The organism is Klebsiella sp. K47 (genome assembly GCF_051858335.1).
GTDB classification, from domain to species: Bacteria; Pseudomonadota; Gammaproteobacteria; order Enterobacterales; family Enterobacteriaceae; genus Klebsiella; species Klebsiella pneumoniae.
This window is the reverse complement of sequence record NZ_JBPYUI010000008.1, coordinates 95,706-153,376: the sequence shown is the minus strand read 5'-3', so window position 1 is coordinate 153,376 and position 57,671 is coordinate 95,706. Positions and strand designations below refer to the sequence as shown.

The following is a 57,671-nucleotide window of genomic DNA, read 5'->3' as shown; positions in this document are numbered from 1 at the left end:
CGTCATTAAGTAATCAGTATGGTTTGAGCGGCTCAATTTTTTGATCAGGACCGTTTCTTCACTGCCACTCATAGCCTTGATATATTCCTAAAAATTTCTTTTGCTATTTTGTAAATGTCATTTGCATGGTAAATGATATTTTCGGCGCTAATTATAGCGGTTTAGTGAAGGGAATTCATCGTGACGGCGGAATTAGATATGTTAATTGAAACTCCAGAATATAAATCAGCCCCCGGACAGGAAGTCGTTAAACCTCAACTACGGATGGTTGATCTCAATCTGCTTACCGTTTTTGATGCGGTTATGCAAGAGCAGAATATTACTCGTGCCGCCCATACGCTCGGCATGTCACAGCCCGCGGTGAGCAATGCGGTTTCACGACTGAAAGTGATGTTTAATGACGAGCTTTTTGTGCGCTATGGCCGAGGTATTCAGCCGACGGCGCGCGCCTATCAGCTGTTTGGCTCGGTACGCCAGGCGCTGCAGCTGGTCCAAAACGAATTGCCAGGCTCCGGTTTTGAACCGCTGAGCAGTGAGCGCGTGTTCCATCTGTGCGTCTGCAGCCCGCTGGATAACATCCTGACGTCGGTTATTTTTAATAAAGTTGCAGAGATAGCCCCCAATATTCATTTAGTCTTTAAGTCTGCGCTTAATCAAAATACGGAACATCAGCTACGTTATCAGGAAACAGAATTCGTAATCGGTTATGAAGAGTTCCGTCGCCCTGAGTTTGCCTGCGTTCCGTTATTTAAAGACGAAATGGTCCTGGTCGCCAGTCGCAACCATCCGCGTATTTCCGGGCCGATGATGGAGGCGGATATTTATCGCGAGGAGCATGCCGCCGTTGCTCTCGACCGGTATGCCTCATTTAGTTTGCCGTGGTATGACACGGCCGATAAACAAGCGCGTATCGCCTATCAGGGTAATGCGATGGTCAGCGTATTAAACGTAGTATCGCAAACCCAGATGGTGGCCATTGCCCCGCGCTGGCTGGCAGATGAATTTGCTGACAAGCTTGCCCTGCAAATATTACCTTTGCCGTTGAAGGTCAACAGTCGGACCTGCTATCTCTCCTGGCACGAAGCCGCTGGTCGTGATAAAGGCCACCAGTGGATGGAAGAGCTGCTGGTGGACATTTGCAAGCGCTGACCCGACGACGATAGATAGCAAAGGAGCTTCGGCTCCTTTTTTTATATGACATAAATCAAATAAAGCAGAATTTTATTCTGTTTACCTTGCGCGAGGAGTTCGTTGTGTTCGTGAAAAATGGATCTATTCCTGTTATCACCCTTTTTCGCCGAGTATTTACCATTCTCTTTTCTTATCTCTGAAGCAATTCACCATATTTTCCCCTCACCGCTTTCTTTTCTTCTTATTCAAGAAATAAGGCCTCAGCTGCGGCGAATTGCCTGCCTGCTAGCGAGCAGTTATGGTAGTGGCATGCAGTACATTCACCTCAATGCGGAGGACCACTCCTTCGCATCGTGCGAGCGCGCGGAAATTGAGTTCCGCTGTCGTAAAACAATAAGCCTGGAGGCAAACCATGGAGATGTTGTCAGGAGCCGAGATGGTCGTCCAATCGCTTGTCGATCAGGGCGTCAAGCAAGTATTCGGCTATCCCGGAGGCGCAGTCCTCGATATCTATGATGCGTTACATACCCTTGGCGGTATCGATCATGTGCTGGTTCGTCACGAGCAGGCGGCGGTGCATATGGCGGATGGCCTGGCGCGGGCGACCGGGGAGGTCGGCGTGGTGCTGGTGACCTCTGGGCCTGGGGCGACGAACGCCATCACTGGCATTGCGACAGCCTATATGGACTCTATTCCGTTGGTGATCCTCTCGGGGCAGGTAGCCACCTCGCTTATCGGCTACGATGCCTTCCAGGAGTGCGACATGGTGGGGATTTCCCGTCCGGTGGTGAAGCACAGTTTCCTGGTGAAGCAGACCGAAGATATTCCCGGCGTGCTGAAGAAAGCCTTCTGGCTGGCGGCCAGCGGTCGCCCCGGTCCGGTAGTGGTCGATCTGCCGAAGGATATTCTCAATCCGGCGAAGAAGCTGCCTTACGTCTGGCCGGACGCAGTGAGCATGCGCTCGTATAACCCAACCACCAGTGGCCATAAAGGGCAGATTAAACGCGCGCTACAGACTCTGGTGGCCGCAAGTAAGCCGGTCGTCTACGTCGGCGGCGGGGCGATCAATGCGCATTGCGAACCTCAGCTGCGCGAGCTGGTGGAAAAACTGAAGCTGCCGGTGGCCTCATCCTTGATGGGACTTGGCGCTTTCCCGGCGACACACTCGCAGGCGCTGGGGATGCTGGGGATGCACGGCACCTATGAAGCCAACATGACTATGCACCACTCGGACGTGATTTTTGCCGTCGGCGTTCGCTTTGACGACCGGACCACCAATAACCTGGCCAAGTATTGTCCGAACGCGACGGTACTGCATATTGATATCGATCCGACTTCAATCTCGAAAACCGTGCCGGCAGATGTGCCGATCGTCGGCGATGCCCGGCTGGTGCTGGAGCAGATGCTGGAGCTGCTGGAGCAGGAGGAAGCGCAGCAGCCGCTGGACGACATTCGCGACTGGTGGCAACAGATCGAGCAGTGGCGTGCCCGTCATTGTCTGCGCTACGACGACCAGAGCGATAAAATCAAACCGCAGGCGGTAATTGAAACTATCTGGCGGCTGACCCAGGGCGATGCCTACGTCACTTCCGATGTGGGTCAGCATCAGATGTTCGCCGCCCTGTATTACCCCTTCGATAAACCGCGGCGCTGGATTAACTCCGGTGGTCTCGGCACCATGGGCTTTGGCCTACCGGCTGCGCTGGGGGTCAAAATGGCTCTGCCGGACGAAATGGTTGTCTGCGTGACCGGTGACGGCAGTATCCAGATGAACATTCAGGAACTCTCCACTGCGCTGCAGTATGAGCTGCCGGTCCTGGTGCTTAACCTCAACAACCGCTATCTCGGGATGGTGAAGCAGTGGCAGGATATGCTCTATTCCGGGCGTCACTCGCAGTCCTATATGGAATCGCTACCGGACTTTGTCCGTCTGGCGGAAGCCTATGGCCACGTCGGGATCCGCATCAGCGAGCCGCAGGAGCTGGAGACGAAGCTTGCTGAAGCTCTGGAGCAGGTGCGCCAGCGTCGGCTGGTGTTTGTCGATGTGACCGTCGACGGCAGTGAGCATGTGTACCCCATGCAGATCCGCGGCGGCGGCATGGATGAAATGTGGTTGAGCAAAACGGAGAGGACCTGATTATGCGCCGGATATTATCGGTATTACTGGAAAACGAATCGGGCGCATTGTCCCGCGTTATCGGCCTCTTTTCCCAGCGTGGCTATAATATAGAAAGCCTGACTGTCGCGCCGACGGACGATCCCACTCTCTCCAGAATGACCATTCAGACCGTGGGCGATGAAAAAGCGATTGAGCAGATTGAAAAGCAACTGCACAAGCTGGTGGATGTCCTGCGGGTCAGCGAGCTGGGGCAGGGGGCTCATGTTGAACGCGAAATTATGCTGGTGAAGGTTCAGGCCAGCGGCTATGGCCGTGAAGAAGTGAAGCGCAACACCGAAATCTTCCGCGGACAGATTATCGACGTGACGCCTTCTATCTATACCGTCCAGCTCGCCGGCACCAGCGATAAGCTGGATGCATTTCTGGCCTCGCTGCGCGATGTCGCTCGGATTGTGGAAGTGGCTCGCTCCGGCGTGGTCGGCCTGTCTCGCGGTGATAAAATCATGCGCTAAGGATCGGGAACTGCTGTAAAAATAGCCCGGCAGAGACTGTCGGGCTTTTTTTTTGCGAAATCAGTAGGAACTGTAAGCGAAAGCGGTTGCTGCGCTAACTATTCTGCGCTTAGATGTTATAAAAAGGATTCCATACCTGAATAATGGTTATGTTTGGCACTTCTTACCCAAGGGGCAATTGTGAAACTGGATGAAATCGCCCGGCTGGCCGGTGTTTCAAGAACCACCGCGAGCTATGTGATTAATGGCAAAGCGAAGCAGTACCGCGTAAGCGATAAAACGGTCGAAAAAGTGATGGCTGTGGTGCGAGAGCACAACTATCACCCAAATGCGGTCGCTGCTGGCCTGCGTGCAGGACGCACACGCTCTATCGGTCTGGTGATCCCGGATCTGGAAAACACCAGCTATACCCGGATTGCAAATTATCTCGAACGTCAGGCGCGTCAGCGCGGCTATCAGCTGCTGATTGCCTGCTCGGAGGATCAGCCCGATAACGAGATGCGCTGCATTGAGCATCTGCTGCAGCGCCAGGTGGACGCTATCATTGTCTCTACTTCGCTGCCGCCGGAGCATCCATTTTATCAGCGCTGGGCTAACGACCCGTTTCCGATTGTCGCCCTCGACCGCGCCCTCGATCGCGAGCACTTCACCAGCGTGGTTGGCGCTGACCAGGATGACGCCGAGATGCTCGCAGCTGAGCTGCGGACGTTTCCTGGCGAAACGGTGCTCTATCTCGGCGCGCTGCCGGAGCTGTCGGTGAGCTTCCTGCGTGAACAGGGCTTCCGTAAAGCCTGGCAGGACGATCCGCGTGAGGTGCATTATCTCTATGCCAACAGCTATGAGCGCGAAGCGGCGGCCCAGCTGTTTGAGAAATGGCTTGAAACCCATCCGATGCCACAGGCGCTGTTTACCACCTCTTTCCCGCTGCTGCAGGGCGTAATGGATGTGACCTTGCGTCGCGAGGGTAAACTGCCCTCCGAGCTGGCGATCGCCACCTTCGGTGATAATGAGCTGCTCGATTTTCTGCAGTGTCCGGTACTGGCCGTGGCCCAGCGTCATCGCGATGTCGCTGAACGGGTGCTGGAGATCGTCCTCGCCAGCCTCGACGAACCTCGCAAGCCGAAGCCGGGTCTTAGCCGCATTCGCCGTAATCTCTATCGTCGCGGTAGCCTGAATCGCCGCTAAGGGCGCCATATCGCCAGCGCCCAGGTATAAACCTGGCAGGCCTGACCGTAAGCAGGCCGCTGGCGATAAATCAGGCAATTGACGTGCAAAATGCAAAACTGAATATATTTCAGACAAATCCCTAAACTTCTTTACGCGTTATTTTATTTTATTCACTGACCATCGTTTTGTGACTCCAAATGGGGTACAAAAAATGACTGCGCGGACTTTAATTGTATTATTTTGTTACATTCATCAGGTTAATTGCTGAATTAACACTCATTTTGTACGCGCCACGCTTTCTTCCCCGTCATATCCCGCGCCTGGCCAGTCCCTCTGCCAGCAACAGGTACTGTTAACGGCCGGCATAATGGCCTAAAATGCCGCTCGCGTCGCAAACTGACACTTTATATTTTCCCGCCGAAGATATTCTGTTGTTTATAACTGTTACGAGTTTGTTGGTTATTTTCTTACACGTATTCATAACGTTAATTTGCCTCGCCTGTTGATGATTTTTTCATCAGGGCTAATGTCGGCTGTAAATAATGGGTTTTTGAGCTCCGTTGGCATCCGTGCTGGCTTGACAAGCTTTTCCTCCGCTCCGTAAACTCCTTCTGGTGGGAATTTGTGGGGTAAAGTGGCGAAAAGGGGTGAGGCTGGCATGTTCCGTGGAGCAACGTTAGTCAATCTCGACAGCAAAGGCCGCCTGGCCGTGCCAACGCGCTATCGCGAAGGGCTGATCGAGGACGCTGCCGGTCAATTGGTATGCACCATTGACATTCATCACCCGTGCCTGCTGCTTTATCCATTGCCTGAATGGGAAGTCATCGAGCAGAAATTGTCGCGTTTATCGAGCATGAATCCCGTTGAGCGGCGCGTACAGCGTTTGCTTTTGGGTCATGCCAGCGAATGTCAGATGGATAATGCCGGCCGCTTGCTGATTGCGCCGGTGTTACGGCAGCATGCCGGGCTGACAAAAGAAGTGATGCTGGTCGGGCAGTTTAATAAATTTGAACTGTGGGATGAAACGACCTGGTATCAACGGGTCAAGGAAGATATCGACGCTGAGCAGTCCGCGACCGGTGAACTGTCGGAGCGCCTGCAGGATTTGTCCTTATAAAAATGATGGAAAATTATAAACATACTACGGTACTTCTGGATGAAGCCGTCAACGGCCTCAATATTCGTCCAGACGGTATCTATATTGATGGTACTTTTGGCCGCGGTGGTCACTCGCGCTTGATCCTCTCCCGGCTGGGTGCGGAAGGACGCTTGCTGGCTATCGATCGCGACCCGCAGGCGATTGCCGTCGCGCAAACCATCGATGATCCCCGCTTTTCCATCGTACATGGTCCCTTTTCACAACTCGCTGAGTACGTCGGCGAGCGCAATCTTACCGGTAAGATCGACGGCATTCTGCTCGATCTCGGCGTCTCTTCCCCGCAGCTTGACGATGCGGAACGCGGCTTTTCCTTTATGCGTGACGGGCCGCTGGATATGCGCATGGATCCGACGCGCGGTCAGTCCGCGGCCGAATGGCTGCAGACGGCTGAAGAAGACGATATCGCCTGGGTGATTAAAACCTTTGGCGAAGAGCGTTTCGGCAAACGTATCGCCCGCGCGATCGTCGAACGTAATCGCATTCAGCCGATGACCCGCACCAAAGAGCTGGCGGAAGTCATCGCCGCGGCGATGCCGGTAAAAGATAAGCACAAACATCCCGCGACCCGTACCTTCCAGGCGGTGCGCATATGGGTAAACAGTGAACTGGAGGAGATAGAGCAGGCGCTAAAAAGCTCGCTCAGCGTGCTGGCCCCGGGCGGGCGGCTGTCGATCATTAGTTTTCATTCGCTGGAAGATCGCATTGTGAAGCGCTTTATGCGTGAGCAAAGCCGCGGTCCGCAGGTTCCGGCGGGAATACCGATGACCGAAGCGCAGCTCAAAAAACTGGGCGGCCGTGAGTTGCGAGCACTAGGCAAGTTGATGCCGGGCGAAGAAGAGGTGGCAGAGAATCCACGCGCCCGTAGTTCAGTGCTGCGTATCGCAGAGAGGACGAACGCATGATCGGCAGAGTGACAGAGGCCTTAAGCAAGGTTAAAGGGTCGATTGGAAGCAACGAGCGCCATGCTTTGCCTGGCGTGATCGGGGACGACCTTCTGCGGTTTGGGAAACTGCCACTCTGCCTGTTCATTTGCATCATTATTACGGCGATTACCGTGGTCACCACTGCGCATCACACGCGCCTGTTGACCGCGCAGCGTGAACAGCTGGTTCTGGAGCGCGACGCCCTGGATATTGAGTGGCGCAACCTGATCCTCGAAGAGAACGCGCTCGGCGATCACAGTCGGGTTGAGCGGATCGCGACCGAGAAGTTACAGATGCAACACGTCGATCCATCACAAGAAAATATCGTTGTACAGAAATAAGGATTATTGCGACGGATGAAAGCAGCGCCAAAAACGCCTAAAGCAAAACGTCAGGAAGAACAGGCCAACTTTATCAGTTGGCGTTTTGCGTTGCTGTGCGGCTGTATTCTGCTGGCGCTGGCTTTTCTGCTGGGTCGCGTCGCCTGGCTACAGGTGATCAGCCCCGATATGCTGGTGCGCCAGGGCGATATGCGTTCTCTGCGCGTACAGGAAGTGTCCACCGCGCGCGGGATGATAACCGATCGCTCCGGACGTCCGCTGGCGGTCAGCGTGCCGGTGAAGGCTATCTGGGCCGACCCGAAAGAGCTCCATGACGCCGGCGGGGTTACCCTGGATACACGCTGGAAGGCGCTGGCGGATGCCCTCAATATGCCGCTGGATCAGCTGGCGACGCGCATCAATACCAATCCGCGGATGCGGTTTATCTATCTGGCGCGTCAGGTTAACCCTGACATGGCCGATTACATCAAGAAGCTGAAGCTGCCGGGCATTCATCTGCGCGAAGAATCCCGTCGGTACTACCCTTCCGGGGAAGTAACCGCTCACCTCATCGGCTTTACCAACGTCGATAGCCAGGGGATTGAAGGGGTTGAGAAAAGCTTTGATAAATGGCTTACCGGCCAGCCGGGCGAGCGTATCGTACGTAAAGACCGCTATGGCCGGGTAATTGAAGACATCTCTTCTACCGATAGCCAGGCAGCGCACAACCTGGCGCTGAGTATCGACGAACGCCTGCAGGCGCTGGTCTATCGCGAGCTAAACAACGCCGTGGCCTTTAACAAAGCCGAGTCGGGCAGCGCCGTGTTAGTGGATGTTAACACCGGTGAAGTGCTGGCGATGGCCAACAGCCCATCCTATAACCCGAACAACTTCGCCGGTACGGCAAAAGACACCATGCGTAACCGTGCGATTACCGACGTGTTTGAGCCGGGTTCGACGGTGAAACCGATGGTGGTCATGACGGCGCTGCAGCGCGGTATCGTCAACGAAAATACCGTGCTCAATACCGTGCCTTATCGAATTAACGGCCACGAAATCAAAGACGTGGCGCGCTACAGCGAATTGACCCTGACCGGGGTGCTACAGAAGTCGAGTAACGTCGGTGTTTCTAAGCTGGCGTTAGCGATGCCGTCCTCAGCGTTAGTAGATACTTACTCACGTTTTGGGCTTGGAAAGGCGACCAATTTGGGGTTGGTCGGAGAACGCAGTGGCTTATATCCTCAAAAACAACGGTGGTCTGACATAGAGAGGGCCACCTTTTCTTTCGGCTATGGGCTAATGGTAACCCCGTTACAGTTAGCGCGAGTCTACGCAACGATTGGCAGCTATGGCATCTATCGCCCGTTGTCGATTACCAAGGTTGATCCTCCGGTTCCGGGCGAGCGCGTCTTCCCGGAATCACTCGTTCGTACCGTCGTTCATATGATGGAAAGCGTGGCGCTGCCCGGCGGCGGCGGTGTGAAAGCGGCGATCAAAGGCTATCGCATCGCGATTAAAACCGGTACGGCGAAAAAAGTGGGGCCGGATGGCCGCTATATCAACAAATATATTGCTTACACCGCAGGCGTTGCGCCCGCCAGCCATCCGCGCTTCGCGCTGGTGGTGGTGATCAACGACCCGCAGGCAGGTAAATACTACGGTGGCGCCGTTTCCGCGCCGGTCTTCGGTGCCATCATGGGCGGCGTATTGCGCACCATGAACATCGAGCCGGATGCGCTGGCAACGGGCGAAAAAAGTGAATTTGTAATTAATCAAGGCGAGGGAACAGGTGGCAGATCGTAATTTGCGCGACCTACTCGCTCCATGGGTGCCAAACGCACCGGAGCGCATTCTGCGAGAGATGACGCTGGACAGCCGGGTGGCTGCTTCCGGCGATCTCTTTATCGCGGTACAGGGTCATCAGGCGGACGGGCGTCGTTATATCCCGCAGGCGATAGCGCAAGGTGTGGCTGCCATTATTGCTGAAGCGCAGGGCGAAGCTAAAGACGGTGAGATCCGTGAAATGCACGGCGTGCCGGTTATCTACCTGAGCCAGCTTAACGAACGCTTATCGGCGCTGGCCGGGCGTTTTTATCATCAGCCGTCGCAGCAGCTGCGTCTGGTGGGCGTCACCGGCACCAACGGGAAAACCACCACCACTCAGCTGCTGGCGCAGTGGGCAAAGCTGCTCGGCGAAACCAGCGCGGTGATGGGGACCGTCGGTAACGGTCTGCTGGATAAAGTCGTTCCAACTGAAAACACCACCGGTTCCGCGGTGGACGTTCAACATGTGCTCTCCAGTCTGGTCGGGCAGGGGGCTACCTTCGGCGCGATGGAAGTCTCCTCCCATGGTCTGGTACAGCACCGCGTAGCGGCCCTGCAGTTTGCCGCCTCGGTGTTTACCAATCTCAGCCGCGATCATCTCGACTACCATGGCGACATGGAGCACTACGAAGCGGCGAAATGGCTGCTGTACTCCACCCATCATTGCGGTCAGGCCATCGTCAATGCTGACGATGAAGTCGGTCGTCGCTGGCTGGCAAAACTGCCGGACGCGGTGGCGGTATCGATGGAAGATCATATCAACCCGAATTGCCACGGCCGCTGGCTAAAGGCCACCGCGGTGAACTATCACGACAGCGGGGCGACCATCCAGTTTGACTCCAGCTGGGGCAAGGGCGAAATCGAAAGCCGCCTGATGGGCGCATTTAACGTCAGCAACCTGCTGCTGGCGCTGGCCACGCTGCTGGCGCTGGGCTATCCGCTGGCCGATCTGCTGAAGACCGCAGCGCGTTTACAGCCGGTGTGCGGCCGTATGGAAGTGTTCAGCGCGCCGGGTAAACCTGCCGTGGTGGTAGATTATGCCCATACGCCTGACGCGCTGGAAAAAGCGCTGCAGGCGGCACGCCTGCACTGCAGCGGCAAGCTGTGGTGCGTCTTCGGCTGCGGCGGCGACCGCGACAAAGGTAAACGTCCGTTGATGGGCGCTATCGCGGAAGAGTTTGCCGACATCGTGGTCGTTACTGACGATAACCCGCGCACCGAAGAGCCGCGGGCGATTATCAACGATATTCTGGCCGGCATGCTCGATGCAGGTCAGGCGAAGGTGATGGAAGGCCGCGCGGAAGCGGTGACCAACGCCGTGATGCAGGCGAAAGAGAACGACGTGGTGCTGGTGGCGGGTAAAGGCCATGAAGATTACCAGATCGTCGGCAACCGCCGTCTGGATTATTCCGACCGCGTGACCGTCGCGCGTCTGCTGGGAGCGGTAGCATGATTCGCTTTACGTTAAGTCAACTTGCCGCGATCGCCCATGGCGAACGGCAGGGTAGCGATGTCGCTATCGACGAGGTGACCACCGATACCCGTAAAGTGACGGCGGGCTGCCTGTTTGTGGCGCTGAAAGGGGAGCGTTTCGACGCCCATGATTTTGCCGAACAGGCGAAAGCGGCGGGCGCCGGCGCGCTGCTGGTGAGTCGTCCGCTGGCCTGCGATCTCCCGCAGGTGATTGTGAACGATACCCGGCAGGCTTTCGGTGAGTTAGCCGCCTGGGTGCGTCAGCAGGTGCCGACTCGCGTCGTCGCCTTGACCGGCTCGTCCGGTAAAACCTCGGTTAAAGAGATGACCGCGGCGATCCTCAGCCAGTGCGGCAACACGCTGTATACCGCCGGCAACCTGAACAACGATATCGGCGTCCCGATGACGCTGCTGCGGCTGACCAAAGAGCATCAGTACGCGGTGATCGAACTCGGCGCCAACCACCAGGGCGAAATCGCCTGGACCGTCAGCCTGACGCGTCCGGAAGCGGCGCTGGTCAACAACCTTGCTGCGGCGCACCTGGAAGGTTTCGGTTCGCTGGCGGGCGTGGCGAAGGCGAAGGGCGAAATCTATACCGGTCTGCCGGAAAATGGCATCGCCATCCTCAATGCCGACAATAACGACTGGCTGAACTGGCAGGCGGTGATTGGCGATCGCAAAGTGTGGCGCTTCTCGCCGAACGCGGCGAACAGCGATTTCACGGCGACCAACGTGCAGATCACCAGCCACGGCACCGAATTTACGCTGCAGACCCCAACCGGCAACGTTGACGTACTTCTGCCGCTGCCGGGACGCCACAACATCGCTAATGCGCTGGCCGCCACTTCGCTGGCGATGGCGGTAGGCGCCGATTTGGCGGCGGTGAAAGCCGGACTGGCGCAGCTGCAGGCCGTTCCGGGACGTCTGTTCCCGATCCGGCTGACCGAGAGCCAGCTGCTGCTGGATGATTCCTATAACGCTAACGTTGGTTCGATGACCGCGGCGGTGCAGGTGCTGTCAGAGATGCCCGGCTTTCGCACGATGGTGGTCGGCGATATGGCAGAGCTTGGCGCGGAGAGCGCGGCCTGCCATCGCGAAGTCGGCGAAGCGGCGAAAGCGGCGGGTCTGGATTGCGTCCTCAGCGTCGGCGCCTTGAGCGCGGATATCAGCCGCGCCAGCGGCGTGGGCGAACATTTTAACGATAAAGCCGCCGTGGTGGCTCGCCTGCGCGAGCTGCTGGCGGAGCACAAAATAATGACCATTTTAGTGAAGGGTTCACGTAGTGCCGCCATGGAAGAGGTAGTACGCGCATTACAGGAGACTTGGACATGTTAGTATGGCTGGCCGAACACTTGGTCAAATATTATTCCGGCTTTAACGTCTTTTCATATCTGACGTTTCGCGCCATCGTCAGCCTGCTGACCGCGTTGTTCATCTCGTTGTGGATGGGCCCGCGCATGATCGCCCGTCTGCAAAAACTCGCCTTTGGCCAGGTCGTACGTAACGACGGCCCGGAGTCTCATTTCAGTAAACGCGGTACTCCGACCATGGGCGGGATCATGATCCTCACCGCGATCACCGTTTCCGTTCTGCTGTGGGCCTATCCATCTAACCCGTACGTCTGGTGCGTACTGACGGTATTAATCGGCTACGGCATCATCGGTTTCGTTGATGATTACCGTAAAGTCGTGCGCAAAGATACCAAAGGCCTGATCGCCCGCTGGAAGTATTTCTGGATGTCGGTGATCGCCCTGGGCGTGGCCTTCGCGCTGTATCTGGCGGGGAAAGATACCCCGGCAACCGAGCTGGTGGTGCCGTTCTTTAAAGACGTAATGCCGCAGCTGGGGCTGTTCTATATCTTGCTGGCCTACTTCGTTATCGTCGGTACCGGCAACGCCGTCAACCTGACCGACGGCCTCGACGGCCTGGCGATTATGCCGACCGTTTTCGTCGCGGCAGGCTTTGCGCTGGTGGCATGGGCCACCGGCAACATGAATTTCGCCAACTACCTGCATATCCCGTATCTGCGCCACGCTGGCGAGCTGGTGATCGTCTGTACGGCGATTGTCGGGGCGGGGCTGGGCTTCCTGTGGTTCAACACCTACCCGGCGCAAGTCTTTATGGGCGACGTCGGTTCACTGGCGCTCGGCGGCGCGTTGGGCATTATCGCCGTGCTGCTGCGTCAGGAGTTCCTGCTGGTGATCATGGGCGGGGTTTTCGTGGTGGAAACGCTGTCGGTTATTCTGCAGGTCGGCTCCTTTAAGCTGCGCGGTCAGCGCATCTTCCGCATGGCGCCGATCCACCACCACTATGAACTGAAAGGCTGGCCGGAGCCGCGCGTTATCGTGCGCTTCTGGATTATTTCGCTGATGCTGGTGCTGATTGGCCTGGCGACGCTGAAGGTACGTTAATCATGGCAGATTATCAGGGTAAAAAAGTCGTCATAATTGGGCTGGGCATGACCGGCCTGTCATGCGTGGACTTTTTCATGGCGCGCGGCGTAACCCCGCGCGTGATGGACACCCGCGTCGCGCCTCCGGGGCTGGATAAATTACCCGAATCGGTCGAATGCCATGTCGGCGGACTCAATGATACCTGGCTGCTGGCGGCGGACCTGATTGTCGCCAGTCCGGGGATTGCGCTGGCCCATCCTTCGCTCAGCGCAGCGGCCGACGCTGGCGTAGAGATCGTTGGCGATATCGAACTGTTCTGCCGCGAAGCGCAGGCGCCGATTATCGCCATTACCGGTTCTAACGGCAAAAGCACTGTTACTACCCTGGTGGGCGAGATGGCGAAAGCCGCTGGAGTTAACGTCGGCGTGGGCGGCAATATCGGCCTGCCGGCGCTGATGCTGCTGGACACCGATCGAGAGCTGTATGTGCTGGAGCTCTCCAGCTTCCAGCTGGAAACCACCTCCAGCCTGCAGGCGGTGGCGGCAACCATCCTCAACGTGACTGAGGACCATATGGACCGCTACCCGCTGGGGCTGCAGCAGTATCGCGCGGCGAAGCTGCGGATTTACGAGAATGCGAAGACCTGCGTGGTGAATGCGGACGATGCGCTCACCATGCCGGTACGCGGGGCGGACGAACGCTGCATTAGCTTTGGCGTCGATGTCGGTGACTACCACCTTAACCGCCAGCAGGGCGAAACCTGGCTGCGCGTTAAAGGTGAGAAAGTCCTCAATGTGAAAGAGATGCCTCTCACCGGTCAGCATAACTACAGCAACGCCCTGGCGGCGCTGGCGCTGGCCGATGCCGCGGGTCTGCCGCGGGCCAGCAGCCTGAAGGCGCTGACCACCTTTACCGGTCTGGCGCACCGTTTCCAGCTGGTGCTGGATCACAACGGCGTACGCTGGATTAACGACTCGAAGGCGACCAACGTCGGCAGCACCGAGGCGGCGCTGAACGGCCTGCAGCTGGACGGCACGCTCTATCTGCTGCTGGGCGGCGACGGCAAGTCCGCTGATTTTACCCCGCTGAAGCGCTACCTTGGCGGCGATCGTATTCGCCTGTACTGCTTTGGTCGCGATGGCGCCGAGCTCGCTGAGCTGCGTCCTGAGGTGGCGGTACAAACTGAGACTATGGAACAGGCGATGCGTCAGATTGCTCCCCTGGTGAAAGCGGGGGACATGGTGCTCCTGTCGCCGGCCTGCGCTAGCCTGGATCAGTTTAAGAACTTTGAACAACGGGGCGAGATGTTTGCCCGTCTGGCGAAGGAGTTAGGTTGATGCGTTTCTCTCTCCCACGCCTGAGAATGCCGCAGCTGAGCCTGCCTCGGCTGAGACTGCCGCGACTGCCGGGGATGTTTATTTTCGCCTGGCTATTCGCTGCGCTGAAAGGCTGGGTGATGGGCTCGCGCCCGAAAGATAACGACAGTCTGGTGATGTATGACCGGATGCTGCTATGGCTGACCTTCGGCCTGGCGGCGATCGGCTTTATTATGGTGACCTCGGCGTCGATGCCGGTCGGACAGCGCCTGGCGAACGATCCTTTCCTCTTCGCCAAGCGTGACGGCCTGTACATTGTGCTGGCCTTCGCGCTGGCGATGATTACGCTACGTCTGCCGATGGATTTCTGGCAGCGCCACAGTACCGCGATGCTGATCGCCTCGATCGTCATGCTGCTGATCGTACTGGTAGTAGGCAGCTCGGTAAACGGCGCATCGCGCTGGATAGCCCTTGGTCCGCTGCGTATTCAGCCGGCGGAGTTCACCAAGCTGTCGCTGTTCTGCTACATCGCCAACTATCTGGTGCGTAAAGCCGACGAAGTGCGTAACAACCTGCGCGGCTTCTTAAAACCGATGGGCGTGATTTTCGTACTGGCCATCCTGCTGCTGGCGCAGCCTGACCTCGGTACCGTGGTGGTCCTGTTCGTCACCACGCTGGCGATGCTGTTTCTCGCCGGCGCGAAGCTGTGGCAGTTCATCGCCATTATCGGCATGGGTATTTCGGCGGTGGTCCTGCTGATCCTCGCCGAACCATACCGTATTCGCCGCGTGACCTCCTTCTGGAACCCGTGGGAAGACCCGTTCGGCAGCGGCTACCAGCTGACCCAGTCGCTGATGGCTTTCGGCCGCGGCGAGATGTGGGGGCAGGGCCTCGGCAACTCGGTGCAAAAACTGGAGTATTTACCGGAAGCGCACACTGACTTTATCTTCGCCATTATCGGCGAAGAACTCGGTTATATCGGTGTGGTACTGGCGCTTTTAATGGTATTCTTCGTCGCTTTCCGCGCCATGTCGATTGGCCGTAAAGCGCTGGAGATCGATCATCGCTTTTCCGGCTTCCTCGCCTGTGCGATTGGTATCTGGTTTAGCTTCCAGGCGTTAGTTAACGTCGGCGCGGCGGCGGGGATGCTGCCGACGAAAGGTCTGACGCTGCCGCTGATCAGTTATGGTGGTTCCAGTCTGTTGATTATGTCGACGGCCATTATGTTGTTGTTGCGAATTGATTATGAAACGCGTCTGGAAAAAGCCCAGGCGTTTACACGGGGTGTGCGATGAGCGGTCAGGAAAAGCGGTTGATGGTGATGGCGGGCGGTACCGGCGGGCATGTGTTCCCGGGACTGGCGGTCGCGCACCATTTAATGGACCAGGGCTGGCAGGTTCGCTGGCTGGGTACCGCCGATCGTATGGAAGCGGATTTAGTGCCGAAAAACGGCATCGAAATTGATTTTATCCGCATCTCCGGCCTGCGTGGCAAAGGTATCAAAGCGCAGCTACTGGCGCCGGTGCGTATCTTTAACGCCTGGCGTCAGGCGCGGGCGATCATGAAGCGTTTCCAGCCGGACGTGGTGCTGGGTATGGGCGGCTATGTTTCCGGGCCTGGCGGTCTGGCGGCGTGGTCGCTGGGGATCCCGGTGGTCCTCCACGAGCAAAACGGCATTGCCGGCCTGACTAACAAGTGGCTGGCGAAGATTGCGAAGAAAGTGATGCAGGCGTTTCCCGGCGCGTTCCCGCATGCGGACGTCGTTGGGAACCCGGTGCGCACCGATGTACTGGCGCTGCCGCTGCCAGGTCAGCGTCTGGTTGGCCGTCAGGGGCCGATTCGCGTGCTGGTGGTCGGTGGCTCTCAGGGCGCGCGCGTCCTGAACCAGACGATGCCGCAGGTGGCGGCGAAGCTCGGCGCTACGGTGACCATCTGGCATCAAAGCGGCAAAGGCGGCCAGCAAACCGTGCAGCAGGCCTATGCCGCCGCCGGACAGCCGCAGCATAAAGTGACGGAATTTATTGATGACATGGCCGCGGCGTATGCCTGGGCAGATGTTGTGGTTTGCCGTTCCGGCGCGCTGACGGTTAGCGAAATCGCGGCCGCAGGTTTACCAGCGCTGTTTGTCCCGTTCCAGCACAAAGATCGTCAGCAGTACTGGAATGCGCTGCCGCTGGAGAAAGCCGGCGCGGCGAAAATTCTTGAACAGCCTGAGTTCACGGTAGAGGCGGTTGCCTCTACCCTGGCGAGCTGGGATCGGGAAACCTTGCTGGATATGGCGGAACGAGCGCGTGGCGCTTCGATTCCGGACGCTACCGAGCGGGTAGCAGAAGAGGTCAGCGCCGTAGCTTTGGCGCGCTAATTGCGGTGATTTTCACCGCCCGAATACAGAAGTTGATGGCGTAAAGAATGAATACACAAGATTTGGCAAAACTGCGTTCCATAGTGCCCGAGATGCGTCGCGTTCGGCACATTCACTTTGTCGGCATCGGCGGTGCCGGTATGGGCGGTATTGCCGAAGTGTTGGCTAACGAAGGTTACCAGATCAGCGGCTCCGACCTGGCGCCGAATCCGGTGACCCAGCAGCTGTCGCAGCTTGGCGCCACCATTTATTTCAACCATCGCCCGGAAAACGTGCGTGATGCCAGCGTGGTTGTCGTTTCCAGCGCGATTTCGGCAGATAACCCGGAAATCGTTGCCGCGCATGAGGCGCGTATCCCGGTGATCCGTCGTGCCGAAATGCTGGCGGAACTTATGCGCTTTCGCCACGGGATCGCCATTGCCGGGACCCACGGCAAAACCACCACCACCGCGATGGTATCCAGCATTTACGCCGAGGCCGGGCTGGACCCGACCTTCGTCAACGGCGGACTGGTAAAAGCGGCGGGCGTACATGCCCGTCTTGGCCATAGCCGTTACCTGATCGCGGAAGCGGATGAGAGCGACGCGTCGTTTCTGCATCTGCAGCCGATGGTGGCCATTGTCACCAACATCGAAGCCGATCACATGGATACCTACCATGGCGACTTTGAGAATCTGAAGCAGACCTTTATCAACTTCCTGCACAACCTGCCGTTCTACGGACGCGCGGTGATGTGCGTGGACGATCCGGTGATCCGGGAATTGCTGCCGCGCGTTGGCCGGCAGATCACCACCTACGGTTTTAGCGACGACGCCGACGTGCGCGTCGAGGACTATCGTCAGGTTGGGGCGCAGGGGCATTTCCGCCTGGTACGCCAGGATAAAGCGATCCTGCAGGTGACGCTCAATGCCCCGGGACGCCATAACGCGCTGAACGCGGCGGCGGCCGTCGCCGTGGCGACGGAAGAGGGGATTGACGATCGGGCAATTCTGCGCGCACTGGAGAGCTTCCAGGGAACAGGACGCCGCTTTGATTTTCTTGGCGAGTTTCCGCTGGCCGAAGTCAACGGCAAACCGGGCAGCGCGATGCTGATCGATGATTACGGTCACCACCCGACGGAAGTGGACGCCACCATTAAAGCAGCGCGCGCCGGCTGGCCGGATAAAAACCTGGTGATGGTATTCCAGCCGCACCGTTATACCCGTACCCGCGATCTGTATGATGATTTTGCCAACGTGCTGACCCAGGTGGATGCCCTGCTGATGCTGGACGTCTATCCGGCGGGCGAAGCGCCGATCCCGGGCGCCGACAGCCGCTCGCTGTGCCGCACCATTCGCGGTCGCGGGAAAGTGGATCCGATCCTGGTGCCCGATTCGGCCCAGGCCGCGGAGATGCTGGCGTCAGTCCTGACCGGCAACGATTTAGTACTGGTGCAGGGCGCCGGTAACATCGGTAAAATCGCCCGCCACCTGGCTGAAATCAAACTGATCCCGCAAAAAACGGAGGAGGAGCGCCATGGCTGATAAAATCGCGGTGCTTTTCGGTGGAACCTCCGCTGAACGTGAAGTGTCGCTGAATTCAGGCGCGGCGGTGCTGGCCGGGCTGCGTGAAGGCGGGGTGGACGCCCATCCGGTCGACCCGCGCGATGTTGATATTACCCAGCTAAAAAAGCAGGGCTTTAAGAAAGCGTTTATTGCCCTCCACGGCCGCGGCGGGGAAGATGGCACTCTGCAGGGGCTGCTGGAGTTAATCCAGCTGCCTTATACCGGCAGCGGCGTGATGGCTTCGGCGATTTCAATGGATAAACTGCGCAGCAAGTGGCTGTGGCAGGGCGCCGGATTACCGGTCGCGCCGTGGGTGGCGCTGACCCGCGCCCAGTTTGCCGCCGGGCTGTCTACTGACGTCGAACAGCAAATTGCGGCGCTGGGTCTGCCGGTCATCATCAAGCCGAGCCGTGAAGGCTCCAGCGTCGGGATGTCGAAAGTCAGCGAAAGTTGTGATTTAGCGAGTGCATTGGCGTTGGCTTTTCAGCATGATGATGAAGTTTTGGTCGAAAAATGGCTCAGTGGACCGGAATTTACCGTCGCCATAGTCGGTGAAGAAATTTTACCGTCAATACGTATCCAGGCCGCGGGAACCTTCTATGATTATGAGGCGAAGTATCTCTCTGATGAGACGCAATATTTCTGCCCAGGATTTGAAGATCCCGCGCGTGAGTCCGCTATTCAGAACCTGGTGCTTAAAGCCTGGAATGTTCTGGGTTGCAAAGGCTGGGGCCGTATTGACGTGATGCTGGACAGCGATGGCCAGTTTTATCTGCTGGAAGCGAATACTTCCCCGGGCATGACCAGCCATAGCCTTGTGCCAATGGCGGCGCGTCAGGCAGGAATGAGCTTCTCCCAGCTTGTTGTACGAATTCTGGACCTGGCGGGGTGATATGTCGCAGGCTGCGCTGAATACGCGGAACCATGAAGAAGAGGCTTCTTCTTCGCGTCGGAGTAATGGAACGCGGCTGGCAGGGATCGTTTTCCTGCTGGCGGTGCTGTTTACCGTGCTGGTCAGCGGGTGGATGGTTCTTGGCTGGATGGAAGATGCGCAGCGCTTACCGCTGTCGAAGATGGTGGTGACCGGCGAGCGTCACTATACGCGCAATGATGACATCCGTCAGGCGATCCTGGCGCTGGGTTCGCCGGGTACCTTTATGACTCAGGATGTGAACATCATTCAGAGCCAGATTGAACGTCTGCCGTGGATTAAGCAGGCGAGCGTCCGAAAGCAGTGGCCCGATGAATTGAAGATTCATCTGGTTGAATATGTGCCGATTGCGCGCTGGAATGATCAACATATGGTGGATGCAGAAGGAAATGCCTTCAGCGTGCCGGCGGATCGCACCAGCAAACAGAATTTACCGATGTTATACGGTCCCGAAGGCAGCGAGAACGAAGTGCTGCAGGGGTATCGTGACATGGGGCAGGTGCTGGCAAAGGATAAATTCACGTTGAAAGTGGCGGCGATGACCGCCCGTCGCTCCTGGCAGTTGACGCTTAATAATGACATCAAGCTCAACCTTGGCCGTGGCGATACCATGAAACGGCTTCAGCGCTTTATGGAACTCTACCCGGTTCTTCAGCAGCAGGCGCAGACCGACGGCAAACGGATTAGCTACGTTGATTTGCGTTATGACTCGGGTGCGGCAGTGGGCTGGGTACCTGCTCCCGCAGAGGAAACTAATCAACAACAGAATCAGGCACAGGCAGAACAACAATGATCAAGGCGACGGACAGAAAACTGGTAGTTGGACTGGAGATTGGCACCGCCAAGGTGGCCGCTTTAGTAGGGGAAGTTCTGCCCGACGGCATGATCAATATCATCGGCGTGGGCAGTTGCCCATCGCGTGGTATGGATAAAGGCGGTGTGAACGACCTCGAGTCGGTGGTGAAATGCGTACAGCGCGCCATCGACCAGGCCGAACTGATGGCGGATTGCCAGATTTCATCAGTTTATTTGGCACTTTCGGGTAAACATATAAGCTGTCAGAATGAAATCGGGATGGTACCGATTTCGGAAGAAGAAGTGACGCAGGACGACGTCGAGAACGTGGTCCACACCGCGAAGTCGGTTCGCGTTCGCGATGAACATCGTGTCCTGCACGTGATTCCGCAGGAATATGCTATCGACTACCAGGAAGGGATTAAAAACCCGGTAGGGCTGTCCGGCGTGCGTATGCAGGCGAAGGTGCATCTGATCACCTGCCATAACGATATGGCAAAAAACATTGTTAAAGCAGTGGAACGTTGTGGTCTCAAAGTTGACCAACTTATTTTCGCCGGGTTAGCGGCCAGCTATTCGGTATTAACAGAAGACGAACGTGAGCTGGGCGTCTGCGTTGTGGATATCGGCGGTGGTACAATGGATATCGCCGTCTACACCGGCGGCGCATTGCGTCACACCAAAGTGATCCCGTATGCCGGTAACGTGGTGACCAGCGATATCGCCTATGCCTTCGGTACGCCGCCGAGCGATGCCGAAGCCATCAAGGTTCGTCACGGATGCGCATTGGGTTCCATCGTCGGTAAAGACGAAAACGTCGAAGTACCGAGCGTTGGTGGACGTCCTCCGCGTAGCCTGCAGCGTCAGACGTTGGCAGAGGTGATTGAACCGCGCTATACCGAGCTGCTTAACCTGGTCAATGAAGAGATCCTGCAGCTGCAGGAACAGCTCCGCCAGCAGGGTGTTAAACATCATCTGGCGGCGGGGATTGTGTTAACCGGCGGCGCGGCGCAAATTGAAGGTCTGGCGGCCTGTGCGCAGCGCGTGTTCCATACTCAGGTGCGCATTGGCGCGCCGCTGAACATCACCGGTTTAACCGACTATGCCCAGGAGCCGTATTATTCAACGGCGGTGGGGCTGCTGCACTACGGAAAAGAGTCACATCTCAGTGGTGAAGCGGAAGTAGAAAAACGCGTGACGGCCTCAGTGGGCTCGTGGATTAAGCGACTCAACAGCTGGCTGCGAAAAGAGTTTTAATTTTTTAAGAGAACGCAGACAATTAGCGTTCTCAGGCGACAGGCACAAGACGGAGAGAAACTATGTTTGAACCTATGGAACTGACCAACGACGCGGTGATTAAAGTCATCGGCGTCGGTGGCGGCGGCGGTAACGCCGTTGAACACATGGTGCGCGAGCGCATTGAGGGTGTTGAATTCTTCGCGGTAAACACCGATGCGCAGGCGCTGCGTAAGACGGCGGTTGGCCAGACTATCCAGATCGGTAGCGGTATTACCAAAGGTCTGGGCGCGGGCGCGAACCCGGAAGTCGGCCGTAACGCGGCTGATGAAGACCGTGAAGCGCTGCGCGCAGCCCTTGATGGCGCAGACATGGTGTTCATCGCGGCAGGCATGGGCGGCGGTACCGGTACCGGCGCGGCGCCCGTAGTCGCGGAAGTGGCGAAGGATCTGGGGATCCTCACCGTTGCGGTGGTCACTAAGCCGTTTAATTTTGAAGGTAAGAAGCGCATGGCGTTCGCTGAGCAGGGGATCACCGAGCTGTCCAAGCACGTTGACTCACTGATCACCATCCCGAACGACAAGCTGCTGAAGGTCCTGGGTCGTGGAATTTCCCTGCTCGACGCATTCGGCGCGGCAAACGACGTCCTGAAAGGCGCGGTGCAGGGTATCGCCGAACTGATCACCCGTCCGGGTCTGATGAACGTCGACTTCGCGGACGTCCGTACCGTGATGTCTGAAATGGGCTACGCGATGATGGGCTCCGGGGTGGCGAGCGGTGAAGACCGTGCGGAAGAAGCGGCTGAAATGGCTATCTCTTCTCCGCTGCTGGAAGATATCGACCTGTCAGGCGCGCGCGGCGTGCTGGTCAACATTACTGCGGGCTTCGACCTGCGTCTGGACGAGTTCGAAACTGTGGGTAACACCATCCGTGCTTTTGCCTCGGATAATGCGACCGTGGTTATCGGTACCTCTCTGGACCCGGATATGAACGACGAGCTGCGCGTGACCGTAGTGGCGACCGGTATTGGCATGGATAAGCGTCCGGAAATCACCCTTGTAACCAACAAGCAGGTTCAGCAGCCGGTGATGGATCGTTACCAGCAGCATGGTATGTCGCCGCTGACGCAAGAGCAGAAGCCGGCAGCCAAAGTGGTGAACGACAATACGCCGCAAACCGCGAAAGAGCCGGATTATCTGGATATCCCAGCCTTCCTGCGTAAGCAAGCCGATTAAGAATCGACTGGAAGTTGGGCATCTGCGCTCTTTGTGCTAAACTGGCCTCCCGATAGTGGTGTACACTTCGGTTGGATAGGTAAATTGGCGAGATTATACGATGATCAAACAAAGGACTCTTAAACGTATCGTTCAGGCGACTGGCGTCGGTTTGCATACCGGCAAGAAAGTCACACTGACGTTACGCCCTGCGCCGGCAAATACCGGGGTCATCTATCGTCGCACCGACTTGAATCCACCGGTAGATTTTCCGGCTGATGCCAAATCTGTGCGTGATACCATGCTCTGTACTTGCCTGGTTAATGAGCATGACGTGCGGATTTCTACGGTTGAACACCTGAACGCCGCATTGGCTGGCCTGGGTATCGACAACATTATTGTTGAAGTCGATGCGCCGGAAATCCCGATTATGGACGGCAGTGCGGCTCCGTTCGTTTATCTGTTGCTGGACGCCGGCATTGATGAACTGAACTGCGCCAAGAAATTTGTACGTATCAAAGAGACGGTTCGCGTTGAAGATGGCGACAAATGGGCTGAATTCAAACCGTACAATGGTTTTTCGCTGGACTTCACCATCGATTTTAACCATCCAGCGATTGATGCCAGCACCCAGCGCTATACGCTGAACTTCTCGGCCGATGCGTTCATGCGTCAGATTAGCCGTGCGCGTACCTTCGGTTTTATGCGCGATATCGAATATCTGCAGTCCCGCGGCCTGTGCCTGGGCGGCAGCTTCGATTGTGCCATCGTTGTTGACGATTATCGCGTACTGAACGAAGACGGTCTGCGCTTTGAAGACGAATTTGTTCGCCACAAAATGCTGGATGCGATCGGTGACCTGTTTATGTGTGGTCACAACATTATCGGCGCATTCACGGCGTACAAATCGGGTCACGCGTTGAACAACAAACTGCTGCAGGCGGTTCTGGCAAAACAGGAAGCCTGGGAGTATGTGACCTTCGAAGACGACGCAAAACTGCCAATGGCGTTCCGCGCACCGTCGATGGTTCTGGCGTAAGCCTGACCATTCAGTAAATTCGACTGGTAACCTGGTACTCTCTCCGACCAGGGAGCCAGTCGTTTTTCTTTTATAGCACCCTCCAGTTATTTTCGCTGCGATCCCTGGATAATAATTAGCGTGCGTTCGCTGCTTTATTAAGCGTTTTCGCCGGGCAATCGCCTTCATTCATGCTGCCTCAGGCCGGTATTAATGTTAGTATTTGAGCGCAAAATTATTTCTCAGGGTTGCTTTACCCCGTGGACATCAGGTTGTCCTGCGAAAAACATCAATAAAGAGACAGCCTGAACGACGACGGGTCTAGCAAAGAAAGGTAATGAACGTGAGTGGATTGCTGACGCGCTGGCGACAGTTTGGCAGACGGTATTTTTGGCCGCATCTCCTGTTGGGGATGGTCGCGGCCAGCCTCGGCCTGCCTGCGCTAAGCAACGGTCACGAGACCGCGGCGCCAGCGAAGGCGACCGCCAGCAATCACAATCCGAGCAAGGTTAATTTCTCTCAGCTGGCGCTGCTGGAGACGAATCGCCGGCCCAGCTTTACCGTCGACTACTGGCATCAGCACGCCATTCGCACCGTTATTCGTCATCTCTCCTTCGCCATGGCGCCGCAGGCGCTGCCGGTGGCGGAAGAAACTTCCCCGCTGCAGGCTCAGCATCTGGCGCTGCTCGACACCCTCAGCGCGCTGCTGACGCAGGACAGCACGCCGCCGGTGGTGATCCGCCAGGCGGGTTACATCCCTTCTTCATATTCTGCCTTCCGCGTCAGCGCCTGGATAAGCCAGGTGGCGGGGATCCGCGCAGGGCCTCAACGTCTCAGCTGAAAATAACCACGGACCATCCTATTTTTTGTGACTCCGCACCGCGGGGCGTTTGAGATTTTATTATGCTTATCAAAATGTTAACCAAGGTTTTCGGCAGCCGTAACGACCGTACGCTGCGTCGTATGCGCAAAGTCGTCAATATCATCAACGGCATGGAACCGGCGATGGAAAAACTCTCTGATGACGAGCTGAAAGCGAAAACCGCTGAATTCCGCGCGCGCCTGGAAAAAGGCGAAACGCTGGAAAGCCTGATCCCTGAAGCTTTCGCCGTCGTTCGCGAAGCCAGTAAGCGCGTATTCGGCATGCGCCACTTCGACGTCCAGCTGCTGGGCGGTATGGTGCTTAACGATCGCTGCATCGCCGAGATGCGTACCGGTGAAGGTAAAACCCTGACCGCGACCCTGCCGGCGTACCTCAACGCGCTAACCGGCAAAGGCGTTCACGTAGTGACCGTCAACGACTATCTGGCCCAGCGTGACGCCGAAAATAACCGCCCGCTGTTTGAATTCCTGGGCATGACAGTTGGCATCAACATGTCCGGCCTGCCGGCGCCGGCGAAGCGTGAAGCTTACGCTGCCGATATCACCTATGGCACCAACAACGAATACGGCTTCGACTACCTGCGCGACAACATGGCCTTCAGCCCGGAAGAGCGCGTTCAGCGTAAATTGCACTATGCGCTGGTGGATGAGGTGGACTCCATCCTGATCGATGAGGCGCGTACGCCGCTGATCATTTCCGGCCCGGCGGAAGACAGCTCTGAAATGTACCGCAAGGTAAACAAAATCATCCCGCATCTGATCCGCCAGGAAAAAGAGGATTCGGATACTTTCACTGGCGAAGGCCACTTCTCGGTGGATGAAAAAGCGCGTCAGGTTAACCTGACCGAACGTGGTCTGGTGCTGATTGAAGAGCTGCTGGTACAGGAAGGCATTATGGATGAAGGTGAGTCCCTGTACTCTCCAACCAACATTATGCTGATGCACCACGTTACCGCCGCGCTGCGCGCCCATGCGCTGTTCACCCGCGACGTTGACTACATTGTCAAAGATGGCGAAGTTATCATCGTCGATGAGCACACTGGCCGTACGATGCAGGGCCGCCGCTGGTCCGATGGTCTGCACCAGGCCGTTGAGGCCAAAGAGGGCGTGGAGATCCAAAACGAGAACCAGACTCTGGCCTCTATCACCTTCCAGAACTACTTCCGTCTGTACGAGAAGCTGGCGGGGATGACCGGTACAGCCGATACCGAAGCCTTTGAATTCAGCTCTATCTATAAGCTGGATACCGTGGTTGTACCGACCAACCGTCCGATGATCCGTAAAGACATGGCGGATCTGGTCTATATGACCGAAGCGGAAAAAATTCAGGCAATTATCGAAGATATCAAAACTCGTACCGCTGCCGGTCAGCCGGTGCTGGTGGGGACTATCTCGATCGAAAAATCTGAAGTGGTTTCCCGCGAACTGACTAAAGCTGGCATCAAGCACAACGTCCTGAACGCCAAATTCCACGCCAGCGAGGCGGATATCGTCGCCCAGGCGGGCTACCCTTCCGCGGTGACCATCGCCACCAACATGGCGGGTCGTGGTACCGATATTATGCTCGGCGGTAGCTGGCAGGCGGAAGTCGCTGCGCTGGAAAACCCAACGCCAGAGCAGATTGAGAAAATCAAAGCCGACTGGCAGGTACGCCACGATGCGGTACTGGCCGCAGGCGGTCTGCACATCATCGGTACCGAGCGTCATGAATCTCGCCGTATCGATAACCAGCTGCGCGGCCGTGCTGGTCGTCAGGGGGATGCCGGTTCTTCCCGCTTCTACCTGTCAATGGAAGATGCCCTGATGCGTATCTTCGCCTCCGATCGCGTGTCTGGCATGATGCGTAAACTGGGAATGAAACCAGGTGAGGCGATTGAGCACCCGTGGGTCACCAAGGCGATCGCCAACGCCCAGCGTAAAGTGGAAAGCCGTAACTTCGATATCCGTAAGCAGCTGCTGGAATATGATGATGTGGCCAACGACCAGCGCCGGGCGATCTACACCCAGCGTAACGAGCTGCTGGACGTGTCTGACGTCAGCGAAACCATCAACAGCATCCGCGAAGACGTCTTTAAGGCGACGATCGATGCCCATATTCCGCCGCAGTCGCTGGAGGAGATGTGGGATATCGAAGGTCTGCAGGAGCGTCTGAAAAACGACTTCGACCTCGACCTGCCAATCAAAGAGTGGCTGGATAAAGAGCCGGCGCTGCATGAAGAGACCCTGCGCGAACGTATTCTGCAGAGCGCGGTAGAAACCTACCAGCGTAAAGAAGAAGTGGTCGGCGCCGAGATGATGCGCCACTTCGAGAAAGGCGTGATGCTGCAGACTCTGGATTCGCTGTGGAAAGAGCACCTCGCGGCGATGGATTACCTGCGCCAGGGTATCCACCTGCGCGGCTATGCGCAGAAAGATCCGAAGCAGGAGTACAAGCGCGAATCGTTCTCAATGTTTGCCGCGATGCTGGAGTCACTGAAGTATGAAGTGATCAGCACCCTGAGCAAAGTCCAGGTGCGGATGCCGGAAGAAGTCGAGGCGATGGAACAGCAGCGTCGTGAAGAGGCCGAGCGCCTGGCGCAGATGCAGCAGCTCAGCCATCAGAGCGATGATGAAGCCGCAGCCCAGGATCTGGCGGCGCAAACCGGCGAACGTAAAGTGGGCCGTAACGATCCGTGCCCGTGCGGCTCCGGCAAAAAGTACAAACAGTGCCACGGCCGTCTGAGCTAAGGTCTGATAAAACAAACAAAGGCGCAGAGTTCTGCGCCTTTTTTATGGAGCGCATTCAATGAAAAAACTGCAAATCGCCGTCGGGATAATTCGCAATCCGCAAGGCGAAATCTTTATTACCCAGCGCGCCGCCGATGCCCATATGGCGAATAAGCTGGAGTTCCCGGGCGGGAAGATTGAATCTGATGAGACGCCTGAGCAGGCGCTAATCCGCGAACTGCAGGAGGAGGTTGGGATTACGGTCACCACCTCTTCGCTCTTTGATAAGCTGGAGTATCAGTTGCCCGATCGCCATATTACGCTGTGGTTTTTCCTCGTGGAAAGTTGGCAAGGCGAGCCGTGGGGTAAAGAAGGGCAGCCGGGTCGGTGGATGGCGGGGCCAACGTTGGATCCGGCGGCGTTTCCTCCGGCGAATGAACCGGTTATCAGCAAACTTATCGCCCAGGGCTGAGCCCCGGGGCGCGAGGCTAACCCGCCAGGCGCCGGGTTAGCTTGCCATCAAATCAGGGTTGCTGCTCGCTCCAGTCATCGCTATCGGAGAGATCCCCCGCGCTGGGGATGCGCTTCTCTTCCGCAGCCCATTCTCCCAGATCGATCAGTTGGCAGCGCTTGCTACAGAACGGACGAAACGGACTCTGCTCGCCCCACACCACAGTTTTGCCGCAGGTCGGGCAGTTGACGATAGTCTCTTCTGACATGTTATCTCCTTAACAGCAGGCCAGTTCAAAATCAAAGCGCTCCGGCACGATCCCATATTCACTGTCCAGCGCCAGGAAACGGATGGCGAAACGGCTCTTATGGCCGGAAATTTGCGGATAAAGCTGGTGAGCCAGATCGAGACGCAGGCGCAGCAGATCGGCATCTTCACCATTATCCTGATAAAAGCCGTTGAGGCTGGTCTGTTTGCGGAACAGCGCGGAGTTGCGGATAAGTTCGAGGATCAGGCTCAGGGACTGGACCAGCGGATCGAGGCTGGCAAGCCAGCTGGCCACCTGCTCATCGCGATGCGCCTGTGGCATATGGAGCCAGATATGCAGGGTCGGTAAATCGAAGCTGCAGCAGCCGCCAGGAATACTCAGGCGCTGACGCACCAGCGCAATCAGGCGATCTTCACGCAGAAACTGACCAATGCGCGGCGCGGCCATCAGGGTGCTGGAGGACTGCTTCAACTGGTGGCGCAGCTCGTTAATGCGCTCCTGATCGACGCCCGGCACTTCTGCCCATGACTGGAGCTTACGCTGCTGGCGTTCCAGCTCTTTAACCAGGTCAGTGCGCACCTCGCCGCGCTCCAGGACATCCAGCAGATCGCCGGCGTTACGGAAAAAATGGAGCGCATCGGCATGGCTGGCAATCTGCGGACGGAAAGCCATCTGCTGGATCAGAAATTCGATGCGCAGCCAGGTGCGCATTTTCTCATTAAGAGGATGTTCAAACAGAACGGGGGTATGCATTACGAGTTTTCCTGTGAGGCGGCCTGCGATGCCAGCGTTAAATACTTTTCGTGCAGGCGGGCAACATCCGATGCCACTGCATCCGGCGTGCCAGTGTTTTCAATAACATCGTCCGCGACGGCCAGGCGCTGCTGGCGCGTGGCCTGGGCGGCAAGAATATGTTCAGCATGTTCGCGGCTGACCTTATCGCGCAGCATGGTGCGTTCGATTTGCGTCTCTTTCGGCACATCGACGACCAGTACGCGATCGGCCTGGCCGGACAGGCGGTTTTCGACCAGCAAAGGTACGACCCAGAGGAGATAAGGGGAGGTGGCGGCCTGCATCTGGCGGCGCGTTTCCTGCTGAATCAGCGGGTGCAACAGCGCATTGAGCCAGGCTTTTTCCTCCACGTGAGCAAAAATTTTTTCTCGTAGCAGGCGGCGGTTCAGCGTGCCGTCGGGGGCAATCATCTGTGGTCCGAAGTGGCCGACAATGGCCTGGAGCGCCGGGGTACCGGGCTCGACCACCTGACGGGCGATAACATCGGCATCGATAACCTTAACCCCAAGCTGCGCGAAGGCGTCGGCGACCGTACTTTTACCGCTGCCGATCCCGCCTGTTAACGCGACTGTGTACCCCATATCTTCTGACCCTGAAACGGATTGCTCGTATTTTTTGCAGGCAGACAGCGATGACTGGCAGCGCGCCGGGGAGGCGACAGTGAGCATGTCGTGAGGGCCCCGCGCCAACCGGGATCGCCGTCCGCTATACTGTTTGTTTTAATCAAGCAAATCAAATGGTTAAAAACAATACTCCGGCAGGGGAAGGCATAGGCGCCTTTTTCTCCATTCACCAGGTAAATTTATACGATTGTAGCGTAAAAAAAGTGAAAATCGCAGTCTTGCGCGGGCCTGATTCGCGCGTATGATAACGTCACTGGAGTTGTGCTCTCACATTCATGCCATTAACCCCAGGAATTCGCACATGCGTATTGAAGAAGATCTGAAGCTTGGTTTCAAAGACGTTCTTATCCGCCCGAAACGCTCTACCCTCAAAAGCCGTTCTGATGTTGAGCTGGAACGTGAATTCACCTTTAAACATTCAGGCCTGACCTGGTCCGGCGTGCCGATTATTGCGGCTAACATGGATACCGTCGGCACCTTCAGCATGGCTAAAGCGCTGGCCACTTTTGGTATTCTGACCGCGGTACATAAGCACTACACCGCTGAAGAATGGCTGGCGTTTACCCAGGGCGCATCCGCGGACGTACTCAAGCATGTGATGGTTTCCACCGGCACGTCCGATGCGGATTTCGAAAAAACCCAGCAGATCCTCTCTCAGAACCCACAGCTGAATTTTGTGTGTATCGACGTCGCCAACGGCTACTCTGAGCACTTTGTACAGTTCGTGGCGAAGGCGCGCGAAGCCTGGCCGCAAAAAACTATCATCGCCGGGAACGTGGTCACCGGTGAAATGTGCGAAGAGCTGATCCTCTCCGGCGCCGATATCGTCAAAGTTGGCATCGGCCCGGGATCCGTCTGCACCACCCGCGTTAAGACCGGGGTCGGCTATCCGCAGCTCTCCGCCGTGATTGAGTGTGCCGATGCGGCGCACGGCCTTGGCGGCCAGATCATCAGCGACGGCGGTTGCACCATGCCGGGCGATGTGGCGAAAGCCTTCGGCGGCGGCGCTGATTTCGTGATGCTTGGCGGCATGCTGGCGGGCCATGAAGAGAGCGGCGGAACCATCGTTGAAGAAAACGGAGAGAAATTCATGCTGTTCTACGGCATGAGCTCCGAGTCGGCGATGACCCGCCATGTGGGCGGTGTCGCGAAATACCGCGCGGCGGAAGGCAAAACCGTTAAGCTGCCTTTGCGTGGACCGGTGGAGAATACCGCACGTGATATTCTCGGCGGCCTGCGTTCTGCCTGCACCTACGTTGGCGCCTCGCGTCTGAAAGAGCTGACCAAGCGTACGACCTTTATCCGCGTTCAGGAACAAGAGAACCGGGTATTCAATAGCCTGTAATCGGCTGCACTGGCGCCTGCGTGGCGCCAGTGTTTCTCATCCTCCCACCCCGCCAATGGCATCGCCCAGGTGAAAAACGGGCAAATACATTGCCACCACCAGAATCCCGACCAGCGAGCCGGTTATCACCAGCATCATGGGTTCAAGATGCGCAGCCAGACTATCGGCTCGCTGATAGGTTTGCTCGCGATGATGATGCGCCAGGTTTTCCAGCATCTGATCCAGCGCTCCCGCGCTTTCCCCCGTGCGGATGAGCTGCAGGCACAGCGGTGTAAAACCGCCGCAGCGGCTTAACGCCTGCCAAATCGGCTCCCCCTGAACGATCAGCGCGCGGGCCTGCGCCAGACGCTGGCGCCACAGCGGGCACGACAGGGACTCTTCAACGCTTTGCAGCCCCTGCAGAAAGCTAATACCGGCGCTTTGGGTTAACGCCAGGATGGTGAAGATCAGGCTCAGCTGTTGTCCGCCGATCAGGGAGCCAATGAGAGGGAGCGCGTTAAGCAACCGCTGGCGGCGCAGCAACCAGTCGCTGCGCCGCCGGATCAGCTGGTTGAGCAGCAGCGGGCTCAGCAGCGAGGCCAGCAGCAGCGGCCAGCCGCGACTTAGCATGTCGCCTGCCGCAACGACCATCCGCGTCAATAGCGGTAGCGGCGTACTGAACGTCTGGTAGATGGCGGTGAACTCGGGCAGGACAAAATAGAGCATCCCCAGCACCACCAACAGCGCCAGAGAGAGCACGATCAGCGGGTAGCGCAGCGCTTTTTTGACTTTGCTGGCGAGCCGCTGCTGCTCCTGCTGCTGATTCGCCAACTGCAGGCAGCAGATATCGAGCTTGCCCGTCAGTTCGCCGGTGCTAATCATCGCCAGATATAGGGGCGGAAAAGCCTGGGGCCACTGCGCCAGCGCGGCAGAGAACGCCACGCCCTGGGCCAGCTCGCGGCCTAGCGCCTCAAGCAGCGCCTGCCACTGGGCATGCGACTGCTGCTGCGCCAGCAGCGATAACCCTTCCGCCAGCGGCAGGCCGGCCTGCAGCAGGGTCGCCAGCTGGCGGATCGTTTCGCAACTGTAGCGCGGGTGCCAGAGGCTCTGCTTCACCGCACAGCGGCGTACAGCCAGCGGTATAACTCGCTGCTGTTGGAGGTGCTGCAGGACCTCCAGACGCTTGGTTTGCCATAGCATCCCCTGACAAGGGGCGCCCTGCACATCGATACCGCGCCAGCGCCAGAGACGCTTAGTCGCCATGGGGGATCCCCAGCACCCGCACCACCTCTTCGAGGCTGGTCAATCCCTGTTCGATAGCCTGACAGCCGCTTTCAAAAAGCGTCATCATCCCCGCGGCTCGCGCCAGAGATTCAATCTCAATGGCGTTAAGTCCCTGGACTATCCCCTGGCGTAGCCCGGGGGTAACAGGCAGCACTTCGAACAGCGCCAGCCGGCCGTAATATCCGTGGTAACAATGTTCGCAGCCCGCTGCCTGCCAGCGTGGCAGCGGGCGGGGCCACAGGCTGTGCGGCAGGTCGGCGGCGCTGCCGGCATTACGCCGACAGTGGGGACACAGCTTGCGGACCAGACGCTGGGCGATGACCAGCGAGAGCGCAGAGGAAATCATCCAGCGGGCGATGCCCATTTGCTGCAGGCGGGTCAGGGTTTCGCTGGTGGAATTGGTGTGCAGGGTGGAGAGCACCAGATGACCGGTCTGGGCGGCTTTGAGCGCGATTTCAGCGGTCTCGGCATCGCGGATCTCGCCCACCATGACAATATCCGGATCCTGGCGTAACAGGGCGCGCAGCACACTGTGAAAAGTGAGTCCGGCGCGGGGATTGATTTGCGTCTGGTTCATCCCGGCGATGGGGATCTCCAGTGGATCCTCCACGCTACAGATATTCACTTGCTCACGGTTTCTGGCCTGCAGGGCGCTGTAGAGGGTCACCGTTTTCCCGCTTCCGGTTGGGCCGGTGACCAGCAGCAGACCCTGCGGCTGGTTCAGCGCCTGGCGAAAGGCCGCCAGCTGGGAGGATGAGAGTCCGAGTGCTTCCAGATCCAGCGCCTGGTCAACCTGATGCAGAAGGCGCAGGACAATCTTTTCGCCATAGCGGCAGGGCAGAGTGGCGATGCGAAAAGAGAGCGGTCGTCCCGCAAGATTCAGCGCGAACTGGCCATCCTGCGGTAAACGGTGCTCGGCGATATCGAGACTGGCCAGGACCTTGAGTCGCGCGATAACCGGTGCGGCCAGTTCGGGAGCCAGCAACGGTAGGGCGTGAAGGACGCCATCGACCCGCAGGCGGATGCGTAAGTGCGTTTCCGTGGGCTCGATATGAATATCAGACGCCCGCTGACGCAGGGCCTGTTCGAGGATCTGGTTGACCCGTTCGGCGATATTTTCCGGCCCGTCGTTCTGCGCCAGTTGCGCCTGCTTTTCCTGGGCCTGCAGACGCTTATCCATCTGCTCCTGGCTCCAGCATTCAATGTCGATCCGCTTTTGCGTCGCGAAGCGTAGCGCCTCCATTAACTCCGCCGGCGGGGTATTAACCACCGCAATAGAGATTGTCTGTTCATCGCTATGCAGCAGCATGGCGTGGTAGCGACGGCAGAGGGGGATCAGCTGTTCTGTTTTCATGCATTCGCCCTCACTTCACCCGGAAAACGTCTTCGCAGGCCTGCTGAAGCGCGCTATTGCCGGTGATGGTGCAGACGCGCTGCCAGCCGGTGACGCCCTCGGCATTGTCCCAGGTCGGCGTCAGGGTGACCCCCAGTCCGTTCAGACTCTCCTGACCGGTGAGGGTGACGACCCCTTTGGCCACGCTCATGGCGGAAAGGTAGCGCGTGGTTGTCGGCGAGGGAATGCCGTTGCTGCCGCCGTCGCATGGCGTTAGGCCGCCATGATCGAGCGCGCAAAGTTCGATGGCTGTCCGGTAAGGGACAAAGGTCTGCAGCAGGTCGGTGAGGGCGGCTTTACGCAGGTAGTTCTGGTAGGCCGGGATGCCGATGGCGCTAAGAATGGCGATGATTCCGATAACCACCATCAGTTCAATCAGGGTAAAACCTCGTTGTTTATCCATAAGTCGCTCCTTGTTGTGACAGGAGCACTGTGAAGGGATTGAGGGGCGCAGGCGAGGGGGCGAAAACGATCCGGGAAAGCGGGTTCCAGGGTTTTTATCTGGATTTCATGGTGAGCACGGGCGACTGCGAGGCGGGCCGCAAATTCAGGCCTTCACGCCCGGAAGCGTGAAGGCCTGTTGCTCAGCGGAAGCGCATCGACAGGTCGAGCGCCTGCACATGTTTGGTCAGGGCGCCGACGGAAATATAGTCGACGCCGGTATCGGCGAATTCGCGGATGGTGTCAAAGGTAACGTTGCCGGAGACCTCCAGCGCCGCCTGGCCTGCGGTAATTTTCACCGCCTCGCGCATCAGGTCGGTGGTGAAGTTATCGAGCATAATGATATCGGCCCCGGCTTTTAACGCCTGCTCCAGTTCATCCAGGGTTTCCACTTCCACTTCCACCGGCACATCAGGATGCAGCCAGAACGCCTTTTCCACTGCCTGACGGATCGATCCGGAGGCGATAATGTGGTTTTCTTTAATCAGGAACGCGTCGAACAGGCCCAGTCGATGGTTGGCGCCGCCGCCGCAGAGTACCGCGTATTTCAGCGCGGTACGCAGCCCTGGCAGCGTTTTGCGCGTATCCAGCAGTTGGGTTTTGGTGCCGGCGAGCAGGTCGACATAGCGACGGACGACGCTGGCGACGCCGGAGAGGGTTTGCACAAAGTTCAGCGCCGTGCGTTCGCCGGTGAGCAGAATACGCGACGGGCCTTCCAATTCGAACAGCGGCTGGTCGGCTTTGACCGCATCGCCGTCGGCCACGTGCCAGGTGATATTCACGTCGTCACCGGCGAGCTGAATAAAGACCTCTTCCACCCAGCGTTTGCCACAGAAGACGCCATCTTCACGAGTAATGACCACCGCATGGGAGCGTGCATCCTGCGGCAATAATTGCGCGCTAATATCGTTGTTGGCGTCGACTTCGCCGCCCAGATCTTCCCGCAGGGAGTGTGCGACAGCATCGGTAATATCGAGATTAATACGTTCCAGCAGCACGTCACGGCGGCGGTCGGGGTTGTAACGACGAGGCGACATGATAAAGCTCCAGATAGATAAGATTCAGAAGTGGGAAACATGCTAACCTGAACGACGTTTCAGTACCATACACACTTCATCCTTTGGGCCGGCGTGTGGCCCGGAAGCATGAGTTCGCGAAAGGAGATCCCGCATGCAGTTGAACGAGGGGTGGTTGGTCGGCGCGCGTCGGGTTCCCTCGCCGCACCATGACTGCCGTCCGGATGAAGAGACCCCTTCCTTACTGGTGGTGCATAACATTAGCCTGCCTCCGGGGGAATTTGGTGGTCCGTGGATTGATGCGCTGTTCACTGGTACCCTGGATCCGCACGCGCATCCTTTCTTTGCCGAGATTGCTCATCTGCGCGTTTCGGCGCATTGTCTGATTCGCCGTGATGGCGAAATCGTGCAGTATGTGCCTTTCGATAAGCGGGCGTGGCATGCGGGCGTCTCCTGTTATCAGGGACGCGAACGCTGCAATGACTTTTCCATCGGCATAGAGCTGGAAGGCACCGATACTCTGGCGTATACCGACGCGCAGTACCGGCAGCTGGCGGCGGTGACGGATCTGCTGATCGCGCTTTATCCGGCTATCGCCGAAAACATTGCGGGCCACAGCGATATCGCGCCCGTGCGGAAAACCGATCCAGGACCGGCCTTTGACTGGATAAAATACCGTGCGCTGCTCAGCGCCCCGTCAGAAAAGGAGACCTCATGACGCTGTTTACGACGCTGTTGGTGCTTATCGCCGAACGGCTGTTTAAGCTGGGCGAACACTGGCAGCTTGATCATCGGCTGGAGGTGGCGTTTCGCCGGATAAAACATTTCTCGTTACCGGGCACGCTGCTGATGACGCTGGTGGCCGTCGCGGTCGTGTATATCATTCAGCGTCTGCTGCAGGGGCAGCTGTTTAACATACCGCTGCTGGTGTTCTGGATTTTACTGGGCCTGCTATGCATTGGCGCCGGCAAAGTTCGGCTGCACTACCATGCCTATCTGAAAGCGGCGTCGCGCAATGACAGTCGCGCCTGCGATGCCATGGCCAGCGAGCTGACGCTGATTCACGGCGTGCCGCCGGGCTGTGATGAGCGTGAGTACCTTAGCGAACTGCAAAATGCGCTGCTGTGGATTAACTATCGATACTATCTGGCGCCGCTTTTCTGGTTTGTCGTGGGGGGCGCCTGGGGCCCGCTGACGCTTATCGCCTACAGCGTACTGCGCGCCTGGCAGACATGGCTGGCGCGCTACCAGACGCCGCACCACCGGTTGCAGTCCGGGATCGATGGTATCCTGCATATTGTGGACTGGCTGCCGGTGCGTCTGGTGGGGGTGGTCTATGCCCTGGTGGGCCATGGTGAAAAAGCGCTCCCGGCGTGGTTTGCTTCGCTGGGCGACCGCCATTCGTCGCAGTATCAGGTGTTGACCCGCCTGGCGCAGTATTCCCTGGCCCGTGAGCCGCACGTGGATAAAGTAGCGACGCCGAAGGCTGCGGTATCGATGGCTAAGAAGACTTCGCTGGTGGTAGTGGTGATTATGGCGCTGCTGACGATTTACGGTACCCTGGTTTAACGGCCTGAGCCCACGCGCTGCCTGCCACGATGTACGTACCTGCGGGGCTTTTGTTGCCTGATGGCGCTGCGCTTATCCGGCCTGGCGAGTCACCCGCAGGCTCACGTCAAGTAGACCCGGCAAGCAACAGCGCCGCCGGGCGATATATCAGACGCCGTGCTGGTCATGTTGCCGGGCGGCGGCTTCGCCTGACCCGGCCTGGAGAACCCGCGCCAGCGGGTAACATTCCGAACCGCTACAGCGTATCCGCCGGTGGAATACCGAAGTCGGGCATCCCGTCTTCCCGCCAGCTGACCAGCTTTAACCGCGTATGGCGATTGGGATCATACAGCGGGTCGCCTTCTATCTCGGTGTAATTCCGCGCGTGATACACCAGCACATCTTCCCCTTCCGGCGTTTGGGTAAAACTATTATGACCTGGGCCATACTGGCGGTTTTCATAGCTGGTGCGGAACACCGGCTGCGGAGCTTTATGCCAGTTTCCCGGCTGCAGCGGATCGGCCTGCCGGTCGATCCATAACAACCCCATGCAGTAGTTTTCATCGGTGGCGCTGGCGGAATAGCTGATAAATAGCTTATCGCCATGCATCAGTACCGCAGGCCCTTCGTTGACCTTAAATCCCCGGCACTCCCAGTCGAACTCCGGCTTGCTCAGCATGACCGGCTCGCCTTTTAACGTCCACGGGTTAGCCATTTCGGCGAGATACAGGTTTGAGTTGCCTTCGATATGCGGGGATTTTTGCGCCCACAGATACCAGCGTTTCCCCTGATGGGTAAAAGTGGTGGCATCGAGGGCGAAGGTATCGAAAGGCGTGACCACCTGGCCTTTTTCCTGCCAGCGGCCGGTCAGCGGATCGCTGTCAGCGCACTCGAGAACGAACATGCGATGCTGGAACATCCCCAGCGCATCCAGATCGTGAGTATGGGTGGCGGCAAAATAGATATACCACTTACCGTCTATTTCATGCAGCTCCGGCGCCCAAATCAGTTGGCTCATCGGCCCGCTTTGCGGCGCGCGCCAAACCACGACCGGCTCAGCATCGCGTAATCCTTCAAGGGTTACCGCGCGCCGGATCTCCAGCCGGTCGTATTCCGGCACCGAGGCAATAAAGTAGTAGTGGCTAAGATGGCGCAGGATAAAGGGGTCTGCACGCTGTTCAATAAAGGGGTTTGGCCAGTTGTTCATCAGGCTTTCCTTACGTGTTCACTGGTTTTCAGTTCCTGGTATTCGTTCAGCTCGCTGTAGTTGCTGCGGCGCTTCTCCAGATCGCTCTGAATCTGGCGCATCAGGGTACGGTCAACCTTCAGCAGGCGCACCACGCCGGCGGTGATCAGATAGCCGACGCCGGGAATGACTGAGAATAGCAGCACGATACCGTTCAGCGCGGAGGCGCTTTGCGCTTTCGCGCCGGCGTCGTAGCCGTACCATGACAGCAGGAAACCGACCATTGCCCCGGCGACCGCCAGGCCGACCTTCAGGAAGAACAGATTACCGGAGAAGCTGATACCGGTGATGCGCTTGCCGGTTTTCCATTCGCCGTAGTCATCAACGTCGGACATTAGCGACCAGTGTAGCGGGGAAGGGATTTGATGCAGAATGTTGAGCAGGAAGTAGAGCACCATAATCAGCGTGGTGGCGTGTGGATTAAAGAAATAGAAGGCGCAGGAGAACACGGCCAGCACGATATTGGTCCAGAAGAAAACCTGCAGTTTGCACCAGCGGTCGGTCAGGACTTTCGCCAGCATGCTGCCAATCATCATCCCAACTACGCCGAGGCTGATAAACAGGGTGGCAAAATGGGTGCTTTGTCCCATCACCCAGGTGACGTAGTACATGGTGGCGGCCATGCGGATAAAGCCCGGACAGACGTTGCACAGCGTGAGCAGCAGGATGCGCACCCACTGGTCATTTTTCCAGACGTCTTTCAGATCTTTTTTCAGTTCGTCATTCGTCTGCACCGCCGGGCGGATACGTTCGCGCACGGTGGCGAAGCAGAACAGGAACATACACATACCGATAAAGGCCAGCACGGTCATCGCCATCTGGTAGCCCTTCGCTTTATCGGCGCCGCCGAACCAGTCGGCCATTGGCAGCAGCGTCAATGACAGCAGGAGCGTGGCGATACCCACCATGACGAAACGATAAGACTGGCAGGCAACACGCTCTTTCGGATCGGCGGTCATCACCGTTCCCAGCGAGCAGTAGGGAATATTAATCGCGGTATAGGTAATCGACAGCAGAAAGTAGGTCACAAACGCATAGATGACTTTGCTATTGTAGGTCCACTCAGGAGTGGTGAACATCAGGACGCTGAACAGGGCGTAGGGGAAGGCGATCCACAGCAGCCATGGACGAAAGCGACCATATTTACTACGGGTGCGGTCGGCAAGAGCGCCCATGATAGGGTCGGTTACCGCATCGATGACTCGCACCGAGAGCAGAAGTACGCCGACCAGCGCCGGCGCCAGTCCGAATATATCAGTGTAAAAATAGTTCACAAACAGCATGATGGCGCCAAAGATAATATTGCATCCGGCATCACCCATCCCGTAACCAATCTTTTCTCTTATTGAAAGCGTGTTCTCTGCCATGTGCGGTCTCTCCGTTGCAGTATGGAGAGAATTATTGGCTGCGGTTGGCAGAAATACGTTGCAGGAACTCGTTGACGATATGGATAAATAAGCTATGGAGGGGAAAGTGTGAAGCAGATAACAATGCTCTGCACCCATTATTCAGGGGAGGGCGCAGAGCAAAGTGAAGTATTGATGAGATGTATTATTGTGCTTTTATGGTGGCGGCGGCTTTCTCTTTAAACAGGTAGCCCACGCCCAGCACCGCAATCCATACCGGGATCAGCCAGACGGAAATCGCCATCCCCGGGGTCATCAGCATAATCACCAGCACCGCCGCCATAAACAGCAGGCACAGCCAGTTGCCCAGCGGATAGAAGAGGGCCGGGAAACGCGTGACCACGCCCTGCTGCTTTTTGGCGCGACGGAATTTCATATGCGCGAGGCTGATCATCGCCCAGTTGATGACCAGGGCTGAGACCACCAGCGCCATCAGCAGACCGAAAGCAGATTCAGGCGCCAGGTAGTTGATCAGCACGCACAGCGCAGTGACCAGGGCCGAGACGAGAATGGTATTCACCGGCACGCCGCGTTTGTCGACGCTGAGCAGCGCTTTTGGCGCGTTGCCCTGCTGAGCAAGGCCGAACAGCATACGGCTGTTGCAGTACACGCAGCTGTTATAAACCGACAGCGCTGCCGTCAGCACCACCACGTTCAGAGCGTTTGCCACCAGCGTATCGCCAAGTTCATGGAAGATCAGGACGAACGGACTGGTGTCCGCGGTGACGCGGGTCCACGGCAGCAGGGAGAGCAGCACCGCCAGCGAACCAACATAGAAGATCAGAATACGGTAAATAACCTGATTGGTGGCTTTAGGAATGCTTTGCTCCGGATTATCCGCTTCCGCGGCGGTGATCCCCACCAGCTCCAGGCCGCCAAAGGAGAACATGATGATCGCCATCATCATCACCAGCCCGTAAAAGCCGTGCGGCAGGAAGCCCCCCTGGTCCCACAGGTTACGTACCGTCGCCTGCGGGCCGCCGTTGCCGCTGAACAGCAGCCAGCCGCCGAACAAAATCATCGCTACTACGGCGACCACTTTGATAATCGCGAACCAGAATTCCATTTCACCGAACACTTTGACATTGGTCAGGTTAATGGCGTTGATGGCGATGAAGAAGACCGCCGCCGAGGCCCAGGTAGGGATTTCCGGCCACCAGAACTGGATATATTTGCCAACGGCGGTCAGTTCCGCCATGGCCACCAGGACATACAGTACCCAGTAGTTCCAGCCGGAGGCGAAGCCGGCAAAACCGCCCCAGTATTTGTAAGCAAAGTGGCTAAATGAGCCGGCCACCGGCTCTTCCACCACCATTTCGCCCAGCTGACGCATGATCAGGAAAGCGATAAAACCGGCGATAGCGTAACCAAGAATGATACCCGGGCCGGCGGACTGAATGACGGACGCGCTCCCCAGAAACAGGCCGGTGCCGATAGCCCCGCCCAGCGCGATGAGCTGAATGTGACGGTTTTTCAGGCCGCGCTTCAGCCGATCGCCGTGCTGTTGACCTTCCATATGAAACCTCGTGTGTGGTTATTTTTTGTGTACGTCATCCGTCAGGTTGCTGCTTCACTGCTGTCCCTGCCTGAAAGCATAGCCAGCGAAAATTTGGGCGAAGTGGCCCACTTTTTACCTGAGTGATGGCGCGCACATATTGTTGTGTTTGTGTATTTTGGAACTTCCGTTTCTGTATTGTTTTGTTTACGGAAGGCTGTGTGGTAATTCCGAAAAAGGCCTTTCGTCTCCGGCAGAATAGTGGTAAGCGCGTTTGAATGCACCTGCTTTATGAAGGGATGATGACGATGTGTCTAAAAAGACATCAATAGTCACAATCTGTCGTATTTTGATGCATGCTGCTTTGTCATTATTTATTCACTGTAAATGACTCTATATTCATTTATTGCAGCGTTGAATCGGTTCAGAAAGCGTAATTTTTCGTTTCTATAAAGTTAAGGCTACCTCTTTGTGAGTAAACGTAACATTTGTGCAAGGTTACATTTCTGAAATGTTATTTCTGTAAGGTTGTTAAAATGTCCCGGGTTTACTGATTTCAATCAAAACCTGTATGGACAGAAGGTGAATACTTTGTTACTTTAGCGCTACGAACTTTAAATTGGTAAGACCAATTGACTCCGGGCTAATGGCAGAGACAGGGAATATGGCCTACAGCAAAATCCGCCAACCAAAATTATCCGATGTGATAGAGCAGCAGCTGGAGTTTCTGATTCTTGAGGGGACCTTGCGCCCCGGTGAAAAACTCCCGCCAGAACGCGAACTGGCTAAACAGTTCGACGTTTCCCGCCCCTCGCTGCGTGAGGCGATTCAACGCCTCGAAGCCAAGGGCTTGTTGCTTCGTCGTCAGGGAGGTGGAACGTTTGTTCAGAGCCGCCTGTGGCAGAGCTTCAGCGATCCGCTGGTTGAGCTGCTGTCCGATCACCCTGAATCCCAATTCGATCTGCTTGAGACCCGTCACGCGCTGGAAGGCATCGCGGCCTATTACGCGGCGCTGCGCAGCAATGATGAGGATCGCGACCGTATCCGTGAGCTGCATCAGGCTATTGAACGCGCTCAGCAGTCGGGCGATTTGGACGCTGAGTCCGGCGCCGTCGTCCAGTATCAAATCGCCGTCACCGAGGCGGCACACAATGTGGTGTTGCTTCATCTGCTAAGGTGTATGGAGCCGATGTTGGCGCAAAACGTGCGTCAGAACTTTGAATTGCTGTATGCCCGGCGGGAAATGCTCCCGTTGGTCAGCAACCATCGCACTCGCATTTTCGAGGCGATAATGGCCGGGGAGCCGGAGCAGGCGCGTGAAGCGTCGCACCGTCACCTGGCGTTCATTGAGGAAATTTTGCTGGATCGTAGTCGTGAGCAGAGCCGTCGAGAGCGCTCACTGCGTCGTTTACAGCAACGAAAGGACGAGAACTCCGGTTCTTAAGCGCCATTTTTAGAGCGCGGCAACTAAACGCAGAACCTGTCTTATTGAATTTTTGGTTGTTCCAGCGTGAAGAACGAAGAGTTCAATGGGACAGGTTCCAGATTAATCAACGATTAGATAGATAAGGAATACCCCCATGTCAGAACGTTTACACAATGACGTGGATCCGATCGAAACTCGCGACTGGCTACAGGCGATCGAATCGGTCATCCGTGAAGAAGGTGTTGAGCGCGCTCAGTATCTGATTGACCAACTCCTTTCTGAAGCCCGTAAAGGCGGAGTGAAGGTTGCTGCAGGCGCTTCCGCCGGCAACTACGTCAACACTATTGCCGTTGAAGATGAGCCGGAATACCCGGGCAATCTGGATCTGGAACGTCGCATTCGTTCTGCGATTCGCTGGAACGCCATCATGACCGTTCTGCGCGCGTCGAAAAAAGATCTCGAACTGGGCGGCCACATGGCGTCCTATCAGTCTTCCGCGACCTTCTACGAAGTCTGCTTCAACCACTTCTTCCGTGCGCGCACTGAGAAAGATGGCGGCGATCTGGTGTACTTCCAGGGTCACATCTCTCCGGGCGTATATGCACGTGCGTTCCTGGAAGGCCGTCTGACCGAAGAGCAGATGGACAACTTCCGCCAGGAAGTTCACGGCAAGGGTCTGTCCTCTTATCCGCACCCGAAACTGATGCCGGAATTCTGGCAGTTCCCGACCGTATCCATGGGTCTGGGGCCGTTGGGCGCTATCTATCAGGCCAAATTCCTGAAATATCTGGAACACCGCGGTCTGAAAGACACCTCCGAACAAACCGTTTACGCCTTCCTGGGCGACGGCGAGATGGATGAGCCGGAATCAAAAGGCGCTATCACCATCGCCACCCGTGAAAAACTGGACAACCTGGTCTTCGTCATCAACTGCAACCTGCAGCGTCTGGACGGCCCGGTCACCGGTAACGGCAAAATCATTAACGAACTGGAAGGCATCTTCGGTGGTGCTGGCTGGAACGTTATCAAGGTTATCTGGGGCGGCCGTTGGGATGAGCTGCTGCGTAAAGACACCAGCGGTAAGCTGATTCAGCTGATGAACGAAACCGTTGACGGCGACTACCAGACCTTCAAATCCAAAGACGGCGCTTACGTTCGTGAGCACTTCTTCGGCAAATATCCGGAAACCGCTGCCCTGGTCGCTGACTGGACTGACGAGCAGATCTGGGCTCTGAACCGCGGTGGTCACGATCCGAAGAAAGTCTACGCTGCATTGAAGAAAGCGCAGGAGACCAAAGGTCAGCCGACCGTGATCCTGGCGCATACCATTAAAGGTTATGGTATGGGCGATACCGCTGAAGGTAAGAACATCGCGCACCAGGTTAAGAAAATGAACATGGACGGTGTTCGCTACGTCCGCGATCGTTTCAATGTGCCGGTGGCGGATGCCGATCTCGAAAAACTGCCGTACGTAACCTTCCCGGAAGGTTCCGAAGAGCACACTTACCTGCACGCTCAGCGTCAGAAGCTGAACGGCTATCTGCCGACTCGTCAGCCGAAGTTCACTGAGAAACTCGAGCTGCCGACCCTGGCCGACTTCAGCGCGCTGCTGGAAGAGCAAAACAAAGAAATCTCTACCACTATCGCTTTCGTTCGCGCCCTGAACGTGATGCTGAAGAACAAGTCGATCAAAGATCGTCTGGTGCCGATCATCGCCGACGAAGCGCGTACCTTCGGTATGGAAGGTCTGTTCCGTCAGATCGGTATTTACAGCCCGAACGGCCAGCAGTATACCCCGCAGGACCGTGAGCAGGTTGCTTACTACAAAGAAGACGAGAAAGGCCAGATTCTGCAGGAAGGGATCAACGAGCTGGGCGCAGGCGCATCCTGGCTGGCTGCTGCGACCTCTTACAGCACCAACAACCTGCCGATGATCCCGTTCTACATCTACTACTCGATGTTCGGCTTCCAGCGTATCGGCGATCTGTGCTGGGCGGCTGGCGATCAGCAGGCTCGCGGCTTCCTGATTGGCGGGACTTCCGGTCGTACTACCCTGAACGGCGAAGGTCTGCAGCACGAAGATGGTCACAGCCACATTCAGTCGCTGACTATCCCGAACTGTATCTCTTACGACCCGGCGTACGCCTATGAAGTGGCTGTCATCATGCATGATGGTCTGGTCCGTATGTACGGCGAAGCGCAAGAGAACGTTTACTACTACATCACTACGCTGAACGAAAACTACCACATGCCGGCCATGCCGGAAGGCGCCGAGGAAGGTATCCGTAAAGGTATCTACAAACTCGAAACCATCGAAGGTAGCAAAGGTAAAGTTCAGCTGCTGGGCTCCGGTTCTATCCTGCGTCACGTGCGTGAAGCAGCGCAGATCCTGGCGAAAGACTACGGCGTGGGTTCCGACGTGTATAGCGTTACCTCCTTCACCGAACTGGCGCGTGATGGCCAGGATTGCGAACGCTGGAACATGCTGCACCCGCTGGAAACCCCGCGCGTGCCGTATATCGCTCAGGTAATGAACGACGCTCCGGCAGTGGCATCCACTGACTATATGAAACTGTTCGCTGAGCAGGTTCGTACTTACGTACCGGCTGATGATTACCGCGTACTGGGTACCGATGGCTTCGGTCGTTCCGACAGCCGTGAAAACCTGCGTCACCACTTCGAAGTCGATGCTTCCTATGTGGTCGTAGCAGCGCTGGGCGAACTGGCTAAACGTGGTGAAATCGATAAGAAAGTGGTGGCTGACGCTATCGCGAAATTCGACATCGATGCAGAAAAAGTTAACCCGCGTCTGGCGTAAGAGGTAAAAGAATAATGGCTATCGAAATCAAAGTACCGGACATCGGGGCTGATGAAGTTGAAATCACCGAGATCCTGGTCAAAGTTGGCGACAAAGTAGAAGCTGAACAGTCGCTGATCACCGTAGAAGGCGACAAAGCCTCTATGGAAGTCCCGTCTCCGCAGGCTGGCGTCGTGAAAGAGATTAAAGTCTCCGTCGGCGACAAAACCGAGACTGGCAAACTGATTATGATTTTCGATTCCGCCGAAGGTGCAGCCGCCGCTGCACCTGCGCAGGAAGAGAAGAAAGAAGCCGCTCCGGCAGCCGCTGCTCCAGCGGCTGCCGCGGCAGCGAAAGAAGTTCACGTCCCGGATATCGGCGGCGATGAAGTCGAAGTCACTGAGATCATGGTTAAAGTGGGCGACACCATCGCCGCTGAGCAATCCCTGATCACCGTAGAAGGCGATAAAGCTTCTATGGAAGTTCCGGCGCCGTTCGCCGGTACCGTCAAAGAGATCAAAATCAATACCGGCGATAAAGTTTCCACCGGCTCCCTGATTATGATCTTCGAAGTGGCGGGCGCTGCGCCTGCAGCCGCTCCGGCACAGGCTGCCGCGCCGGCTGCTGCGGCTCCGGCTGCCGCAGCAGGCGTGAAAGATGTTAACGTCCCGGACATCGGCGGCGACGAAGTTGAAGTCACCGAAGTGATGGTTAAAGTCGGCGATAAAGTCGCGGCGGAACAGTCCCTGATCACCGTAGAGGGCGACAAAGCCTCTATGGAAGTTCCGGCGCCGTTCGCGGGTATCGTTAAAGAGATCAAAATCAGCACCGGCGATAAAGTCAAAACCGGTTCCCTGATCATGGTCTTCGAAGTGGAAGGCGCTGCGCCTGCCGCCGCTCCGGCTCAGGCTGCTGCCCCGGCACCAGCTGCTGCCCCGGCTCAGGCCGCTAAGCCTGCCGCTGCGCCGGCTGCGAAAGCAGAAGGTAAAAGCGAATTCGCTGAAAACGATGCCTACGTTCACGCGACCCCGCTGATTCGCCGCCTGGCGCGCGAGTTCGGTGTTAACCTGGCGAAAGTGAAAGGCACCGGCCGTAAAGGTCGTATCCTGCGCGAAGACGTTCAGGCCTACGTGAAAGACGCGGTTAAACGCGCTGAATCCGCACCGGCGGCTGCCGCTGGCGGCGGTATCCCGGGCATGCTGCCGTGGCCGAAGGTTGACTTCAGCAAGTTTGGCGAAGTCGAAGAAGTGGAGCTGGGTCGTATCCAGAAAATCTCTGGCGCCAACCTGAGCCGTAACTGGGTGATGATCCCGCACGTTACCCACTTCGACAAAACCGATATCACCGATCTGGAAGCGTTCCGCAAGCAGCAGAATGCCGAAGCTGAGAAGCGTAAACTGGACGTGAAATTCACTCCAGTGGTCTTCATCATGAAAGCGGTTGCCGCTGCGCTTGAGCAGATGCCGCGCTTCAACAGCTCGCTCTCCGAAGATGGTCAGCGCCTGACGTTGAAGAAATACATCAACATCGGTGTGGCGGTGGATACCCCGAACGGTCTGGTGGTTCCGGTCTTCAAAGACGTGAACAAGAAGAGCATCACCGAGCTGTCTCGTGAATTGACCACCATCTCGAAGAAAGCGCGCGATGGAAAACTGACGGCTGGCGAAATGCAGGGCGGTTGCTTCACCATCTCCAGCATCGGCGGCCTGGGTACCACCCACTTCGCGCCGATTGTTAACGCGCCGGAAGTGGCCATCCTCGGCGTGTCTAAGTCCGCGATGGAGCCGGTATGGAATGGTAAAGAGTTTGTGCCGCGCCTGATGCTGCCGATCTCTCTGTCCTTCGACCACCGCGTCATCGACGGTGCTGATGGTGCCCGCTTCATTACCATCATTAACAACACCCTGAGCGACATTCGCCGCCTGGTGATGTAATCGAAAAAGCCGGCCTGACGGCCGGCTTTTTTCTGATAACCTCAGGCTGTTGGGGATTATCAGCAACAAAGGACAAAATCGTTTGCCGTTTGTTGTTTAAAAATTGTTAACAATTTTGTAAAATACACGCGGATAGAACGTCCCGGTGGACTTGGGCGTAAGAATAATAGCGTCAGACCCGCCGGATATAAATTACAGAGGTCATGATGAGTACTGAAATCAAAACTCAGGTCGTGGTACTTGGGGCAGGCCCCGCAGGTTACTCTGCAGCCTTCCGTTGCGCTGATTTAGGTCTGGAAACCGTCATCGTAGAACGTTACAGCACCCTCGGTGGTGTTTGTCTGAACGTGGGTTGTATCCCTTCTAAAGCGCTGCTGCACGTGGCAAAAGTTATCGAAGAAGCGAAAGCGCTGGCCGAACACGGCATCGTTTTCGGCGAACCGAAAACTGACATTGACAAGATCCGCACCTGGAAAGAAAAAGTCATCACTCAGCTGACCGGTGGTCTGGCTGGCATGGCCAAAGGTCGTAAAGTGAAGGTGGTTAACGGTCTGGGTAAATTTACCGGCGCTAACACCCTGGAAGTGGAAGGCGAAAACGGCAAAACCGTGATCAACTTCGACAACGCTATCATCGCGGCGGGTTCCCGTCCGATTCAGCTGCCGTTTATCCCGCATGAAGATCCGCGCGTATGGGACTCCACCGACGCGCTGGAACTGAAATCTGTACCGAAACGCATGCTGGTGATGGGCGGCGGTATCATCGGTCTGGAAATGGGTACCGTATACCATGCGCTGGGTTCAGAGATTGACGTGGTGGAAATGTTCGACCAGGTTATCCCGGCTGCCGACAAAGACGTGGTGAAAGTCTTCACCAAACGCATCAGCAAGAAATTTAACCTGATGCTGGAAACCAAAGTGACTGCCGTTGAAGCGAAAGAAGACGGTATTTACGTTTCCATGGAAGGTAAAAAAGCACCGGCGGAAGCGCAGCGTTACGACGCAGTGCTGGTCGCTATCGGCCGCGTACCGAATGGTAAAAACCTCGATGCAGGTAAAGCTGGCGTGGAAGTTGACGATCGCGGCTTCATCCGCGTTGACAAACAAATGCGCACCAACGTGCCGCACATCTTTGCTATCGGCGATATCGTCGGTCAGCCGATGCTGGCGCACAAAGGTGTCCATGAAGGCCACGTTGCCGCAGAAGTTATCTCCGGTCTGAAACACTACTTCGATCCGAAAGTGATCCCATCCATCGCCTACACTGAACCAGAAGTGGCATGGGTCGGTCTGACCGAGAAAGAAGCGAAAGAGAAAGGCATCAGCTACGAAACCGCCACCTTCCCGTGGGCTGCTTCCGGCCGTGCTATCGCTTCTGACTGCGCAGATGGTATGACCAAACTGATCTTCGACAAAGAGACCCACCGTGTTATCGGCGGCGCGATTGTCGGCACCAACGGCGGCGAGCTGCTGGGTGAGATCGGCCTGGCTATCGAGATGGGCTGTGACGCTGAAGACATCGCTCTGACCATCCACGCTCACCCGACTCTGCACGAGTCCGTTGGCCTGGCGGCGGAAGTGTTCGAAGGCAGCATCACCGACCTGCCAAACGCCAAAGCGAAGAAAAAGTAACTTTTTCTTTCAGGAAAAAAGCATAAGCGGCTCCGGGAGCCGCTTTTTTTATGCCTGATGTTTAGAACTATGTCACTGTTCATAAACCGCTACACCTCATACATACTTTGAAAATAGTCACTCAGTAAACTTATAGGTAGTTAACGATATCGATGAGGTGTGAGATGAAACGCTTTTTAACCACAGCGCTTGTCACTGCAACGTTTTTTACCGGTGTGGCTTACGCCGCTGACGCCAACATTCCCTGGGCGGACAACAGCGGCGGTACGGAAACGACCCACATTGCGGCGATGGGCCAGGATCTGAATGCCCAGCATCAGCAGGTGACGAAGACCAATGAAGGGGTATGGGCGGCGAATTCCGGTAGCATCAGCGCTGACGAAGCGGCATTATCCAGTACAAAACCAGCCTTTGCCGGCGATCCTTCTCTGATGCCTCACCAGGGCTAAGTGAATGAAAACGCCCGGTTGCGTGAGTGCAACCGGGCGTTTTTTTTAAGGTTCTGCCACCTGCCAGCCGGCGTCAGCGTCGGGGGTAAAGCGCGTTATCTCCTGTGCCTTTGCGGCGCTCTCTTCACCGAGATTGGCCTGATAGACCCTATCCTGTTGATCGATCATAAAGCTCATCACGCCGGTTTCACCCCAGGCTATCGGCCAGGCCAGCAAGGCGACGCTCTGGTCATCGCGACCGGCGATAATTCGAAAGCGATAGCCATGGTAGCCGCTACCGGGCACCGTCGGGCTAAAGGCCGGACCGAGCGGGCTTGGCGCTTCGCCCGGCGAAGTTGGCCAGTACAAGCCATCTTTTTTGCCTTCGCTACTGATGATTTTCTGCGCCCAGCGGTGGTTCAGATGATAATAGTCCTGCTGGGCATCAACATAGGCATGCATGGCGGCGATCGCCGACAGCTCATTGCGGCCGATGGCGCGGGTGAGGATCTCCTCTTCGCCAGCGGCCATATCAAAGCGCCATCCCTCAGACGTTTTTACGATAGGCACGGGCAGACGCCATGCCTCGCTACCGACATCGAGCCAGGCTTTGCCACCCTGCTGGATGATGACATGTTTCACCTGCCAGTCGCGTTGAAAGCGATCGACGGCGGCAGGGTCGATCCCGTCCGTGGGTAAAAACTGCTGCCAGTTATCGCCGAGTACTTCGCTCAGCGCGGCTTCATTAGGCTGGCTGATCGCTTCGGCCAGCGCAGTTGCGGCCTGTTCCGGCGTGGCAAACTGCTGTTGGGCGAAGGCGGCAAGCGGCGACAGCATTAACGTAAACAGGGCAACGGATAATGAGTTTCTCATTCTGCTCATCCTTAGCGGCGACGCAGTTCATGGTGTTCGGAAAGACGTTCTCTGGCGCCCTCGCGTAACTCGCGGTTTACGCCGGAAAACTGGCGGCTCTGCAGTCCTCGTTCCTGCTGCGCTTGCCAGGAGGGGGCGCGGCTTTCGTTGCCGCTAAGGGCGTTGGCGCGCAGATGGCTGAGCGTCTGCTGACGCTGGGCTGGCGTGGCGGACTGGAACTGCTGCCGGCGCTGCTGCTGCTGAGGTGTGCGGTTCTGCTCGTGGCTCCTGGCGGCTTCTCGACGCTGCTGTTGCTGCGGCGTGGGGTTTTTCAGCTGCGTTTTTGCCGCCTCGCGACGCTGCTGTTGGGTCGGCGTACTGTCGTAACCGCGGTAATTACTGCGTTGGGTGGCTTGCTTCAGCTGCGCCGAGGCCGCCTGACGCTGGGCGTCGCGTGAGGCGTTGTTTGCCGCCAGATTGCCCGCTGTGGCCGTCGGTACGTTATGCTGCAGCTGGGTCATCGCTGCCTGGCGCTGCGCTTCGCGATCGACTGGCGCATGTTGGGTCGCGCTCAGTCCGCCGGAAACGTTGGTCTGATGGAAGCGCTGAGCTACCGTATTATCGGGATACGGTGTGTGTCCGCGATAGGCAGGATTGTGCTGCCAGTTAACGTGGTTTCCCGGCAGGTTTTCTCCTGTTATATGATTGAAATTATTTACATTAATATTGATGTTATCGCCATTATGCGAGTAATCGCCGTGGTGGTAGTCGTCATCGTGATGGTGATGGTCATCATCATCCCAGTCGATACTGCTGAACAGCGCCCAGGTGGTGGCCACGCCGAGGCTGTACCCGAAGCCTTTGACGAAGCTATCGGTAAACTGCTCCCCGGGAGGGGGCGGCAGATAGACCGGCGGATAGGCGCTGTTCGGCCAGGTACCATAGACGGTGGAGGGGTTATAGCTGGGAACATAGACCACCTGTGGATTGGTCGGCTCTATTTTAATGACCTGCGTGGGCGCAGGCGCCGCTGTGTGGGCGGTTGCGGTTGCTGCCGTGCTGCTGCTGGCTGAAACCGGTGCGGCAGGGGTGACAATCACTTTCTGCTGCGGTGTGGATTTCAGCGTCCCGGTCTGTTGGGCAATGGCGCGCAGGCGCTGCACTGAATCCATCACATCATGCGGCTGGGCCAAAAACGCATTGCCAAGATTTTCCACCCAGGGCGGATTCTCGCCCATCATCGCCAGCAGGGCAGGGAAAGCGACAAGAGATTTGACGCTAGGGTCCCACGGCTGGCTGGCAACCGCCTGCACGGCCGCATCCCCTTTCATCGCGGGGTTATCCTGGGACCACTGGACCGCCTGCAGGACGTTGTCGGGATAAGTGGAGGCCATCAACACCTGCGACAGCAGACTGTCCGGGTAGAGCGCGATAGGGGCGACCCACTGATCAATTTGCGCCTGGGTGTAAGTGGCGGCCACCGGCTGTGTCGTCGACGCTGCGGGCGCTGGCGCTTGCTGCGCAGGCGGTTCAGCGATCGTCGCTGGGGTTCGGCTTTGCACATAGAGTGTTCCTGCCGCCGCGAGTAAGCCAGCGCTACAGAGCAGGGCGATAATATGGGGTTTGAACGGCAGTGACATGGAAACTCCTGACCCAAAAAGTAACCCATCTCGCTAAAGTATCTGCGAAAACGGCGCGTTTGCTGAGTATAAGTAAGCGGTATGGCTTTTTATTGATTATTGTTGGGATCGGCCCGTGGCGTTGTACACAGAAAGGAATTTTTGTCGTGGGATTTGAACAGAAAGCCTGCAATATCCTGCCCTTAACGATTCAGCTAAATTTTAATGTTGCTTTTTTGTAAACAGATTAACACCTTTCAAAAATCCTGCTATGCTGCCGACGCGGTATCGGGCATTTACCCTACAAACTGCTGTCTCACAGGAGCGTGAAGAAAATCGCCCAGCCACTAAATCCTTCAAGATGCGTCACGCGGCAAGCTAAGCCAGGACAGAGGCAGATTGATTGAAGACGTGTAGGCCGCATTATGACAATGAGAGCGAGGAGAACCGTCGTGCTAGAAGAATACCGTAAGCACGTAGCTGAGCGTGCCGCCATGGGGATTGTTGCCAAACCCTTAGATGCAACCCAAATGGCCGCGCTGGTAGAACTGCTGAAAAACCCGCCTGCGGGCGAAGAAGAATTCCTGTTAGACCTGCTGATTAACCGTGTACCGCCGGGCGTCGATGAAGCCGCCTATGTTAAAGCTGGATTCCTTGCCGCGATCGCCAAAGGCGAAGCGACCTCCCCCCTGGTTACCCCTGAAAAAGCCGTTGAACTGCTGGGCACCATGCAGGGCGGTTACAATATCCATCCGCTGATCGATGCGCTGGACGACGCGAAACTGGCGCCGATTGCCGCGAAAGCGCTCTCCCATACCCTGCTAATGTTCGATAACTTCTACGACGTGGAAGAGAAAGCCAAAGCGGGTAACGAGCATGCTAAACAGGTTATGCAATCCTGGGCTGACGCCGAATGGTTCCTGAACCGTCCGCAGCTGGCAGAGAAAATCACTGTTACCGTCTTCAAGGTCACCGGCGAAACGAACACCGATGATCTCTCTCCGGCGCCGGATGCGTGGTCGCGCCCGGATATCCCACTGCATGCGCTGGCAATGCTCAAAAACCCCCGCGAAGGCATTGAGCCGGATCAGCCGGGCGTGGTTGGCCCAATCAAACAGATCGAAGCCCTGCAGCAGAAAGGCTACCCGCTGGCCTACGTCGGCGACGTGGTCGGGACCGGTTCTTCACGTAAATCCGCCACCAACTCGGTGCTGTGGTTTATGGGCGACGATATCCCGAACGTGCCGAACAAGCGCGGCGGCGGCCTGTGTCTGGGCGGTAAAATCGCGCCAATTTTCTTCAACACCATGGAAGATGCGGGCGCGCTGCCTATCGAAGTTGATGTATCTAACCTGAACATGGGCGACGTAATCGACGTTTACCCGTTCAAAGGCGAAGTGCGTAACCACGAGACCAACGAACTGCTGGCCAGCTTCGAGCTGAAAACCGATGTGCTGATCGACGAAGTGCGCGCCGGCGGCCGTATTCCGCTGATCATCGGTCGCGGTCTGACCACCAAAGCGCGTGAAGCGCTGGGCCTGCCGCACAGCGATGTCTTCCGTCAGGCGAAAGACGTGGCGGAAAGCACCCGCGGCTTCTCGCTGGCGCAGAAAATGGTTGGCCGCGCCTGCGGCGTTGCCGGTATCCGTCCGGGCGCTTATTGCGAACCGAAAATGACCTCCGTCGGTTCTCAGGACACCACCGGTCCAATGACCCGTGATGAGCTGAAAGACCTGGCGTGCCTGGGCTTCTCTGCAGACCTGGTGATGCAGTCCTTCTGCCACACCGCGGCCTACCCGAAGCCGGTTGACGTTACCACGCACCACACTCTGCCGGACTTCATCATGAACCGCGGCGGTGTTTCTCTGCGTCCGGGCGATGGCGTGATTCACTCCTGGCTGAACCGCATGCTGCTGCCGGATACCGTGGGTACCGGCGGTGACTCCCACACCCGTTTCCCAATCGGCATCTCCTTCCCGGCGGGCTCTGGTCTGGTGGCCTTCGCCGCCGCGACCGGCGTGATGCCGCTGGATATGCCGGAATCGGTGCTGGTGCGTTTCAAAGGTAAAATGCAGCCGGGGATCACCCTGCGTGACCTGGTCCACGCCATCCCGCTGTACGCCATCAAGCAGGGCCTGCTGACCGTGGAGAAGAAAGGTAAGAAAAACATCTTCTCTGGTCGCATCCTCGAGATCGAAGGTCTGCCGGATCTGAAAGTCGAGCAGGCGTTCGAGTTGACCGATGCCTCGGCTGAGCGTTCTGCCGCCGGCTGCACCATCAAACTGAATAAAGAGCCGATCGTTGAGTATCTGAACTCCAACATCGTTCTGCTGAAGTGGATGATCGCCGAAGGCTACGGCGACCGCCGTACCCTGGAGCGTCGTATCCAGGGCATGGAAAAATGGCTGGCGGATCCGCAGCTGCTGGAAGCCGATGCTGACGCGGAATACGCGGCAGTGATCGACATCGATCTGGCGGATATTAAAGAGCCGATTCTGTGCGCGCCGAACGATCCGGACGATGCCCGCCTGCTGTCTGATGTGCAGGGCGAGAAGATCGACGAAGTGTTCATCGGCTCCTGCATGACCAACATCGGCCACTTCCGTGCCGCCGGTAAGCTGCTGGACAGCCACAAAGGCCAACTGCCGACTCGCCTGTGGGTGGCGCCGCCAACCCGTATGGATGCCGCGCAGCTGACCGAAGAAGGCTACTATAGCGTGTTTGGTAAGAGCGGGGCGCGTATCGAAATCCCTGGCTGTTCTCTGTGTATGGGTAACCAGGCGCGCGTGGCCGACGGCGCGACGGTGGTTTCCACCTCTACCCGTAACTTCCCGAACCGTTTAGGTACCGGCGCTAACGTCTATCTGGCCTCTGCCGAACTGGCAGCGGTGGCTTCGCTGCTCGGCAAACTGCCGACGCCGGAAGAGTACCAGACCTTCGTGGCGCAGGTGGATAAGACGGCGGAAGATACCTACCGTTATCTGAATTTCAACCAGCTGGATCAGTACACTGAAAAAGCTGACGGCGTGATCTTCCAGACCGCGGTGTAAACCATTCGGTCAGCCCGGCTGACCGTTTGGCGATAAACTCTCCAATGCCCGGTGAACATTGCATCACCGGGCATTTTTATTTCCAAACCTCCCGCCCGCTACGCTTTTTTTCTTTCTGTCTGCTGCGATAATTACTGCATGGGTACAGTGCAGCGGTGACGCATTGCCCTTGCAGAGGAAAAGACTATGGATTACGAATTTCTGCGCGATATTACCGGAGTGGTAAAGGTGCGAATGTCGATGGATCACGAGGCGATTGGCCACTGGTTCAACGAGGAGGTGAAAGGCAATCTTGCTCTGCTGGACGAAGTGGAGCAGGCTGCGCGCACCGTGAAGGGCAGCGAGCGTTCCTGGCAGCGTGCCGGGCATGAATATACGCTGTGGCTGGATGGCGAAGAGGTGATGATCCGCGCTAATCAGCTGGAGTTTTCCGGCGACGAAATCGAGGAGGGGATGAGCTACTACGACGAAGAAAGTCTCTCTCTGTGCGGTGTTGAGGATTTCCTGCAGGTGGTCGCCGCCTATCGTGAGTTTATGCAGCAGCGTTAATGACGCCTTTTATGTCGGGCGGCGCAGAACTACAGGCCCGGCAAGCAAAAGCGCCGCCGGGCATTTCATAGATTACACGGCAGGAATATTGCGGCCGTAGTAAATCTCGCGCATCTCTTTCCATAGCAGGTCGGTAATGACCTTGCGCTCTTCGGCAGTCAACTCTTCCGGTCGGGTATGGAACATGTAGTGCTTAAGGTCAAACTCCTTGAGCAACATTTTGGTATGGAAGATATTTTCCTGATAAACGTTGACGTCGACCATGTCATACAACGACTTCATATCGTCGGACATAAAGTTCTGAATCGAATTGATTTCATGATCGATAAAATGCTTCATCCCATTGATATCGCGGGTAAAGCCGCGCACGCGGTAGTCAATGGTCACAATGTCCGATTCCAGCTGGTGAATCAGATAGTTCAGCGCTTTAAGCGGGGAAATGACGCCGCACGTTGAAACTTCGATATCGGCGCGGAAGGTGCACAGGCCGCCCTCCGGATGGCTCTCCGGGTAGGTATGCACGCAGATATGGCTCTTATCGAGATGGGCGACCACGGTTTCCGGTAGCGGGCCAGGATGTTCGGTCTGGTCAATCAGCTTGGGATCGACAGGCTCTTCGCTGACCAGAATGGTCACGCTGGCGCCCTGGGGTTCATAATCCTGACGGGCGATATTCAGGATATTGGCGCCAATAATAGAACAGGTTTCTGTCAGGATCTCCGTCAGGCGATTGGCATTATAGAGTTCGTCGATATAGGCGATGTAGCCGTCGCGCTCTTCTGCCGTTTTGGCGTAACAGATATCGTAGATACAAAAACTCAGGCTTTTGGTCAGGTTGTTAAAGCCGTGCAGCTTCAATTTTTTCAATTTAGTTCACCCCCTTATTTCGCGTCACGGTGCGGACAGAGCATCATGCAGATATTGTGGTAAGGCGAAGGCCGCCGTATGGATTGCCGGATTGTAGTAACGGCAGGTCAGGTTGGCTTTGTGAAAGCGCGCCTGAATGATTTCGCTGGAGAGATGGCGCAGCGCCTCATTGTCGCTCGCCCAGGCAAAGGTCATGATCCCGCCGTAATAGGTTGGAATTGCCGCCTGGTAGAAGCTGACGTCGCGAAAATAGTGGCTTAGCTTGCGATGGCTGCCTACCGCTTCATCCTGTTGCAGGAAGCAGACGCCATTCTGGGCAACAAAGATCCCACCCGGGTTCAGGCAGCGTTTGCAGCCTTCATAAAAAGCCGAGGTGAACAGGCTTTCTCCCGGGCCGATAGGGTCGGTACAGTCCGAAATGATCACGTCAAACGTTTGCGTCGTCTGGTTAACAAAATTGACGCCATCATCAATCACCAGCGTAAAGCGCGGATCGTCATAGGCGCCGGCGTTATGGTTCGGCAGGTACTGGCGGCAGAATGAAACTACCCCGGCGTCGATTTCCACCATGGTGATGGTTTCGATGCTACGGTGACGAGAGACTTCGCGCAGCATCGCGCCATCGCCGCCGCCAATGATTAACACATGCTTCGCGTTGCCGTGAGCCAGCAGCGGCACATGGGTCATCATTTCGTGATAGATGAACTCGTCGCGTTCGGTGGTTTGTACGACGCCATCCAGCGCCATCACCCGGCCAAAAGCGCGGTTATCAAAGATGATCAGATCCTGATGATCGGTTTTTTCGTGGTACAGCACGTTATCAACGCTAAAATACTGACCAAAATGGTCATGCAGCGTTTCATGCCACAGTGGATTATCGGCCACGATAAGGCTCCTCCTTCGTTAACATCTGTTACACCCGTAAAACGAGTGCAACATCATAGACAACTATAGATGAGGATGCACGGCGGTTATTGCAGCAATGAGGCAGGAATAACAGCCACCGCCCCGGAAGGGCGGTGGAGAGGATGAGGCTATTTTGCCGGCTCGGGTTGGCTATCTACTATCCGCACGGAATAAACCATGGTGGCGCCTGGCGGGATTTTTGGCGGTAATCCTTTACTGCCATAGGCCTTTTCAGGCGGGACGACGAGCGTCACGGAGCCGTGGTTCTGTAGACGCTTCAGCGGTTCGCGAAACACCGGGGGATAGGCATCCAGCTTTTGCGTAAGCGCCTGATCTTTCGCTTCCATATCGTTGATCACCGTCCCGTCCGTCAGCATCTCTTTGATCACCACGGTAACCAGGTCGTTACCGCTTATTTTTCCTTTACCCGGGTAATCGACGCGGCTGTAGACGCCCTCTTTAAAAACCACATCTTTTTTGCGCGCAAAGGCCTGCTGATATTTCTTGCCGGCACTGATGTTTTTCTGCTCTATTTTATTCAGGTTCTGAAAAACCTGCTGTGACACATCAAACAGCGCCTTGTTACGTTCCTGCTCTCCGAGACGAAGCTGGCCGCGAAAGGCATCTTCGATGCCCTGCAGCACCAGGCCTGCGTCGACGGTAACTCCCTGAGTGCGACGGGTGGTAAGGACGTTGAGCGCCTCGCTTCCCATCGAGGCGCCGATCGCATAAGCCTGCTGTTCTCCCGATGCGCTGAGTTTGGCGGCGGCGCTCTCGCCGCTGCGCGTTTTGGACTGTACAGAAAGCTGCGTTCTCAGCAGTTCGATTTCATCTTCTTTCATCCGTAGCTGGGCGTTGTCTTTATCCGCCTGCAGGCGATAGGCTGCCACTATGGCCGCCATCTCTGGTGGCTCATTTTTTGGCGCAGCGGCGTCGTTAGCGGGGCCATGCGGCGCTTTATCCGCGGCGGCCAGCCGGGTGGACAGAGATTGTTTATCGGCGTTAAGGGCTTTGACCTGATCGAGGGCAGCCTGCTGCGTCTTTTCCGCAGCGGCGAGGCGAATAGTCAGCGACTGCTTATCGGCGTTAAGGGCCTTAACCTGCTCGAGGACGGCCTGTTTCTCTTTTTCCGCGGCGGCCAGCCGGGTCGCCAGCGGCTGTTTGTCAGCGTTAAGCGCTTTAGCCTGGTCAAGAGCGGCCTGCTGCGCCTTCTCCGCAGCGGCGAGGCGAATAGTCAGCGACTGTTTATCGGCGTTAAGGGCCTTAACCTGCTCGAGGACGGCCTGTTTCTCTTTTTCCG

General features: G+C 56.9%; 48 protein-coding genes. 33 read left to right on the top strand and 15 right to left on the bottom strand.

The genetic code is table 11. The features are described from left to right. Positions 1 to 180 precede the first annotated feature (180 nt). From leuO to mutT, 23 genes are all read left to right on the top strand, one after another. Positions 181 to 1,149 (top strand): transcriptional regulator LeuO, encoded by a 969-nt coding sequence (gene leuO / locus RRF55_RS10255; protein WP_004192013.1) that lies wholly within the window; start codon positions 181 to 183, stop codon positions 1,147 to 1,149. A 394-nt stretch (positions 1,150 to 1,543) separates the two neighbouring features. After that, a complete protein-coding gene (gene ilvI, locus RRF55_RS10250) occupies positions 1,544 to 3,268 on the top strand; it encodes an acetolactate synthase 3 large subunit (RefSeq protein ID WP_002888534.1) in 1,725 nt (574 codons plus the stop codon). Positions 3,269 to 3,270: 2 nt separating this feature from the next. Then, the gene (gene ilvN, locus RRF55_RS10245) at positions 3,271 to 3,762 is read left to right on the top strand and encodes an acetolactate synthase small subunit (RefSeq protein ID WP_002888536.1); all 492 of its coding nucleotides are present in this window, start codon (positions 3,271 to 3,273) and stop codon (positions 3,760 to 3,762) included. Positions 3,763 to 3,942: 180 nt separating this feature from the next. Continuing rightward, positions 3,943 to 4,947, top strand: a complete 1,005-nt coding sequence (gene cra, locus RRF55_RS10240) for a catabolite repressor/activator (protein WP_004145952.1) — start codon at positions 3,943 to 3,945, stop codon at positions 4,945 to 4,947. 640 nt (positions 4,948 to 5,587) lie between these two features. Then, positions 5,588 to 6,046 carry a division/cell wall cluster transcriptional repressor MraZ gene (mraZ, locus tag RRF55_RS10235; protein ID WP_002888541.1) on the top strand — a complete coding sequence of 153 codons (459 nt, stop codon included), beginning with the start codon at positions 5,588 to 5,590 and terminating at the stop codon, positions 6,044 to 6,046. A 2-nt stretch (positions 6,047 to 6,048) separates the two neighbouring features. Then, positions 6,049 to 6,990: a 16S rRNA (cytosine(1402)-N(4))-methyltransferase RsmH gene (rsmH, locus tag RRF55_RS10230; protein ID WP_002888547.1), complete on the top strand. Its 942-nt coding sequence runs from the start codon at positions 6,049 to 6,051 to the stop codon at positions 6,988 to 6,990. Further along, complete coding sequence (gene ftsL / locus RRF55_RS10225; protein WP_002888550.1) at positions 6,987 to 7,352, top strand: cell division protein FtsL; 366 nt, start codon at positions 6,987 to 6,989, stop codon at positions 7,350 to 7,352. The genes rsmH and ftsL overlap by 4 nt, the downstream gene beginning before the upstream one ends. A gap of 15 nt (positions 7,353 to 7,367) precedes the next feature. After that, positions 7,368 to 9,134, top strand: coding sequence for a peptidoglycan glycosyltransferase FtsI (locus RRF55_RS10220; protein WP_002888559.1), 1,767 nt, complete (start codon positions 7,368 to 7,370; stop codon positions 9,132 to 9,134). Continuing rightward, positions 9,121 to 10,608: a UDP-N-acetylmuramoyl-L-alanyl-D-glutamate--2,6-diaminopimelate ligase gene (gene murE, locus RRF55_RS10215; RefSeq protein ID WP_004182923.1), complete on the top strand. Its 1,488-nt coding sequence runs from the start codon at positions 9,121 to 9,123 to the stop codon at positions 10,606 to 10,608. The genes RRF55_RS10220 and murE overlap by 14 nt, the downstream gene beginning before the upstream one ends. Beyond that, positions 10,605 to 11,963: a UDP-N-acetylmuramoyl-tripeptide--D-alanyl-D-alanine ligase gene (gene murF / locus RRF55_RS10210; RefSeq protein ID WP_064153127.1), complete on the top strand. Its 1,359-nt coding sequence runs from the start codon at positions 10,605 to 10,607 to the stop codon at positions 11,961 to 11,963. Before murE ends, murF begins: the two co-directional genes overlap by 4 nt. Then, positions 11,957 to 13,039, top strand: coding sequence for a phospho-N-acetylmuramoyl-pentapeptide-transferase (gene mraY, locus RRF55_RS10205; RefSeq protein ID WP_002888562.1), 1,083 nt, complete (start codon positions 11,957 to 11,959; stop codon positions 13,037 to 13,039). The genes murF and mraY overlap by 7 nt, the downstream gene beginning before the upstream one ends. A 2-nt stretch (positions 13,040 to 13,041) precedes the next feature. Further along, positions 13,042 to 14,358, top strand: coding sequence for a UDP-N-acetylmuramoyl-L-alanine--D-glutamate ligase (gene murD / locus RRF55_RS10200; protein WP_004151364.1), 1,317 nt, complete (start codon positions 13,042 to 13,044; stop codon positions 14,356 to 14,358). Further along, positions 14,358 to 15,632 (top strand): cell division protein FtsW, encoded by a 1,275-nt coding sequence (ftsW, locus tag RRF55_RS10195; RefSeq protein ID WP_002888565.1) that lies wholly within the window; start codon positions 14,358 to 14,360, stop codon positions 15,630 to 15,632. The genes murD and ftsW overlap by 1 nt, the downstream gene beginning before the upstream one ends. After that, positions 15,629 to 16,699, top strand: coding sequence for an undecaprenyldiphospho-muramoylpentapeptide beta-N-acetylglucosaminyltransferase (gene murG / locus RRF55_RS10190; protein WP_002888566.1), 1,071 nt, complete (start codon positions 15,629 to 15,631; stop codon positions 16,697 to 16,699). Before ftsW ends, murG begins: the two co-directional genes overlap by 4 nt. 47 nt (positions 16,700 to 16,746) lie before the next feature. Next, positions 16,747 to 18,222, top strand: coding sequence for a UDP-N-acetylmuramate--L-alanine ligase (murC, locus tag RRF55_RS10185; protein WP_004145947.1), 1,476 nt, complete (start codon positions 16,747 to 16,749; stop codon positions 18,220 to 18,222). After that, on the top strand, positions 18,215 to 19,135 hold the full coding sequence (locus tag RRF55_RS10180; protein ID WP_002888623.1) for a D-alanine--D-alanine ligase: 921 nt from the start codon (positions 18,215 to 18,217) through the stop codon (positions 19,133 to 19,135). Before murC ends, RRF55_RS10180 begins: the two co-directional genes overlap by 8 nt. 1 nt (position 19,136) lies before the next feature. Further along, entirely contained in the window at positions 19,137 to 19,967 is an 831-nt protein-coding gene (ftsQ, locus tag RRF55_RS10175; RefSeq protein ID WP_002888624.1) for a cell division protein FtsQ, read from the top strand. After that, a complete protein-coding gene (gene ftsA, locus RRF55_RS10170) occupies positions 19,964 to 21,226 on the top strand; it encodes a cell division protein FtsA (RefSeq protein ID WP_002888625.1) in 1,263 nt (420 codons plus the stop codon). The genes ftsQ and ftsA overlap by 4 nt, the downstream gene beginning before the upstream one ends. 62 nt (positions 21,227 to 21,288) lie before the next feature. Beyond that, positions 21,289 to 22,440 (top strand): cell division protein FtsZ, encoded by a 1,152-nt coding sequence (gene ftsZ / locus RRF55_RS10165; RefSeq protein WP_002888628.1) that lies wholly within the window; start codon positions 21,289 to 21,291, stop codon positions 22,438 to 22,440. Between the two features lie 100 nt (positions 22,441 to 22,540). Beyond that, a complete protein-coding gene (gene lpxC / locus RRF55_RS10160) occupies positions 22,541 to 23,458 on the top strand; it encodes a UDP-3-O-acyl-N-acetylglucosamine deacetylase (RefSeq protein WP_002888632.1) in 918 nt (305 codons plus the stop codon). Positions 23,459 to 23,780: 322 nt separating this feature from the next. Then, positions 23,781 to 24,278 carry a secA translation cis-regulator SecM gene (secM, locus tag RRF55_RS10155; protein WP_002888635.1) on the top strand — a complete coding sequence of 166 codons (498 nt, stop codon included), beginning with the start codon at positions 23,781 to 23,783 and terminating at the stop codon, positions 24,276 to 24,278. Between the two features lie 62 nt (positions 24,279 to 24,340). Further along, positions 24,341 to 27,046 (top strand): preprotein translocase subunit SecA, encoded by a 2,706-nt coding sequence (secA, locus tag RRF55_RS10150; protein WP_439419122.1) that lies wholly within the window; start codon positions 24,341 to 24,343, stop codon positions 27,044 to 27,046. A gap of 58 nt (positions 27,047 to 27,104) precedes the next feature. Beyond that, positions 27,105 to 27,497 (top strand): 8-oxo-dGTP diphosphatase MutT, encoded by a 393-nt coding sequence (gene mutT, locus RRF55_RS10145; RefSeq protein WP_130974898.1) that lies wholly within the window; start codon positions 27,105 to 27,107, stop codon positions 27,495 to 27,497. 52 nt (positions 27,498 to 27,549) lie between these two features. Here the strand turns inward: mutT and yacG are convergent, their stop codons facing one another. The 3 genes from yacG to coaE are packed head-to-tail and all read right to left on the bottom strand — an operon-like array spanning position 27,550 to position 29,117. Beyond that, complete coding sequence (yacG, locus tag RRF55_RS10140; RefSeq protein ID WP_002888644.1) at positions 27,550 to 27,744, bottom strand: DNA gyrase inhibitor YacG; 195 nt, start codon at positions 27,742 to 27,744, stop codon at positions 27,550 to 27,552. 9 nt (positions 27,745 to 27,753) lie between these two features. Continuing rightward, positions 27,754 to 28,497 carry a cell division protein ZapD gene (gene zapD, locus RRF55_RS10135; RefSeq protein ID WP_020947138.1) on the bottom strand — a complete coding sequence of 248 codons (744 nt, stop codon included), beginning with the start codon at positions 28,495 to 28,497 and terminating at the stop codon, positions 27,754 to 27,756. Beyond that, the gene (gene coaE / locus RRF55_RS10130) at positions 28,497 to 29,117 is read right to left on the bottom strand and encodes a dephospho-CoA kinase (RefSeq protein WP_002888649.1); all 621 of its coding nucleotides are present in this window, start codon (positions 29,115 to 29,117) and stop codon (positions 28,497 to 28,499) included. Before coaE ends, zapD begins: the two co-directional genes overlap by 1 nt. 343 nt (positions 29,118 to 29,460) lie before the next feature. On the opposite strand from coaE, the gene RRF55_RS10125 reads away from it, so the two are divergent. Next, positions 29,461 to 30,504: a GMP reductase gene (locus RRF55_RS10125; protein WP_004145938.1), complete on the top strand. Its 1,044-nt coding sequence runs from the start codon at positions 29,461 to 29,463 to the stop codon at positions 30,502 to 30,504. A gap of 36 nt (positions 30,505 to 30,540) precedes the next feature. Here RRF55_RS10125 and hofC read toward each other — a convergent pair whose 3' ends face one another. The 4 genes from hofC to nadC form a co-directional block, all read right to left on the bottom strand. Then, the gene (gene hofC / locus RRF55_RS10120) at positions 30,541 to 31,746 is read right to left on the bottom strand and encodes a protein transport protein HofC (RefSeq protein ID WP_004147085.1); all 1,206 of its coding nucleotides are present in this window, start codon (positions 31,744 to 31,746) and stop codon (positions 30,541 to 30,543) included. Beyond that, a complete protein-coding gene (gene gspE / locus RRF55_RS10115) occupies positions 31,736 to 33,121 on the bottom strand; it encodes a type II secretion system protein GspE (RefSeq protein WP_004145935.1) in 1,386 nt (461 codons plus the stop codon). The genes hofC and gspE overlap by 11 nt, the downstream gene beginning before the upstream one ends. Before the next feature lie 10 nt (positions 33,122 to 33,131). Continuing rightward, complete coding sequence (gene ppdD / locus RRF55_RS10110; RefSeq protein ID WP_002888683.1) at positions 33,132 to 33,563, bottom strand: prepilin peptidase-dependent pilin; 432 nt, start codon at positions 33,561 to 33,563, stop codon at positions 33,132 to 33,134. 181 nt (positions 33,564 to 33,744) lie between these two features. After that, entirely contained in the window at positions 33,745 to 34,638 is an 894-nt protein-coding gene (gene nadC / locus RRF55_RS10105) for a carboxylating nicotinate-nucleotide diphosphorylase (protein WP_002888684.1), read from the bottom strand. A 133-nt stretch (positions 34,639 to 34,771) separates the two neighbouring features. On the opposite strand from nadC, the gene ampD reads away from it, so the two are divergent. Next, entirely contained in the window at positions 34,772 to 35,335 is a 564-nt protein-coding gene (gene ampD, locus RRF55_RS10100; protein ID WP_002888692.1) for a 1,6-anhydro-N-acetylmuramyl-L-alanine amidase AmpD, read from the top strand. Further along, the gene (gene ampE, locus RRF55_RS10095) at positions 35,332 to 36,186 is read left to right on the top strand and encodes a beta-lactamase regulator AmpE (protein ID WP_004177406.1); all 855 of its coding nucleotides are present in this window, start codon (positions 35,332 to 35,334) and stop codon (positions 36,184 to 36,186) included. Before ampD ends, ampE begins: the two co-directional genes overlap by 4 nt. A 235-nt stretch (positions 36,187 to 36,421) precedes the next feature. On the opposite strand, the gene RRF55_RS10090 is transcribed toward ampE, so the two are convergent. The 3 genes from RRF55_RS10090 to aroP all read right to left on the bottom strand — a co-directional run bounded on the left by RRF55_RS10090 (position 36,422) and on the right by aroP (position 40,333). After that, positions 36,422 to 37,372 (bottom strand): glycoside hydrolase family 43 protein, encoded by a 951-nt coding sequence (locus RRF55_RS10090; protein WP_004147088.1) that lies wholly within the window; start codon positions 37,370 to 37,372, stop codon positions 36,422 to 36,424. Continuing rightward, positions 37,372 to 38,778 (bottom strand): glycoside-pentoside-hexuronide (GPH):cation symporter, encoded by a 1,407-nt coding sequence (locus RRF55_RS10085; protein WP_004145929.1) that lies wholly within the window; start codon positions 38,776 to 38,778, stop codon positions 37,372 to 37,374. The genes RRF55_RS10090 and RRF55_RS10085 overlap by 1 nt, the downstream gene beginning before the upstream one ends. Before the next feature lie 184 nt (positions 38,779 to 38,962). Then, a complete protein-coding gene (gene aroP / locus RRF55_RS10080; RefSeq protein ID WP_004147090.1) occupies positions 38,963 to 40,333 on the bottom strand; it encodes an aromatic amino acid transporter AroP in 1,371 nt (456 codons plus the stop codon). 643 nt (positions 40,334 to 40,976) lie between these two features. Here aroP and pdhR point away from each other — a divergent pair. The 5 genes from pdhR to RRF55_RS10055 all read left to right on the top strand — a co-directional run bounded on the left by pdhR (position 40,977) and on the right by RRF55_RS10055 (position 48,549). Next, the gene (pdhR, locus tag RRF55_RS10075; RefSeq protein WP_002888699.1) at positions 40,977 to 41,756 is read left to right on the top strand and encodes a pyruvate dehydrogenase complex transcriptional repressor PdhR; all 780 of its coding nucleotides are present in this window, start codon (positions 40,977 to 40,979) and stop codon (positions 41,754 to 41,756) included. Positions 41,757 to 41,892: 136 nt separating this feature from the next. After that, positions 41,893 to 44,556, top strand: a complete 2,664-nt coding sequence (aceE, locus tag RRF55_RS10070; RefSeq protein WP_002888700.1) for a pyruvate dehydrogenase (acetyl-transferring), homodimeric type — start codon at positions 41,893 to 41,895, stop codon at positions 44,554 to 44,556. A 14-nt stretch (positions 44,557 to 44,570) separates the two neighbouring features. After that, positions 44,571 to 46,469, top strand: a complete 1,899-nt coding sequence (gene aceF / locus RRF55_RS10065; RefSeq protein WP_023312666.1) for a pyruvate dehydrogenase complex dihydrolipoyllysine-residue acetyltransferase — start codon at positions 44,571 to 44,573, stop codon at positions 46,467 to 46,469. Between the two features lie 206 nt (positions 46,470 to 46,675). Further along, positions 46,676 to 48,100, top strand: coding sequence for a dihydrolipoyl dehydrogenase (gene lpdA / locus RRF55_RS10060; RefSeq protein WP_002888731.1), 1,425 nt, complete (start codon positions 46,676 to 46,678; stop codon positions 48,098 to 48,100). A 164-nt stretch (positions 48,101 to 48,264) separates the two neighbouring features. Continuing rightward, a complete protein-coding gene (locus RRF55_RS10055; protein WP_061891838.1) occupies positions 48,265 to 48,549 on the top strand; it encodes a hypothetical protein in 285 nt (94 codons plus the stop codon). Positions 48,550 to 48,594: 45 nt separating this feature from the next. Here the strand turns inward: RRF55_RS10055 and RRF55_RS10050 are convergent, their stop codons facing one another. Together RRF55_RS10050 and RRF55_RS10045 are read right to left on the bottom strand one after the other, a co-directional pair. Continuing rightward, complete coding sequence (locus RRF55_RS10050) at positions 48,595 to 49,401, bottom strand: DUF2950 family protein (protein WP_004177402.1); 807 nt, start codon at positions 49,399 to 49,401, stop codon at positions 48,595 to 48,597. An 11-nt stretch (positions 49,402 to 49,412) separates the two neighbouring features. Further along, complete coding sequence (locus RRF55_RS10045; RefSeq protein WP_004177401.1) at positions 49,413 to 51,020, bottom strand: DUF3300 domain-containing protein; 1,608 nt, start codon at positions 51,018 to 51,020, stop codon at positions 49,413 to 49,415. 431 nt (positions 51,021 to 51,451) lie between these two features. On the opposite strand from RRF55_RS10045, the gene acnB reads away from it, so the two are divergent. Together acnB and yacL are read left to right on the top strand one after the other, a co-directional pair. Then, complete coding sequence (acnB, locus tag RRF55_RS10040; protein ID WP_002888735.1) at positions 51,452 to 54,049, top strand: bifunctional aconitate hydratase 2/2-methylisocitrate dehydratase; 2,598 nt, start codon at positions 51,452 to 51,454, stop codon at positions 54,047 to 54,049. Between the two features lie 186 nt (positions 54,050 to 54,235). Continuing rightward, entirely contained in the window at positions 54,236 to 54,598 is a 363-nt protein-coding gene (gene yacL, locus RRF55_RS10035; RefSeq protein ID WP_002888737.1) for a protein YacL, read from the top strand. Positions 54,599 to 54,670: 72 nt separating this feature from the next. On the opposite strand, the gene speD is transcribed toward yacL, so the two are convergent. The 3 genes from speD to RRF55_RS10020 all read right to left on the bottom strand — a co-directional run. Beyond that, on the bottom strand, positions 54,671 to 55,465 hold the full coding sequence (gene speD, locus RRF55_RS10030) for an adenosylmethionine decarboxylase (protein WP_002888739.1): 795 nt from the start codon (positions 55,463 to 55,465) through the stop codon (positions 54,671 to 54,673). A 24-nt stretch (positions 55,466 to 55,489) separates the two neighbouring features. Continuing rightward, positions 55,490 to 56,350 carry a polyamine aminopropyltransferase gene (speE, locus tag RRF55_RS10025; RefSeq protein WP_002888741.1) on the bottom strand — a complete coding sequence of 287 codons (861 nt, stop codon included), beginning with the start codon at positions 56,348 to 56,350 and terminating at the stop codon, positions 55,490 to 55,492. Between the two features lie 149 nt (positions 56,351 to 56,499). After that, positions 56,500 to 57,671 (bottom strand): FKBP-type peptidyl-prolyl cis-trans isomerase (locus RRF55_RS10020; RefSeq protein ID WP_214163686.1); only part of this gene is annotated, 1,172 nt, incomplete at its 5' end.

Excerpts from the sequence above, each read along its gene's own strand:
- ftsQ (WP_002888624.1), top strand. The coding sequence starts at position 19,137 with ATGTCGCAGGCTGCGCTGAATACGCGGAACCATGAAGAAGAGGCTTCT.
- ilvI (WP_002888534.1), top strand. The coding sequence starts at position 1,544 with ATGGAGATGTTGTCAGGAGCCGAGATGGTCGTCCAATCGCTTGTCGAT.
- mutT (WP_130974898.1), top strand. The coding sequence starts at position 27,105 with ATGAAAAAACTGCAAATCGCCGTCGGGATAATTCGCAATCCGCAAGGC.
- mraY (WP_002888562.1), top strand. The coding sequence starts at position 11,957 with ATGTTAGTATGGCTGGCCGAACACTTGGTCAAATATTATTCCGGCTTT.
- RRF55_RS10180 (WP_002888623.1), top strand. The coding sequence starts at position 18,215 with ATGGCTGATAAAATCGCGGTGCTTTTCGGTGGAACCTCCGCTGAACGT.
- ftsL (WP_002888550.1), top strand. The coding sequence starts at position 6,987 with ATGATCGGCAGAGTGACAGAGGCCTTAAGCAAGGTTAAAGGGTCGATT.
- RRF55_RS10125 (WP_004145938.1), top strand. The coding sequence starts at position 29,461 with ATGCGTATTGAAGAAGATCTGAAGCTTGGTTTCAAAGACGTTCTTATC.
- RRF55_RS10085 (WP_004145929.1), bottom strand. The coding sequence starts at position 38,778 with ATGGCAGAGAACACGCTTTCAATAAGAGAAAAGATTGGTTACGGGATG.
- yacG (WP_002888644.1), bottom strand. The coding sequence starts at position 27,744 with ATGTCAGAAGAGACTATCGTCAACTGCCCGACCTGCGGCAAAACTGTG.
- lpdA (WP_002888731.1), top strand. The coding sequence starts at position 46,676 with ATGAGTACTGAAATCAAAACTCAGGTCGTGGTACTTGGGGCAGGCCCC.
- ftsZ (WP_002888628.1), top strand. The coding sequence starts at position 21,289 with ATGTTTGAACCTATGGAACTGACCAACGACGCGGTGATTAAAGTCATC.
- lpxC (WP_002888632.1), top strand. The coding sequence starts at position 22,541 with ATGATCAAACAAAGGACTCTTAAACGTATCGTTCAGGCGACTGGCGTC.
- aroP (WP_004147090.1), bottom strand. The coding sequence starts at position 40,333 with ATGGAAGGTCAACAGCACGGCGATCGGCTGAAGCGCGGCCTGAAAAAC.
- ppdD (WP_002888683.1), bottom strand. The coding sequence starts at position 33,563 with ATGGATAAACAACGAGGTTTTACCCTGATTGAACTGATGGTGGTTATC.
- RRF55_RS10055 (WP_061891838.1), top strand. The coding sequence starts at position 48,265 with ATGAAACGCTTTTTAACCACAGCGCTTGTCACTGCAACGTTTTTTACC.
- aceE (WP_002888700.1), top strand. The coding sequence starts at position 41,893 with ATGTCAGAACGTTTACACAATGACGTGGATCCGATCGAAACTCGCGAC.
- murD (WP_004151364.1), top strand. The coding sequence starts at position 13,042 with ATGGCAGATTATCAGGGTAAAAAAGTCGTCATAATTGGGCTGGGCATG.
- murG (WP_002888566.1), top strand. The coding sequence starts at position 15,629 with ATGAGCGGTCAGGAAAAGCGGTTGATGGTGATGGCGGGCGGTACCGGC.
- gspE (WP_004145935.1), bottom strand. The coding sequence starts at position 33,121 with ATGAAAACAGAACAGCTGATCCCCCTCTGCCGTCGCTACCACGCCATG.
- pdhR (WP_002888699.1), top strand. The coding sequence starts at position 40,977 with ATGGCCTACAGCAAAATCCGCCAACCAAAATTATCCGATGTGATAGAG.
- ilvN (WP_002888536.1), top strand. The coding sequence starts at position 3,271 with ATGCGCCGGATATTATCGGTATTACTGGAAAACGAATCGGGCGCATTG.
- nadC (WP_002888684.1), bottom strand. The coding sequence starts at position 34,638 with ATGTCGCCTCGTCGTTACAACCCCGACCGCCGCCGTGACGTGCTGCTG.
- ftsW (WP_002888565.1), top strand. The coding sequence starts at position 14,358 with ATGCGTTTCTCTCTCCCACGCCTGAGAATGCCGCAGCTGAGCCTGCCT.
- murC (WP_004145947.1), top strand. The coding sequence starts at position 16,747 with ATGAATACACAAGATTTGGCAAAACTGCGTTCCATAGTGCCCGAGATG.
- zapD (WP_020947138.1), bottom strand. The coding sequence starts at position 28,497 with ATGCATACCCCCGTTCTGTTTGAACATCCTCTTAATGAGAAAATGCGC.
- ampE (WP_004177406.1), top strand. The coding sequence starts at position 35,332 with ATGACGCTGTTTACGACGCTGTTGGTGCTTATCGCCGAACGGCTGTTT.
- ftsA (WP_002888625.1), top strand. The coding sequence starts at position 19,964 with ATGATCAAGGCGACGGACAGAAAACTGGTAGTTGGACTGGAGATTGGC.
- secA (WP_439419122.1), top strand. The coding sequence starts at position 24,341 with ATGCTTATCAAAATGTTAACCAAGGTTTTCGGCAGCCGTAACGACCGT.
- ampD (WP_002888692.1), top strand. The coding sequence starts at position 34,772 with ATGCAGTTGAACGAGGGGTGGTTGGTCGGCGCGCGTCGGGTTCCCTCG.
- RRF55_RS10045 (WP_004177401.1), bottom strand. The coding sequence starts at position 51,020 with ATGTCACTGCCGTTCAAACCCCATATTATCGCCCTGCTCTGTAGCGCT.
- coaE (WP_002888649.1), bottom strand. The coding sequence starts at position 29,117 with ATGGGGTACACAGTCGCGTTAACAGGCGGGATCGGCAGCGGTAAAAGT.
- aceF (WP_023312666.1), top strand. The coding sequence starts at position 44,571 with ATGGCTATCGAAATCAAAGTACCGGACATCGGGGCTGATGAAGTTGAA.
- RRF55_RS10220 (WP_002888559.1), top strand. The coding sequence starts at position 7,368 with ATGAAAGCAGCGCCAAAAACGCCTAAAGCAAAACGTCAGGAAGAACAG.
- hofC (WP_004147085.1), bottom strand. The coding sequence starts at position 31,746 with ATGGCGACTAAGCGTCTCTGGCGCTGGCGCGGTATCGATGTGCAGGGC.
- mraZ (WP_002888541.1), top strand. The coding sequence starts at position 5,588 with ATGTTCCGTGGAGCAACGTTAGTCAATCTCGACAGCAAAGGCCGCCTG.
- yacL (WP_002888737.1), top strand. The coding sequence starts at position 54,236 with ATGGATTACGAATTTCTGCGCGATATTACCGGAGTGGTAAAGGTGCGA.
- RRF55_RS10050 (WP_004177402.1), bottom strand. The coding sequence starts at position 49,401 with ATGAGAAACTCATTATCCGTTGCCCTGTTTACGTTAATGCTGTCGCCG.
- RRF55_RS10090 (WP_004147088.1), bottom strand. The coding sequence starts at position 37,372 with ATGAACAACTGGCCAAACCCCTTTATTGAACAGCGTGCAGACCCCTTT.
- rsmH (WP_002888547.1), top strand. The coding sequence starts at position 6,049 with ATGATGGAAAATTATAAACATACTACGGTACTTCTGGATGAAGCCGTC.
- murF (WP_064153127.1), top strand. The coding sequence starts at position 10,605 with ATGATTCGCTTTACGTTAAGTCAACTTGCCGCGATCGCCCATGGCGAA.